Source organism: Kitasatospora sp. NPDC036934, from assembly GCF_055608425.1.
Genome location: NZ_JBVJQR010000006.1, coordinates 281,653 through 339,323 on the forward strand (window position 1 = coordinate 281,653; position 57,671 = coordinate 339,323).

At 73.4% G+C, this 57,671-nt stretch carries 36 protein-coding genes and 1 pseudogene (2 of these 37 only partly in view); 14 read left to right on the forward strand and 23 right to left on the reverse strand.

The genetic code is table 11. The features are described 5' to 3' along the window. Window positions 1–1,048: the 5' portion of an acyl-CoA dehydrogenase gene (locus ACZ7BZ_RS11870; protein WP_470358232.1), read on the reverse strand. 749 nt of this gene lie to the left of the window's left edge; 1,048 of the gene's 1,797 nt are visible here — the first part of the coding sequence; its start codon is at window positions 1,046–1,048; the stop codon falls past the left edge of the window. A gap of 131 nt (window positions 1,049–1,179) precedes the next feature. Continuing rightward, entirely contained in the window at window positions 1,180–2,526 is a 1,347-nt protein-coding gene (locus tag ACZ7BZ_RS11875; RefSeq protein ID WP_470358233.1) for an MFS transporter, read from the reverse strand. Window positions 2,527–3,418: 892 nt separating this feature from the next. Between ACZ7BZ_RS11875 and ACZ7BZ_RS11880 the strand changes: the two genes are divergently transcribed. Genes ACZ7BZ_RS11880 through ACZ7BZ_RS11900 form a run of 5 tightly spaced genes read left to right on the forward strand, consistent with a single transcriptional unit; the run spans window position 3,419 to window position 15,053 of the window. After that, a complete protein-coding gene (locus ACZ7BZ_RS11880; RefSeq protein WP_470358234.1) occupies window positions 3,419–9,424 on the forward strand; it encodes an acyltransferase domain-containing protein in 6,006 nt (2,001 codons plus the stop codon). Next, on the forward strand, window positions 9,421–11,253 hold the full coding sequence (locus ACZ7BZ_RS11885; protein WP_470358235.1) for a non-ribosomal peptide synthetase: 1,833 nt from the start codon (window positions 9,421–9,423) through the stop codon (window positions 11,251–11,253). Before ACZ7BZ_RS11880 ends, ACZ7BZ_RS11885 begins: the two co-directional genes overlap by 4 nt. Window positions 11,254–11,294: 41 nt before the next feature. Continuing rightward, window positions 11,295–13,076: a beta-ketoacyl synthase N-terminal-like domain-containing protein gene (locus ACZ7BZ_RS11890; RefSeq protein WP_470358236.1), complete on the forward strand. Its 1,782-nt coding sequence runs from the start codon at window positions 11,295–11,297 to the stop codon at window positions 13,074–13,076. A gap of 2 nt (window positions 13,077–13,078) precedes the next feature. Next, window positions 13,079–14,311, forward strand: coding sequence for a cytochrome P450 (locus tag ACZ7BZ_RS11895; protein ID WP_470358237.1), 1,233 nt, complete (start codon window positions 13,079–13,081; stop codon window positions 14,309–14,311). A 46-nt stretch (window positions 14,312–14,357) separates the two neighbouring features. Continuing rightward, complete coding sequence (locus ACZ7BZ_RS11900; protein WP_380462685.1) at window positions 14,358–15,053, forward strand: formyltransferase family protein; 696 nt, start codon at window positions 14,358–14,360, stop codon at window positions 15,051–15,053. Window positions 15,054–15,149: 96 nt separating this feature from the next. Here ACZ7BZ_RS11900 and ACZ7BZ_RS11905 read toward each other — a convergent pair whose 3' ends face one another. Beyond that, on the reverse strand, window positions 15,150–16,595 hold the full coding sequence (locus tag ACZ7BZ_RS11905) for an MDR family MFS transporter (RefSeq protein WP_470358238.1): 1,446 nt from the start codon (window positions 16,593–16,595) through the stop codon (window positions 15,150–15,152). Window positions 16,596–16,690: 95 nt separating this feature from the next. Here ACZ7BZ_RS11905 and ACZ7BZ_RS11910 point away from each other — a divergent pair, with 95 nt between their 5' ends. Continuing rightward, complete coding sequence (locus ACZ7BZ_RS11910) at window positions 16,691–17,260, forward strand: TetR/AcrR family transcriptional regulator (protein WP_470358239.1); 570 nt, start codon at window positions 16,691–16,693, stop codon at window positions 17,258–17,260. 182 nt (window positions 17,261–17,442) lie between these two features. After that, window positions 17,443–17,691, forward strand: coding sequence for a hypothetical protein (locus ACZ7BZ_RS11915; RefSeq protein WP_470358240.1), 249 nt, complete (start codon window positions 17,443–17,445; stop codon window positions 17,689–17,691). A 79-nt stretch (window positions 17,692–17,770) separates the two neighbouring features. On the opposite strand, the gene ACZ7BZ_RS11920 is transcribed toward ACZ7BZ_RS11915, so the two are convergent. The 7 genes and pseudogenes from ACZ7BZ_RS11920 to ACZ7BZ_RS11950 form a co-directional block, all read right to left on the reverse strand. Then, window positions 17,771–17,926 (reverse strand): DUF6131 family protein, encoded by a 156-nt coding sequence (locus ACZ7BZ_RS11920; RefSeq protein ID WP_380460322.1) that lies wholly within the window; start codon window positions 17,924–17,926, stop codon window positions 17,771–17,773. A gap of 161 nt (window positions 17,927–18,087) precedes the next feature. Continuing rightward, window positions 18,088–18,387, reverse strand: a complete 300-nt coding sequence (locus tag ACZ7BZ_RS11925; RefSeq protein WP_470358241.1) for a WhiB family transcriptional regulator — start codon at window positions 18,385–18,387, stop codon at window positions 18,088–18,090. Between the two features lie 97 nt (window positions 18,388–18,484). Further along, window positions 18,485–20,017: a threonine/serine exporter family protein gene (locus ACZ7BZ_RS11930; RefSeq protein ID WP_470358278.1), complete on the reverse strand. Its 1,533-nt coding sequence runs from the start codon at window positions 20,015–20,017 to the stop codon at window positions 18,485–18,487. 354 nt (window positions 20,018–20,371) lie between these two features. Beyond that, window positions 20,372–20,671: pseudogene (locus tag ACZ7BZ_RS11935) on the reverse strand (beta-eliminating lyase-related protein); the annotation flags it as partial. Window positions 20,672–20,854: 183 nt separating this feature from the next. After that, a complete protein-coding gene (locus ACZ7BZ_RS11940) occupies window positions 20,855–21,097 on the reverse strand; it encodes a hypothetical protein (protein WP_470358242.1) in 243 nt (80 codons plus the stop codon). Between the two features lie 193 nt (window positions 21,098–21,290). Then, the gene (locus tag ACZ7BZ_RS11945; protein ID WP_470358243.1) at window positions 21,291–22,049 is read right to left on the reverse strand and encodes a thioesterase II family protein; all 759 of its coding nucleotides are present in this window, start codon (window positions 22,047–22,049) and stop codon (window positions 21,291–21,293) included. Window positions 22,050–22,493: 444 nt separating this feature from the next. Continuing rightward, on the reverse strand, window positions 22,494–24,119 hold the full coding sequence (locus tag ACZ7BZ_RS11950) for an ADP-ribosyltransferase domain-containing protein (protein ID WP_470358244.1): 1,626 nt from the start codon (window positions 24,117–24,119) through the stop codon (window positions 22,494–22,496). 206 nt (window positions 24,120–24,325) lie between these two features. Between ACZ7BZ_RS11950 and ACZ7BZ_RS11955 the strand changes: the two genes are divergently transcribed. After that, window positions 24,326–25,006 (forward strand): macro domain-containing protein, encoded by a 681-nt coding sequence (locus ACZ7BZ_RS11955; protein ID WP_470358245.1) that lies wholly within the window; start codon window positions 24,326–24,328, stop codon window positions 25,004–25,006. A 106-nt stretch (window positions 25,007–25,112) separates the two neighbouring features. On the opposite strand, the gene ACZ7BZ_RS11960 is transcribed toward ACZ7BZ_RS11955, so the two are convergent. Genes ACZ7BZ_RS11960 through ACZ7BZ_RS11970 form a run of 3 tightly spaced genes read right to left on the reverse strand, consistent with a single transcriptional unit; the run spans window position 25,113 to window position 26,928 of the window. Beyond that, complete coding sequence (locus ACZ7BZ_RS11960) at window positions 25,113–25,493, reverse strand: hypothetical protein (RefSeq protein ID WP_470358246.1); 381 nt, start codon at window positions 25,491–25,493, stop codon at window positions 25,113–25,115. After that, window positions 25,490–25,804 (reverse strand): hypothetical protein, encoded by a 315-nt coding sequence (locus ACZ7BZ_RS11965; RefSeq protein WP_470358247.1) that lies wholly within the window; start codon window positions 25,802–25,804, stop codon window positions 25,490–25,492. Before ACZ7BZ_RS11965 ends, ACZ7BZ_RS11960 begins: the two co-directional genes overlap by 4 nt. An 11-nt stretch (window positions 25,805–25,815) precedes the next feature. Next, a complete protein-coding gene (locus ACZ7BZ_RS11970) occupies window positions 25,816–26,928 on the reverse strand; it encodes an SUKH-4 family immunity protein (RefSeq protein ID WP_470358248.1) in 1,113 nt (370 codons plus the stop codon). A 241-nt stretch (window positions 26,929–27,169) separates the two neighbouring features. On the opposite strand from ACZ7BZ_RS11970, the gene ACZ7BZ_RS11975 reads away from it, so the two are divergent. Next, window positions 27,170–29,977 (forward strand): penicillin acylase family protein, encoded by a 2,808-nt coding sequence (locus tag ACZ7BZ_RS11975; protein ID WP_470358249.1) that lies wholly within the window; start codon window positions 27,170–27,172, stop codon window positions 29,975–29,977. A gap of 159 nt (window positions 29,978–30,136) precedes the next feature. Here the strand turns inward: ACZ7BZ_RS11975 and ACZ7BZ_RS11980 are convergent, their stop codons facing one another. Next, entirely contained in the window at window positions 30,137–30,445 is a 309-nt protein-coding gene (locus ACZ7BZ_RS11980) for a hypothetical protein (protein ID WP_470358250.1), read from the reverse strand. A 116-nt stretch (window positions 30,446–30,561) separates the two neighbouring features. On the opposite strand from ACZ7BZ_RS11980, the gene ACZ7BZ_RS11985 reads away from it, so the two are divergent. Next, on the forward strand, window positions 30,562–31,779 hold the full coding sequence (locus ACZ7BZ_RS11985) for a threonine synthase (RefSeq protein WP_470358251.1): 1,218 nt from the start codon (window positions 30,562–30,564) through the stop codon (window positions 31,777–31,779). A 219-nt stretch (window positions 31,780–31,998) separates the two neighbouring features. After that, window positions 31,999–33,384 (forward strand): hypothetical protein, encoded by a 1,386-nt coding sequence (locus tag ACZ7BZ_RS11990; protein ID WP_470358252.1) that lies wholly within the window; start codon window positions 31,999–32,001, stop codon window positions 33,382–33,384. 65 nt (window positions 33,385–33,449) lie between these two features. Here the strand turns inward: ACZ7BZ_RS11990 and ACZ7BZ_RS11995 are convergent, their stop codons facing one another. From ACZ7BZ_RS11995 to ACZ7BZ_RS12035, 9 genes are all read right to left on the reverse strand, one after another. Continuing rightward, window positions 33,450–34,514 carry a hypothetical protein gene (locus tag ACZ7BZ_RS11995; RefSeq protein ID WP_470358253.1) on the reverse strand — a complete coding sequence of 355 codons (1,065 nt, stop codon included), beginning with the start codon at window positions 34,512–34,514 and terminating at the stop codon, window positions 33,450–33,452. Further along, window positions 34,511–35,362, reverse strand: a complete 852-nt coding sequence (locus ACZ7BZ_RS12000; RefSeq protein WP_470358254.1) for an ABC transporter ATP-binding protein — start codon at window positions 35,360–35,362, stop codon at window positions 34,511–34,513. Before ACZ7BZ_RS12000 ends, ACZ7BZ_RS11995 begins: the two co-directional genes overlap by 4 nt. Then, window positions 35,359–35,775, reverse strand: coding sequence for a GntR family transcriptional regulator (locus ACZ7BZ_RS12005; protein ID WP_470358255.1), 417 nt, complete (start codon window positions 35,773–35,775; stop codon window positions 35,359–35,361). Before ACZ7BZ_RS12005 ends, ACZ7BZ_RS12000 begins: the two co-directional genes overlap by 4 nt. A 154-nt stretch (window positions 35,776–35,929) precedes the next feature. Continuing rightward, window positions 35,930–36,985 (reverse strand): MDR family NADP-dependent oxidoreductase, encoded by a 1,056-nt coding sequence (locus tag ACZ7BZ_RS12010; protein ID WP_470358279.1) that lies wholly within the window; start codon window positions 36,983–36,985, stop codon window positions 35,930–35,932. Window positions 36,986–37,011: 26 nt separating this feature from the next. Beyond that, window positions 37,012–38,694, reverse strand: coding sequence for a phytoene desaturase family protein (locus ACZ7BZ_RS12015; RefSeq protein WP_470358256.1), 1,683 nt, complete (start codon window positions 38,692–38,694; stop codon window positions 37,012–37,014). Further along, a complete protein-coding gene (locus ACZ7BZ_RS12020; protein ID WP_470358257.1) occupies window positions 38,691–40,370 on the reverse strand; it encodes a phytoene desaturase family protein in 1,680 nt (559 codons plus the stop codon). The genes ACZ7BZ_RS12015 and ACZ7BZ_RS12020 overlap by 4 nt, the downstream gene beginning before the upstream one ends. Next, window positions 40,357–49,635, reverse strand: a complete 9,279-nt coding sequence (locus ACZ7BZ_RS12025; protein ID WP_470358258.1) for a non-ribosomal peptide synthetase/type I polyketide synthase — start codon at window positions 49,633–49,635, stop codon at window positions 40,357–40,359. Before ACZ7BZ_RS12025 ends, ACZ7BZ_RS12020 begins: the two co-directional genes overlap by 14 nt. Before the next feature lie 116 nt (window positions 49,636–49,751). Beyond that, window positions 49,752–50,651 (reverse strand): sterol desaturase family protein, encoded by a 900-nt coding sequence (locus ACZ7BZ_RS12030; protein WP_470358259.1) that lies wholly within the window; start codon window positions 50,649–50,651, stop codon window positions 49,752–49,754. A 221-nt stretch (window positions 50,652–50,872) separates the two neighbouring features. Next, a complete protein-coding gene (locus ACZ7BZ_RS12035) occupies window positions 50,873–52,312 on the reverse strand; it encodes a helix-turn-helix domain-containing protein (RefSeq protein ID WP_470358260.1) in 1,440 nt (479 codons plus the stop codon). 387 nt (window positions 52,313–52,699) lie between these two features. On the opposite strand from ACZ7BZ_RS12035, the gene ACZ7BZ_RS12040 reads away from it, so the two are divergent. The 3 genes from ACZ7BZ_RS12040 to ACZ7BZ_RS12050 form a co-directional block, all read left to right on the forward strand. Continuing rightward, a complete protein-coding gene (locus tag ACZ7BZ_RS12040; RefSeq protein WP_470358261.1) occupies window positions 52,700–55,906 on the forward strand; it encodes a M28 family peptidase in 3,207 nt (1,068 codons plus the stop codon). A gap of 174 nt (window positions 55,907–56,080) precedes the next feature. Further along, complete coding sequence (locus tag ACZ7BZ_RS12045) at window positions 56,081–57,037, forward strand: ankyrin repeat domain-containing protein (protein ID WP_470358262.1); 957 nt, start codon at window positions 56,081–56,083, stop codon at window positions 57,035–57,037. Between the two features lie 117 nt (window positions 57,038–57,154). Then, window positions 57,155–57,671: the start of a cytochrome P450 gene (locus tag ACZ7BZ_RS12050; protein ID WP_470358263.1), read on the forward strand. Its footprint extends 731 nt past the window's final position; 517 of the gene's 1,248 nt are visible here — the first part of the coding sequence; its start codon is at window positions 57,155–57,157; its stop codon lies off the right edge, out of view.

Consider the following 57,671-nt stretch of genomic DNA (forward strand, 5'->3'; position numbering starts at 1 on the left):
CGATGATCGGCACCTGCGGTGCGGCCGGGTCCTTGGCGCCGACCGGACGGCCCTGGGGGCGGCTGCGGGCGTACTCCAGGGCGTGCAGGTAGCCGGTGTAGCCGAGGGCGGCGGCGCCCAGCCCGACGCCGATCCGGGCCTCGTTCATCATGTGGAACATCTGCGCCAGCCCGTGGTGCGGTTCGCCGACGAGGTGCCCGACGGCGCCCGGCTCACCGCCCGGCCGGTACACGCCCTCACCGAAGTTGAGCAGGGTGTTGGTCGTCCCCCGGAAGCCCATCTTGTGGTTGAGCCCGGCCAGCACCACGTCATTGCGCTCCCCGGGCGTACCGTCCGCGCCGACCAGCACCTTGGGCACGATGAACAGCGACAGCCCCTTCACCCCGGGCGGCCCGCCGGGGATCCTGGCCAGCACCAGGTGGACGATGTTCTCGGACAGCTCGTGGTCGCCGCCGGAGATCCACATCTTGTTGCCGAACAGCCGGTAGGTGCCGTCGGGCCGCGGCTCGGCCCGGGTGCGCAGGTCGGCCAGCGAGGAGCCGGCCTGCGGCTCGGACAGGCACATGGTGCCGAAGAACCGGCCCTCCAGCATCGGCCGCACATAGGTGTCGATCTGGTCCCGACTGCCGTGCGCCAGCAGCAGATTGGCATTGCCCGCGGTGAGGAACGGGTATCCGGACGTCGCCGGGTTCGCGGCCTGGAACCAGGCGAAGCAGGCGTTGGCGACGACGGAGGGGAGTTGGGCGCCGCCCACCTCGTGGTCCATCGCGCTGCCCAGCAGCCCGGTGCCGGCGAAGACCGTCAGCGCCTCCTTCACCTCCGGGATGAGGTGCACCCGCTCCCCGTCGAACCGCGGCTCCTCCGCGTCGTTCCTCCGGTTGTGCGGCGCGAAGTGCCGGGTGGCGACCTGCTCGCTCAGCTCCAGCGCGGCGTCGAAGGTCTCCCGGGAGTGCTCGGCGTACCGCTGCCGCCCGGTGAGGGCGGCCACGTCCAGCCACTCGTACAGCAGGAAGTCGAGGTCACGGCGGGACAGCAGCAGGGACGTCATCGGGCGCGCCTTTCGGGTCGTGGGAGCGGACCGCGGTCGGACTCCTTCTTACCCGTCGAAGATCCGGAAGGGAACCGCCTCCCGGGGAGCCCGACGGGGCTCCCCGGGCACGGATCAGGCCCGGCGAGGGTTCAGGCCTGGCGGCGGGTGGCGATGACGACGGCGCCGAGGACGCAGGCGCCGGCGGCGGTGGCGTAGGCGAGGTGGTAGCCGGTGAGCTGGTCGGTGCTGGTCGCGGCGACCAGGACCATCACCGCCGTACCGACGCCGGCGCCGATCTGCTGGGTGACGACGTTCACCGCGCCGGCGACGGCGTGCTGTTCGGCTGGGACGCCGGTGAGGCCGGCCGAGGTCATCGACGGGAAGTTGAGGCCCTGGCCGATGCCGCTGATCACCAGGCCGGGCATCACGTGCAGGAGGTAGTTGCCCTCGTGCGGGGTGGTGAGCCAGAGTCCGGCGCCGACGCCGATCAGCACCAGGCCGACGGCCATCAGCGTGCGCGGGGTGTAACGGGCCAGCAGGCGGCCGGTGGCGAAGTTGGCGGTGAGGAAGACGGCGGCGGACATCGGGACCAGCGCCAGGCCGGACTCCGAGGGCGAGTAGTGCAGCATGCCCTGGAGGTACAGCGGCGCGAAGAACAGCAGTCCGACCGAGCCCATGTACTGGAGGAAGGCCGCCAGACTGGCGGAGCGCACCGAGGCGAGCCGGAAGAGGCCGAGCGGCAGCACCGGGTCGGCGGTGCGGCTCTCCCACACCACGAACAGCACCAGGCAGAGCACCGCGGCGCCGAGCACCGCCCAGGCGGTGGCGCCGTCGGTGCTGACGCCGACCACGAGCAGGGTGAGGCCGAGGGTGCCGGACACCGCGCCGGGCAGGTCGAGCCGGCCGCTGTGGCCGGTGCCGTCGGGCAGTCCGATCCGGGTCACGGCGAGCACCGCGACCCCGAGCAGCACCGAGAACCCCAGCACCGAGCGCCACCCGAGGAACTGGGTCAGCACACCGCCCAGCAGCACGCCCCCGCTGAAGCTGGCGGCGCCGACCGCCGCGTACACGCCGAGGGCCCGGTTGCGGGCCGGGCCGGCCGGGAAGGTCTCGGTGAGCAGGGCCAGCGCGGCGGGCCCCGAGAGGGCGGCGCCGATGCCCTGGACGGCACGGGCGCCCAGCAGCACCCCGATGTTCGGTGCGACCGCCCCGATCAGTGCGGAGGCGGTGAACAGGGCGATGCCGACCTCGAACACCCGCCGCCGGCCGAGCACGTCGGCGAGTCGGCCGCCGACCAGCAGGAAGCCGGCGAAGGTGACGGCGTAGGCGGTCATCACCCACTGGAGGGTGCTGTCGTGCAGTTGGAAGCGCTCTCCGACGGAGGGCAGGGCGGCGTTGAGCACCCCGAGGCCGCTCACGTCCAGGGCGAGTGCGCCGGCGAGCACTCCGAGGGCGAGTCCTGGTCGGCGCAGCGGCGCGACCGCGGTGTCGGTCATGCCGCTCCGCCCTCTCCGTGTCGGCCGTGCTGACCGTGCTGACCGGTACGGGCATCGCGGGGGGTGGACTCCGGGTGGTACGGGGGGCGTTCGGCTAAGGATCGGCCGGGCCGGGCTGACGCCGTCTCAATATTCTCAACTGCCATGCTGATCAGATTGCAGTGGTCACTCAACTGCTGTCCACCCCGCCCGGGCCCGAACTGCCACTCGTTCCACCTCCGTTGGGGCGCGGAGGGTCAGCCGCCGGCCGACCGTCCGCTGACGGATGGCTGACATCCGACTGACGGCTGGCTCCGGATGACAGGTCGTGGGCGGCTGGTTCGCTACGGTGCGCGTGAACCTGCCAGCCGTTATCCTCCGCGACCCGCCCGCCGCCGCCCGCCCGAGCCCCGGGGGTGCCGCTGACCTGGGCGGCCGACGCCGGCGGGCGGCCGGGCGCGGCGGCTCGGGCCGAGTGGGAGGGTGGCCCGGCTTGGCCGCGGATGCCTGGTTTGGCCGGGTGATCCGAAAGATTCCGAAGGAATCTGCGCATTTTTCGCGCCCAAAGAGAATGATTCAGACACGTTCGAGGTCAGAATCCGCCACTGCCTCAGCTGGCCCTCAAAGTGCGCTTGTCTCACCATTCACAGGGTGGCACTCTGATGTGTGCAGATCAGGTAAGCATCAGGCAATCCGGCCCCATTTAATCCGCATACTCGTTGCCCTCACCTCAGCGACCATGCGTTCCCGCCCGGTTCCACGGCGGATGAAGCGACCAGCGCCACGGATTCCCGCGCCCCAGCCGCCCCCGGCCCGCCCGCGCTCTCATTCGATCCTGAACGCCACAACGGCCATTGACCACGCGCACCCACCCCTGACCGCCCATTCCAACCGGCCCGCCGAGGGAGTCGCCATGCCCGAACAACGCGCCGCGCGAGACCTGTCCGCCGTCACGGACTTCCTGCTATCCCGCGCCGCCGAGCTGCTGGCCGTGGCCCCGACCGCCCTGGACCGCCGGGCGCCGCTGCACCGCTACGGACTGGACTCCGGCCGGTCGGTGGCCCTGGCCGCCGCACTGTCCGAGTTCCTCGGCCGGCAGGTGCCCGCCACCTGGCTCTGGCAGTACCCGACCGTGGACGAGCTGGCCCGCGCCCTGGTCGCGGGCCCGCGCGCGGCCGAAGCCGCCGCCGGCGACGAGCGCCGCCGGCCCGCCCAGGAGCCGGTGGCGATCGTGGGCATCGGCTGCCGGTTCCCCGGCGGACCGGACCCGTCCGCGTTCTGGCGGCTGCTGGTCGAGGGCGGCGACGCGGTCGGCCCGGTGCCCGCCGCCCGCCGCGAGCTGATGAACGACGCGGTGCGCTGGGGCGGGTTCATCGACGGCATCGACCGCTTCGACCCGCTGTTCTTCGGCATCTCGCCCCGCGAGGCCGTCCAGATGGACCCGCAGCAGCGGCTGGTCCTGGAACTGTGCTGGGAGGCCCTGGAGGACGCGGGCATCGCCCCCCACACCCTGCTCGGCAGCGACACCGGCGTGTTCATGGCCTCCTGCTGGGGCGACTACGCGGCGCTGGCACACTACCGCGGCCCGGACGCCCAGATCACCCCGCACACCGCGACCGGCATGCACGACGGCATCATCGCCAACCGGGTCTCCTACGTCCTCGGTCTCCAGGGCCCCAGCATGGCCATCGACGCGGCCTGCGCCGGCTCGCTGGTCTCGGTGCACGTGGGCTGCCAGTCCATCCAGCTCGGCGAGAGCGACCTCGTGCTGGCCGGCGGGGTGAACCTGAGCTTCGTCTCCGACTACTACACCGCCATGGACGCGATGGGCGCGCTCGCCCCGGACGGCCGCTGCAAGTCCTTCGACGCCCGCGCGAACGGCTACGTCCGGGGCGAGGGCGCCGGGGTGGTGGTGCTCGCCCCGCTGAGCCTCGCCCTCGAACGCGACCTGCCGGTGTACTGCCTGATCAAGGGCAGCTCCTCCAACAACGACGGCCTGAGCAACGGCATGACGGCGCCCAACCCGCTGGCGCAGGAGAAGATGCTGCGCACCGCGTACCGGCGGGCCGGCATCGCCCCGCACCTGGTGGACTACATCGAGTGCCACGGCTCCGCGACGCCGCTCGGCGACCCGATCGAGGCCAACGCCATCGGCGCCGTCCTCGGCGGCGACCGCACCGAACCGCTGCGGCTCGGCTCGGTCAAGTCCAACGTCGGGCACCTGGAGGCGGCGGCCGGCATCGTCGGGCTGGTCAAGCTGGCGATGTCGATGCGCAACGGCGTGCTGCCGCCGAGCCTGCACTTCAGCGCGCCCAACCCGCAGATCATGTTCGACGAGTACAACCTGACCGTCCAGGACCAACTGACGCCCTGGCCGCGGCGCTCGGACGCCCGCCGGGGCGGCGTCAGCTCCTTCGGCTTCGGCGGCGCGATCTGCCACGTCGCCGTGGAGGAACTGCCGCGCCCGGAGAGCTCCCTGCTGCTGCTGGCCGCCGACTCCCCGGAGCAGCTGGCCGAACGGGCCCACGCGCTGCGCGACGCCACCGACCTGCGCGCGCTCTGCCGCCGCACCCCCGGCGAGGGCCGGTTCCGGCTCGCGGCAGCCGCCCACGACCTGGCCGAACTCCGCTCCCAGCTGGACGCCTTCGGCAGCGGCGCGAAGGCCGACGGGCTGAGCGTCGGGGAGGCCGTCGGGCGCCGGCCGCGGGTGGCGTTCCTGTTCTCCGGCAACGGCTCGCAGTGGGTCGGCATGGGCCGCCAACTGCTGGCCGGGCTCCCGGTGTTCCGCCGCTCGATGATGCGCTCCGACCGGCGGATGCGGGAGCTGCTGGGCTTCTCGCTGGTCGACCAGCTGCTGTCGCCCGACGGCCGGCTGGACGACATGGACGTCTTCCAGCCACTGCTGTTCTCGCTCCAGGTCGCGCTGGCCGAGGCCTGGCGCGCGCTGGGGGTGGAGCCGGACGTCGTGGTCGGGCAGAGCGTCGGCGAGTTCGCCGCCGCCCACGTCGCCGGGGCGCTGGACTTCGCGGACGCCTCCCGGCTGGCCGCCCACCACGGCCGGCTGCTCCAGCAGTTGGCGGTCGGGCGGGGCGAGGGCATCGTGGTGATGACCGCCGCCGAGGAGGTCGAGCCGTACCTGACCGGCGGGCTCACACTGTCCGGCCGCAACGGGCTGCGCTCCACCCTGGTCACCGGCACCCCGCCGGAGATCGACGGCCTGGTCCGGCGGCTGACCGACCTGGGCGTCACCAACCACCGGGTGCGGATGGGCCACGCCCCGCACTCCCCGCTGGTCGACCACGTCCTGGCCCCGCTGAGGGCCGAACTCGACGGCATCCGGCCCCGGACAGCCCGCATCCCGATGATCTCCACCGTCACCGGCGAGGCCGTCGACGGCGCCGAACTCGGCCCGGACTACTGGGCGGACAACCTGCGCCGGGAGATCCGGGTGGTCGACGCCCTGACCGGGCTGCGCGACCACGACGTGGACGCGGTGGTCGAGCTCAGCCCGCACCCGCTGCTGCTCAAGTCGGTCTCGGAGATCCTCCCCGCGACCACCCTGCCCTCCATGCGCCGCGGCGCCGACGAGGCCGCGACCCTGCTCGGCTCGCTCGGCGCCCTGTACACCGCCGGACTGTCCGTCCCCGCCCACCCGTTCCTGGCCGGCGACCGGGGCCGGCACACCCCGCCGATCCCCGGCGACCGCGCCCCCGACGAGCAGTTGCACCTGGTGCCGGTCACCGCCCGTACGGCCGACGCGCTGGCCGACACCTGCCGCGAGCTGTCCAACCACGTGGAGCGCGACCCGGGCCTGCGGGTCTCCGACCTCGCCTACACCCTGGCCGCCCGGCGCACCCACCACGGCCACCGGGTCGCACTGTTCGCCCGCAACCGGCAGGACGTCCTGGACGGCCTGGCCCGGGTCGCGGCCGGCCGCCCGCACCCCGACGTGGTCACCGGCAGCGTCTCCGGCAACGCCGACCGCCGGGTGGCGCTGGTGTTCTCCGGCGGCGGCACCCAGTGGGTCGGCATGGGCCGCGAACTGCTGCGCTCCCACGCCGGGTTCCGGAGCCGGATGCGGGACTGCGACGCCGCCGTGCGCGCGGCCGGCGGCTGCTCGGTGCTGGAGCAGCTGGCCGCGCCGGCCGAGGAGGCCCGGTACGAGGAGATGGACTTCCAGCAGCCGGTGCTGTTCGCCCTCCAGGTCTCGCTGGCGCAGGTCTGGCTCGACCTGGGCATCGAGCCGACCGCCGTGGTCGGGCACAGCCTGGGCGAGGTCGCGGCCGCCTGCGTGGCCGGCGCGCTGTCGCTGGAGGACGCCGCCCGCGTCGTGGTCACCCGCTCGCACCTGCTCGAACGCAAGGCCGCCGCGGGCGCGATGATCTCGGTCGACCTGCCGGAGGCGGAGCTGCTGCCCCGGCTCGCCCGGTACGCCGCGCACGCGGCCGTCGCCGTGGTCAACAGCCCCACCAGCGCGGCCGTCTCGGGCTCGCCGGAGGCCGTCGACGCCCTGGCGGCCGAGCTGGAGCGGGACGGCGTCTCGGTCCGCCGGATCCGGGTGGAGCGCCCGGTGCACAGCCCCGGGATGGACCCGCTGCTCCCGCCGCTGCGGGAGGGCATCGAGGGCATCACCGCGCTGCCGCCGGTCATCGACTTCCACTCCACGGCGCTGGCCGACACCGTCAACCCGGCCACCGACGTGGAGTACTGGGTGCACAACCTGCGCAACCAGGTCCGGTTCGCCGAGACCGTCGGAGCGCTGGTGGACCGGGGTGTCGACACCTTCATCGAGATCGGCCCGCACGAGACGCTGCGCGGCGCGGTGGAGGAGATCGCCCTGACCCGGGGCGCCCGGGTGCACGCCGTGAACTCGCTGCGGCGCGAGGAGAGCGACCTGCGCTGCCTGCTGGGCGCCGCCGCCTCGCTGTACGTCCGGGGCCTGCCGCTGACCTTCGACCCGCTGTTCGGCGACGACGTCGAGCTGGTGGAGACCCCGCTGGTGCAATGGCAGAAGGAGCGCCACTGGATCGACACCGAGCCGACGGCGCCGCGGGCGCCGGCCCCGGCCGCCGAGCCGGCCGCCGCGACGACGACGGTGGCGACGGTGGCGCCCGAGGCCCGGCCGGTCGAACGGGAGGCGAGCCGGCCGGTGGCCGAGATCGTCCTCGCCGAACTCGCCGACGCCCTGGGCGTGCCGGTGAGCGGCTTCGACACCGAGGCCTGCCTGCGGGACTTCGGCCTCGACTCGATGCTGGGGATCCGGTTGGTCAACCGGATGCAGTCGCTGTTCGGGCACCGGGTGTCGCCGGTGGTGTTCCTGGACGGCCGGTCGATCTCCGAGGTGGTCGGCCACTTCGTCGAGCTCACCGCCGGAGCGCCCGCCCCGGCCCCGGCCCCGGCCGCCACTCCCGCTCCCCCGCCGCGGGCCGAACCGGACCACGCCTTCCTCGCCGAGCTGTCCGAGCTGGACGCCGAGGAACTGCTCGACGAACTGGACGCCCGCGGCCTGCTGGAAGCCGACGACTCCCCCGCCCTGGAGCAGCTGCGCGCCGACGGCATCGGCCTGGAGCTGGCACCGGCCTCGCACGGCCAGGCCTCGCTGTGGTTCATGCAGATGGTCTCGCCGGACGCCGTGCCCTACAACTTCATGGTCACCGCCCGGATCCGCACGGCCGTCGACGACCAGGCCCTGGAGCGCGCCGTCCGGGCCGTGCTGACCCGCCACCCGGCGCTGCGCACCCTGTTCGTGGAGGCCGGCGGCCGGCCGTACCAGGTCGTGCTGGACGAGCCGGTGTACGAGTACCTGGTGGTGGACGGCTCCGGGCTGGACGACGAGCAGGCCCGCGAGGAGCTGGCCCGGCACGGGCACCGGCCGATGGACCTGGACAACGGGCCGCTGGTGCGGGTCGTCCTGCTGAACCGCGGGCCGGCCGACCACTACCTGCTGGTGCTGGTCCACCACATCGCCTCGGACGCGGCCTCGGCCGATGTGATGATCCGCGAACTCCAGGAGTACTACCAGGGCGCCGACCCGGCCGCCGAAGCGCCCGCCGCCCCCTACACCGAGTTCGTCGCCTGGGAGCGGCAATGGCTGGCCGGGCCGGCCGCCGAAGCGGCGCTGGACTGGTGGTCGGAGAAGCTGGCCGACCCGCCCGCCCACCTCGACCTGTCCGCCAAGGAGCGGCCGCCGGGCGTCACCTACGAGGGCCGCGACCTCGCGTTCCGCTGGAGCGCCGAGGAGACCCGCCTGCTGCGGGAGTTCGCGGTGCGCGAGGGCGTGTCGATCAGCACCGTCGTCCTGGCCGGGTTCTTCGCCACCCTCAACCGCGCGGTCGGCACCGAGGACGCCGTCCTGGCCACCGCGATCGCCCAGCGCTCCGAACCCGGCTGGGAGTCGGCGATCGGCTACTACCTCAACACCGTGCTGGTCCGGGCCAACCCGGCCGCCGACCGCAGCTTCCGCGAGCTGCTGCGCGAGGTCCACGCCTTCTCGCTCGGCCTGCTGGAGCACATGAACTACCCCCTGGACCTGCTGGCCTCCCAGCTGAAGCCGCCGCGGGCCGAGGGCCGCTCCCCGTGGTTCGACGTGGTGGTGAACTGGCTGTCCTCGGACGCCTTCCCCCGCTCCGTCAAGCTCTTCCACGGCGTCGGCGAGACCCTCACCCCGGACGGCCCGCTGCCCCTCGAACCGCTCCAGGTGCGCCGGCACCTCGCCAAGTTCGACCTGGAGATCTCGATGGCCGACATCGACGGCGAGGTGGCCGGCCACGTCCAGTTCAAACCGAGCTACCTGGAAAGGCAGACCGTGACCGCACTGCTCGCGCTGTACCGCAGCGTGCTCTTCGACTCGATCACCCGACCCGACCTGGCCCTGGGCGCCGTCGCGCCGGCCGGCCTGCCCGAGGAGAGCGACCGGTGACCGACACCCTGCACTCCGCCTTCGTCGAACTGGCCGCCAAGAACCCCGACGCGACCGCCGTGTACGCCGAGACCGGCATCCTCAGTTACGGCGAACTCGACCAGCGCTCAAGGGAGTTGGCCGAACGGCTGACCGCCGCCGGTGCCGGTCCGGGCATCCCGGTCGGCATCTGCGTCGAGCGCACCCCGGACCTGCTGGTCGGCATCCTGGCCGCCCTGCGCAGCGGCTCCTGCTACCTGCCGCTGGACCCGAACTACCCCGCCGACCGGCTGACCTTCATGGTCCAGGACAGCGGCACCCGGCTGCTGCTCACCACGCCCGCCTCCCGGGCCAGTTGCCCGCCCGGCCCGACCGTCCTGGTACTCGACGGCGGCGGGAGCGGCGGGACCGTCGAACCCGGCGCGAAGCCCGTTCCGGTCGTGCCCGAGGACACCGCGTACGTCATCTACACCTCGGGCTCCACCGGCCGCCCCAAGGGCGTGGCGGTGCGGCACGGCGGCGCCGTGGCGATGCTCGCCGCGATGGACCGCGTCCTGGAGGGCTGCGACCTGAGCGGGGTCGCGGCGGCCAGCTCGGTCTGCTTCGACATGTCGGTGATGGAGATCTTCAACGCGCTCTGCCGGGGCGGCGCCGTGGTGCTGGTGGAGAGCGCCGTACACCTGCCGGAGAGCCGGTACGCCGACCGGATCACCCACCTCAACGTCGTCCCCTCGGTGATGAACGGCCTGCTCGACGCCGGGGCCCTGCCGCCCGGGCTCCGCTCGGTGGTCTTCGGCGGCGAGGCGCTGCGCCGCAAGCTGGTCGACCGCACCTACCGGGAGACCGGCGCCACCCGGGTGTTCAACGCCTACGGCCCCACCGAGGGCACCGTGTTCTGCTCCTTCGGGCCCGTCCCCGAGGACTCCACCGAGGAGCCGACACTCGGCCCGCCCACCGAGGGCGCCCGGCTGCACGTGCTGGACGAGCAGCTGCGGCCGCTCCCGGCCGGCACGCCCGGCGAGCTGTACCTCGGCGGCGCCGGCCTGGCCCACGGCTACGTCAACCGGCCGCGCACCACCGCCGAGCGCTTCGTCCCGGACCCGTTCACGCCCGGCGAGCGGCTGTACCGCACCGGCGACCTGGTCGAGTTCACCGACGACGGCGAACTGCGCTTCCACGGCCGCACCGACCACCAGGTCAAGCTGCGCGGCTACCGGATCGAGCTGGAGGAGGTCGAGGCCCGGCTGACCGGCTGCCCCGAGGTCCGGGAGGCCGCCGCCGTCGTCCGGGGCAACCGGCTGGTCGGCTACCTGGTGCCGGCCGGCGACGGCCCCGCGCCCGAGGGCCCCCGGCTGGACGCCGCCCTGCAGAGCGCCGTCACCGCCCGGCTCGCCGTCGAACTGCCCGACTACATGGTCCCCGCGACCCTGGTGGTCCTGCCCGCCCTGCCGCTCGGCCCGGGCGGCAAGCTCGACCGCAACGCGCTCCCCGAGCCGCCGGCCGCCGACACCGGCGGGCCGCTGAGCGCCCCGAGCACGCCGACCGAGATCGCGCTCGCCGAGATCTGGGGCCAGCTGCTCGACCTCGATCCGGCCGGCATCGACGTCCAGTCCGCCTTCTACGACCTCGGCGGCGACTCGCTGCTGCTGATCCGGCTGGCCCGGCTGATGACCCGGCGCTTCGACCGGCGGATCCGGGTGCCCGACCTCTTCAGCTTCCGCGACATCGCCTCGCTGGCCCGGTGGCTCGACGACGACAGCGGCGCCACCCCCGAGGTGGTCCAGTCCGCCCGCCGGCGCGCCGGCGCCCGCCGCGCCGCGCTGCGCGGCCGCTCCGCCGACGACCGCTGAGCCGCCCCCACCCCCGACGAAGAACGAGGCAGGAGCCCCTCATGACCGACCGCCCCGAACAGGACTACGACCCGGGCGACGTGGCCGTCATCGGCATGTCGCTGCGGGCCCCCGGCGCCCGTACCAAGGAGCAGTTCTGGGACAACCTCGTCCACGGCCGGGAGTCCGTCAGCTTCCTGGCCAAGGACGACATCCACGTCGACGAGACCCTGATCCACAGCCCGTTCTACGTCCGGGCCTGCGGCGTGCTGGACACCTACGACAAGTTCGACCCCTCGGTGTTCGGCATCAGCGACCGGATGGCCGCCGCGATGACCCCGGAGAACCGGCTTTTCCTGGAGAGCGCCTGGGAGTCGCTGGAGGACGGCGGCTACGACCCGGACCGCCTCCAGGCCGAGATCGGCATGTACGGCGCCAACAATCCGCAGACCGCCGCGCTCTACGGCTCCCCGCCGGACCGGGTGTCGGTCGGCCCCGAGGCGATCGAGGCCAGCCTGGCGTGGTCCCCGGACACCATGACCTCCAACGCCCTGTACTACATGGGGCTCACCGGCGAGGCCGTCACGGTGGCCGCGGTCTGCGCGGGCTTCCACTACTCGGTGCACCTGGCCTGCCAGTCGCTGCTGCTCGGCCAGACCGACCTGGCCATCGCCGGTGGTGCGATGGTGCGCCTGCCGCACCCGCGCGGCCACCTGTGGGAGGAGAACCGGATCCTGTCGAAGGACGGCCACTGCCGCCCGTTCGACGCCAACGGCACCGGCACCGCGCTGTCCAGCGGCGTCGTCACCGTGCTGCTGAAGCCGCTCAGCCACGCCGTCGCCGACCGCGACCACATCTACGCCGTGGTCAAGGGCTCGGCCGTCAACAACAACGGCGTCAGCGCGATGGCCTACGGCCTGGCGCAGCCCGAGCGGCTGAGCGCCTGCATCGCCGCCGCCATGGAGGTCGGCGGGGTCACCCCCGACACGGTGGGCATGTACGAGGCCAACGGCCTGGGCCTGCCGGTGACCGACGAACTGGAGGTGCACGCCGCGACCATGGCCTTCGGCAAGCAGACCGCCACCACCTCGATCGGCGGCGTCAAGGGCAACGTGGGCCACGGCGGCGTGGTCTCCGGCGGCTTCGGGGCGATCAAGGCGGCGCTGGCGCTGTACCACAAGCAGCTCCCGGCGACGATCAACCTCACCGAGGTCAACCCCGACCTCGACCTCCCCGGCACCCCCTTCGTGCCGCAGCTCGAAGGCGCGGACTGGGAGCCGGAGTCCGGCATCCGCCGCGCGGGCATCACCTCGATCGGCGGCGGCGGCTACAACGCCCACCTGCTGCTGGAGGAGCCGCCCGCCCCCGCCGGGCGGGCCCCCGAGGAGGCGGGCCGGCCCCGGCTGGCCACCCTGTCCGCGCTGGACGACGAGGCGCTGGCCCGTCAGCGCGCCCGGCTCCGCGAGCGCCTGGAGGCCGACCCCGGCCTGCGGCTGGACGACGTCTGCTACAGCCTCAACCTCGGCCGCAAGGTGATGCCCCGGCGCTGGGCGGCCGTGGTCCGCAGCCGCGCCGAGCTGATCGCCGCGCTGTCCGAGGAGGCGGGCGGCCCGGCCGCCACCACCGCCACCGCCACGCCCGTCGACCCAGGCTCCTTCACCCGCACCGACCAGGGGCTGGTGCCGGCCGGCCGGGACGCCCGGGCGCTGACCGACCTGGCCGGCGCCTGGGTGACCGGCCAGCAGGTGGACTTCGCCGCCCTGCACCGCGGCGAGACCAGCCACCGGGTGCCGCTGCCCACCTACCCGTTCCGGCCGCGCCGGTTCTGGCGCACGGACTGGTGACCATGAACGCACCGACACCGGCCGCCGTGGACCTGGCCGAGCCGGCCACCTTCGCCGGCCATGACCTCGACGCCTTCTGGCGCACCCTGCGGGACACCGCGCCGCTGCACTGGAACCCCCCGGTGGACGGCCGCCGCGGCTTCTGGGTGCTCACCCGGCACGAGGACATCATGGCCACCTACCGGGACGACACGAACTTCACCTCCGAGCGCGGAAACGTACTGGTCACCCTGCTGGAGGGCGGCGACGCCGGGGCCGGCCGGATGCTCGCCGTCACCGACGGCCACCGCCACCACGAACTCCGCAAGATCCTCCAACGGGTGCTCTCCCCGAGGGTGTTGGACGAGGTCGCGAAGACCGTCCGGGCCAACACCCGGCGGTGGATCCGCGAGGCCGTGGAGTCCGGCGGCTGCGACTTCGCCGAACGGATCGCCGCCCGGATCCCGATGACCACCATCTCCAACCTGCTCGGCGTCCCCGAACAGGACCAGGACTACCTGCTCGGCCTCACCAAGGCGGCGCTCTCCGCGGACCACGAGTCCATCGACGAGGTCGACTCCGAGATGGCCCGCAACGAGATCCTGATGTACTTCATGGACCTCGTCGAGGAGCGCCGCGAGGCCCCCGGCGAGGACGTCATCAGCATGCTGATCGCCAGCTCCGTCGACGGCGTACCGCTGACCGACGAGGACGTGGTGCTCAACTGCTACAGCCTGATCATCGGCGGCGACGAGACAAGCCGGCTCACGATGATCGACTGCGTCCGCACCCTCGCCGCCCGCCCCGAGCAGTGGCAGCGGCTCAAGCGGCGCGAGGTCGCGGTGGAGACCGCCGTGGACGAGGTGCTGCGCTGGGCCTCGCCCACCATGCACTTCGGGCGCAGCGTCCGCCGGGAGACCGAACTGCACGGCGTACGGCTGCGGCCGGGCGAGATCGTCACGCTCTGGCACGCCTCCGGCAACCGCGACGAGCGGGTCTTCGCCCGGCCCGGGGAGTTCGACCTCGGCCGCACCCCCAACAAGCACCTGGCCTTCGGCTACGGCCCGCACTTCTGCGTCGGCTCCTACCTGGCCAAGGTGGAGATCGCCGAACTGCTCACCGCCCTGCGGGACTTCACCACCGGCTTCGAACAGACCGAACCGGCCCGGCGGATCCGCTCCAACTTCCTGACCGGGTTCTCCACCATGCCGGTGCGGTTCGAGCCCGACCGCGCCGGACTGGAAGGAGCCGGGTGACGACCTGACACCGACCGAGACCCGACCAGCCAGCGCAGGAGTACGGATGAACATCTACCTATCGGGACAAGGGGCGTTCGCGGTGCAGGTCGCGGAAGCCCTGCTGGACAGCGGACACAAGATCGTCGGCGCGGCCGCCCCCCGGCTCCGCAAGGGGCAGTCCGACGAGGCCAACGCGATGTGCTGGGACCGGCTGCGCTCCTGGGCGTACCCCCGGGACATCCCCTGGACCGACTCGGCCGAACTGCGCGCCCGGCACGTGCCCGACGGGGTGGACATCATCCTCGCCGCGCACTCCCACGCCTTCCTCGGCCGGGAGACCCGCGCCCGGGCCGCCGTCGCCACCATCGGCTACCACCCCAGCCTGCTGCCGCTGCACCGCGGCCGGGACGCCATCCGGTGGACGGTGCGCGACGGCGACAAGGTGACCGGCGGCAGCGTGTACCACCTCACCGAACGCACCGACGCCGGCCCGATCGCCGCGCAGCAGCACCTGTTCGTCCCGCCGGGCTCCACCGCCCAGAGCCTGTGGCGCGACCACCTGGCGCCGCTCGGGGTGCGGCTGCTCCTCAAGGTGGTCACCGACCTCGCCGCGGACCGGCGGATCGAAGTCCCCCAGGACGAGTCGCTGGCGACCTGGGAGCCCGCGATGGGCGCGCCCCCGCTGTTCAAGCCCGAACTCATCGCCCTGCCCGGCACGGCCCGGGTCGACGGCAGCAAGTGGGCCCTTCACGAGCACTGAGCGCCGCCGCCCCGCGTCCTCCCGGTGGATCCCCCGGGAGGACGCGGGGCCCCCGCGTGTCCGGGCGCCGTCGCCGGGCGCAGGCACGGGGCACCGTCACCTGGCGGCCGACGGGCGGCCGGGCAGCAGCAGGCAGAACGGGACGGCGACGGCGGTGAGCGCCACCGACCACCCGAAGGCCTGGTCGAAGCCCGCCGTCAGAGCGGCCGGGGTGCGGGCGCCGCCGGTGCCGTGCTGGAGGAGGACGGCGAGTACCGCGATGCCCACCGAGCCGCCGATCTGCTGGGCGACCCGGGTGATGATGCTGGCGTCCGGGATCTGCGCCCGCTCCAGCCCGACGTAGGCCGCGCCGGCCGGCGCGACCATGGCCGCGCCCAGCGCGAGCCCGCGCACGAACAGCGCCGCCAGCAGCGGCACCGCACCGGTGTCGGCAGTGACGAAGGCGAACGGCACGGTGGACGCGGCGACCAGCGCGAAGGCCGCGAGCGCGACCCAGCGCGGCCCGATCCGGTCGGTGTACCGGCCCGCCAGCCCACGGGCGAACAGCGCCCCGACGCCCTGCGGGACGAGCAGCAGCCCGGCGCCGAGCGCGTCCGCCCCGCGCACCAGCTGGAAGTACAGCGGCAGCAGCATCATCGGCCCGTAGAGGGCGACGCCGCCCAGGAACAGCAGGGTGGCCGAGGAGGCCACCGCGCGGTGCCGGAACAGCCGGACGTCGATCAGGGCGCCCTCCCGGCGGCTCAGCGCCCGGACGGTGAAGCCGGCCAGCAGGGCGAGCCCGCCGAGCGCCGGGGCGAGCACCCCGGCGCCGCCGAAGCCGGTGCGGCCGTCGATCCGGGAGAGGCCGTAGATGAGCAGGGCGCAGCCCGGGGGGAGCAGCAGCAGTCCGACGGCGTCCAGCGGGGTGCGGGGCCCACCGGGCGCGGGCCGGTCCTCGGGCAGGTTGCGCCCGGCGAGCCAGAGGCCGCCCAGGCAGAACGGGATGTTGACCAGGAACAGCCAGCGCCAGTCGGCCAGGTGGAGGATGGCACCGCCGAGGACCGGCCCGAGGATCGGGCCGAGCGCGGTGGGCACGGTGACGATCGCCATCACCTTGCCGATCGCCCGCCCCCCGGCGGCCTGCATCAGCAGGGTGACCAGCAGCGGCATCAGGATGCCGCCGGCCAGGCCCTGGAGGACCCGGAAGACGATCAGGCTGGTGGCGTCCCAGGCCAGTCCGCTGAGCACCGAGCCGAGCAGGAACCCGGCCAGGCCCGCCAGCCACAGCCGCCGGCCGCCGAACCGGGCCTGCGCCCAGCCGGCGATCGGAATGGCGACGAAGACCGCCAGCAGGAAGCCGGTGCCCACCCACTGGACGGTGGCCAGTGGGGCGTCCAGCCGGGTGGCCAGGTCGTCGAGCGCGACGCTGACGATCGTGGTGTCGAAGACGACGGCGAGGGCGCCGACGACCAGGGTGACGGCCAGCCGCCAGACGGCGGGGTCCAGCCGGGCTGGGGCGGAGGGGGCCTCGGGTGCTGGGCCGGTCCGCTGGGAGGTACTCATGGGCAATGACCTTTAGATAGAGACGTCTTTCTTATGGCGGTCACAGTAGGGCGCTAGGATAAGAAAGACAACTCTTTCTAACGGGAGGTCCCCAGATGACCGAGCGGCGCCGCGGGGCGGCACTGGAGAAGGCACTCCTCGACGCGGCCTGGGAGGAACTCGCCGAACACGGCTACACCCGGTTCACCGTGGACGCCGTCGTCAAACGCGCCGGCACCAGCCCGCCCGTCCTCTACCGCCGCTGGTCCAACCGCGACGAACTGGTCCGCGCCGCCCTCGTCCACGCCCTCCGCCGGGCCCGCCTCGACACCCCCGACACCGGCAGCCTGCGCGGGGACGTGCTCACCCTGATGCGGGAGATCAACTCCACCCGGGCGCAGTTCATCACCGTGATGAACCTGCACCTCGCCGACCACCACCAGCAGACCGGCACCGCCCCCGGCGAGCTGCGTGACCCCCTTGTCACCGGCCGCGCGGAAGCCCTCGACACCCTCTACGCCCGCGCCGCCGCCCGCGGCGAGGTCGACCCGGAGCGCCTCACCGCCCGCCTCAAGTCCCTCCCCTTCGACCTGCTGCGCCACGAGATCCTCGCCACCTACGCTCCGGTGCCCGACGCCGTCCTGGAGGAGATCGTGGACACCCTCTTCCTCCCACTGCTGAGCTGAGGTCCTCCCACTGCTGAGCCGAGGTCCTCCCACTGCTGAGCCGAGGTCCTCCCGCCGCTGAGCCGAGGCGCCAGGGCGGCCGGGCACCCCGGCCGTCGGCCCGTTCCGGCTGATTCGGCACCGGACTTTCCGGGCACCCGCTTGGTCGTCCATCCGCAGCCGCCTCGGAAGGGGAGCGAACCATGACCACGCGTGACCACCACGGGACCCAGCCGGACGAACCGGTGCAGGAGCGGTCCGCCGAGGAACGTTCGATCACATCGCCCACCCCGGCCGACGTCCGGGAGAAGGCGGAGGGGCCGGTCGGGGACCGGGAGCGGTCCGCCGAGGAGCGCTCGATCACCGCCCCCACCCCGGCGGACGTCCGGCGCCGGGCCGAGACCCACGACGACGAGCCGGAGCCGCCCGGAGCGGACGCGGTGGCGCCCTGACGGCAGTCCGGCGCGACCGGCGCGGGCCGGCCAGGAGGATCCTCCTGGCCGGCCCGACCCGAGTGCGGGCGGCTGCCGGTCAGTAGTAGTGACGCCGTCCGCCGACAGCGTGCCCGACGGTGCCGGCGACCCACAGGACGAGGCCGATGGCGACCAGGATGATCCCGATGGTCCACAGGATCGGGAACCCGATGACGAAGCCGACGATGAGCAGGATGACGCCCAGGATGATCACGGTGTCTCCCTAGGTTGATGGGGACGGTGGCCGAGGAGGCCGACCGCGGCGCGCTCGGCGCGGAGCCGGCCCGGGTGGCGGAGCCGTCACGTCCTCCGCCGTGCCCATGAACCGCGTCTACCGCTGTCCGGGCCCGGCAAACCCCGACCGACCCTCCGTCCTCAGAGGCGGGGAGCCGGGGCGCCGGGGTCGCCGGTGAACAGGGCGCGGCGCTCCGCCGCCGTCAGACCGCCCCGGACGCCGTACGGCTCCCGCACCGCGAGCGCGTGCCGACGGCAGTCCACCCGCGCCTCGCAGCCCGCACAGAGGGCCTTCGCCGCCTCCTCCCGCGCCGTCGCGGCGGCGCCGTGCTCGGCGGCGGGGAGGAACAGCGACCCGTGGTCGGCGCCGCGGCAGGCCGCCGTCGGCGCGGGGCGCCAGCGGCGCTCGGGTGCTTCGGGCAGGCGGGAGAGGTCGGCCACGGCGGATCCTTCCGGTCGGGGTGGTTGCCCCGTTCGTCTAACCCCGTCCCGCCCGTTCATGCCCGCCCTTGGCCGCCGGCCCGACCGAGAGCACCCGTCAGCGCCGGTGCCGGCCCCGGCGGCGGACGGTCGGGGCCGGCCCCCGCACCGGGAGGAACAGCCGGGCCGCCTCCCGCCCGAGGTTGACACCGATGGCGAGGGCCATCGCGGTGGCCGTGGCGTGCCCCAGGCCGCTGAGCCCGGCCTCGGGCTCGCCGCGGACGAAGGCGAGCAGGCCGAAGTACAGCACCGACCCGGGCAGCAGCGCCCCCAGGGCGGCGGTGACGAACGGCAGCACCGAACTGCCCCGGTACCGGGCCATCAACTGGCCGGACAGGCCCACCAGCACCGCGGCGAGGCCGGTGGCCATGATCGGCTCCGCGCCGGCGCCGGCCAGCACCGAGTACGTCGTCCAGCCCGCCGCGCTGTTGACCAGGACGGCCGGCAGGGTAGCCGGCTCGGTGTTGAGCAGCACCGCGAAGGCCAGCGCCAGCAGGACCGCCGCCGCCAGCTGCAGCGGCGGGTTGGCGGGCGCCGCCGGGCCGCTCTGGGCGGCCAGGTCGGCGCCGTTGTTGACCCCGATGTAGAGCACGGTCATCACCCCGACGACCACGCCCGCCAGCAGGTAGAGCACCTCCAGCAGCCTGGCCGCAGCGGTGAGGTAGAAGCCCGCGAGGCCGTCCTGCACGGCCGCCACCATGGGCCAGCCGGGCAGCAGCGCGTACAGCCCTCCGGTGATCACCACCGAGCCGCGCAGGTGCAGTTGGTTGAAGGACATCAGCATGCCGACCACCGCGGCCGGGGTCGCGGCCGCGGCGATCCGGTAGAACTCCGGCAGGTCGTGCCGCTCGACCAGGGCGGCCAGCAGGGCACCCGCCATCGTGGTGACCACGGCACTCACGAACACCAGCCAGGCCCGGGCGTCGGCCCGGCTGCCGACCAGCAGGGTGGCGGCGCCGGCCAGCAGGCCGGAGGAGAGCACCAGCACCCAGGCCGGGTAGTGGCGGCAGTGCCGGCGCACGGCCCGCAGCCGACGGTGGGCGTCCTCGACGGCGACCCCGCCCGCCGTGATCTCGGTGACCAGCCGGAACAGCGCCGCGAGGCCCGCGTAGTCCCCGGCGGGGCGGCGCACGAAGCGCTCGGCCGTCACCGGCGGCTCGCCGTGGCCGGGCTGGTAGGAGATCGCCACCCGGGTGAAGGTCACCTGGGGCTCGCAGGCGCGGGCCCGGTAGGTCCGCGCCACGGCGAGCATCGCCGCCTCGACGTCCTCGGCGGCCTCTCCGCAGGCCAGCATCAACTCGCCCACCAGCAGCGCCAGGCCGAGCACGACGGCCACCTCGCCGGGAGCCGGCCCGTCGGCGCCGCCGTCGTCCGCCTCGCCGTGACCGGCCGGCGGGTGGGCGGTGGTGGGGGTGCGCAGCAGCGGCAGCATCTGCTCGGGCCAGCGGACCGCGCCGCCCGCCCCGGGGGAAGCGGGGGCCGGATCGGCCGCGCCCGGTCTTCCCTGGGGCGGCACCCGTCGACCCTCCGGGCCTTCGGTCCCGGCCCGCGCGCCGCTCTCCTCGTGTTCCGGCATCGTCGCTCCCTGCATCACCCCCCACTCGGCTACTCTCGGCACCCATCCGACTACCCGCCGACACCGATTCGTGAACGTCAGGCCCGGAGCGCGGAAGGGTCGTTCGCGCCCTGGCACGGTTGCCGGTGCGGTTGCCGGGGAGGCCGGTCGGGAGGCCGACCGCAGGCGGATCAGGCGGGCGCGGGGCCGTCCTCGCACCCGGGCCACGATCGCGACGGCGGCCGTCACGTCCTCGGCGCTCACCCTGTGGTGGACCACCAGGCGGATCCGGCCGTGGCCGAACTCGGCGGCGGCCACGCCGTGGCGGGCCAGCGAGTCCAGGAAGGTGCGCCAGGTGAAGCGCTCGTCGATGACCTCGAAGATGACGATGTTGGTCGCGACGGTGTCGACGTCCAGCCGCACGCCGGGGAGCGCGGCCAGCCCCTCGGCCAGCCGCCGGGCGTTGGCGTGGTCTTCGGCCAGCCGCCCCCGGGCGCCCAGGGCGACCAGGGTGGCAGCGGCCAGCAGACCGGACTGGCACATCCCGCCGCCGAGCATCTTGCGCAGCCGGCGGACCTTCTCGACGAACTCCGCGCTGCCGGCCGCCATCGAACCGACCGGCGCGCCGAGGCCCTTGGAGAGGCAGAAGTGAATGCAGTTCGGATAGCCAGTGACGAACTCATGTGCCGAGTCACCGACTTGGGTGCGGTCATGCCCCCACCTCGAACTCTTCGGATGCTATTCAGCGTGTCGATCCGCCGTCAAGGGTGGTCGTGATCTCCTCGCCGGAACAACACCAACTCATCGGAATTGTTCGTCAGTTCATTCTTTTGCATGCACAGCCGGTGGGCAGCCCCTACTGTCATGGAGTGATCAGGAGTCGCGGCAGCGTGCTGCCCTGAGCACCGCCATCGGTCGGCCTGACTCGGCGGCGAACGGCGGGACGGGGCCGGCCCCGTCGACCAGTCCCATCCGCCGGTACTCCAGCAGCAGCGCCCGCTCGATCTGCACGTAGTGCCGCAGCAGGTGTTCGGCCTCGCAGGCGAACTGCGGCGCCAGCACCTCCTGGCGCCACACCTCGCTCGGTACGCCCTCGATCCGACCGGTCACCGTCATGACGTGCTCCTCAGTAGTCCTCGCGCAGGCCGCGCGGGGTGGCGGAGGGTGCACCGCCCGGTGGTTCCGTCCCCCATCACCGTTCCTGACTCGTCGTTCCGAACCGCCGCCCGTCCCTGGACCCCTGGCCATGGCCCACCCCGCGGGTTCCGGCCGGGCCTCCTCGCGCAGGCCCCGGCAGGGGCGCCCGGCGTCACGCTTCGGGGCTCCCGAGCCCGGCGCGGATCGCCCGGCTGATGGCGTCCAGGTTGTCGTCGAGGAAGAAATGGCCGCCCGGCACGGCGTGCTGGGTGAACGGCCCGGTGGTGTGCACGGCCCAGCCGGCCGTGTCCTCGGGGCGGGCCGAGGCGTCCTCGGTGCCGACGAAGGCGGTGATCGGCACCGGCACCGGCGGTTCGTCGCCGCAGTCGTAGGCGTCCAGCCAGCCGAAGTCCGCCCGGCAGACGGGCAGGACGAGCTCCAACAGCTCCGGCTCGTCCAGGACGAAGGCGGGCAGGCCGCCGCCCCGGACCAGCCGTGTCAGCATCTCGCCGTCGGGCAGGGCGGACAGGCCGTCGAAGATGTCCTCGCCGCGCTGGTGGTCGGGCCGGGGGCAGCCCGACACGAAGAGGTGGACGGGCAGTCGGGCCCCGGCCCGGCGCAGCCAGCGGACCACCTCGAACGCCAGCAGGGCGCCCATCGAGTGCCCGAACAGCGCGTACGGCCGGTCGGCGGTCGCGGCGACGGCTTCCCCGATCCGCTCCACCTCGACGGCCGCCGGCTCACCGAGCCTGCGCTCCCGGCCGGGCAGGGCCAGCGCGGCGACCTCGACGCCGGGGCCGAGCGCGGCCGGCCAGCGGGTGTAGACGGCCGTGGCGCCGCCCGCATAGGGGAAGCAGACGAGCCTGACCGGCGCCTCCGGACGCAATTCTCGGGAAACGAACCATTTGTCGGGAGGTATCTGGCCGTTCACGGGCGCCATCCCGGAAGTCCGGCTATTGGCCCGAGGTCGTCCGGAAAGTCCATGGTCTCCGAAGCGGCCTTTCTGGAATAGCTGCCAGAACCCATTCGATCCGCTCTGGATCGCCGCTCTGCGGAGGCCGGTTGTGCCGCCTGGTCGGTTCTGCCATCGAGGATGATGAATGGTGTGCCGATCAACCGCTGATGACTGTACCTCAGCTGAGTGAGCACGCTCAATAGTTGACGATCATCGACCGTCCCACTCTACGGCGCCCCCACCCGAAAGCGCTCCGATTTCTCCAACTCGCCACCCCGGGAGGGAAACCCGCGGCGAAACCCACGGGGAACTCGCATCGGCCAATCCGCCGAGACCCGCCGAGGCCCGTCGAGACCCGCCGAGGCCCATCGCGACCCGCCGAGGCCCTGGGCTTCCGACGTCATCCGGTCAGCACGGGGTTCAGGACACCAGCGGCCCCTCCGCGATCTCGGTCAGCGTCACGGTGCACAGCCCGCCGCGCCGGGCCTGGACGTCCGTGACCTCCAACTGGGTGCCCGGCAGCAGGATGTACTCCTCCTCGCCCGTGAACGCCGAGAACCGCTGGATCCCGGTCGCGCGCAGCGGCCGCACCTCGAACAGCGTCCGCTTGCCCCGGCTGCCGAGGAAGGCCTGCGCAACCCCCAGCTCGGAGGTGCAGGAGGACACGCCCCACCACGTCACCGTCCGCCCCAGCGGGTACTGCTTGCGCAGGTCCAGCGAGACCCCGCGCCAGAGCGGCTCCGTCCGCACCGGCAGCTGCGACACCGCCGCGAACAGCAGCCGTAGGTAGGGCAGGTACGGCACCAGCCGGCCGCGGTCCGGCGAGCGCAGCACCGCGTTGATCTCCCGGTAGAACGCGGACTCGCAGGTGTAGAGGTACAGCGCGGCGACCGCGTCCGCGGACAGCCCCGCCGCCGCGCCCTCGCCCGCCCGCCGCCTGCCGAAGTCGTGCGACACGGCGATGTGCCGGTCCAGGCCGCGCAGCAGCTCGGCCACCGGCGCCACGGCATCCCGGAAGTCCATCATCGGCGTGTCGAACACCCCGCTGATCGCCGGGAGTTCGAGGCCCTCGTCCTTCACGCCGGCCAGGCGGTCCAGGTACAGCTGGTGCAGCTCCATCGTGGAGGCGATGAACGCGCCCATCCGCTCGGCGACGCCGCCGTCCGCGCCCGCACCCGCCGCCGCACCCGCGTTCCATCCCTTGCTGGGCAGCCAGTCCACCTCGTCCGCACCGAGCGAGGCCAGGGCGGCGTTCACCGTGGCGAAGTGCTCGTTGTCGCAGAAGATGTCGCCCTGGGCCGCCGGGTTGGCGTGGTCGATGTGCCGGACCTCGACCTCCGGGTACTTCTTCTCCAGCCGCTGCACCACGCTCTTCAGGCTGCGCGCGTGCGCACCCCACCAGGCGAAGACGACGCCGCGGTCCTCCTCCCCCGCCTGCTGCTTGGCCCGCAGGATCTCCTCCACGATCCGCTCGGCCACCGGCCGCCAGAACCCGGTGTGCTGGTCCGGGCCCATCGCGCCGTCGGCGCTGGCGGTGAGCGCCGCGTTCAGCAGCAGCACGCCCTGGGTCAGCATCGCCTGGAACCACTCCGGCGGCTGGACCGTCTCCTCCTTCTTCAGCAGCGCCCGTATGTCCGCGATCGGCGTCTTCTTGGGGATGCCGTACTTCCACATCGCCGCGGCCTTGATGATGCAGCGGATGCTGATCACCCGGCCGAACTGGCTGTCCTTCCAGTCGTGGAAGGCGTTGTCGAACATCGCGATGCCGGTGGCGCTCTCCGGCCGCGGGTACGGGTTCTGGCCGAAGACCACCACCTTCCACTTGTGCGGGGCGTGCGGCTTGAGCGCCTGGAAGGTCAGCTCGCGGACCGGCACGACGTCCGGGCCGCGCCCCGGGCCGATGAACGAGGCCGCGCCGGACTGCGCCTCGATGACGGGCTTCAGCACCGGCAGCCACGGCTCGCCGCCGCCCTGGAAGAGCTCGGCGAGGGCCAGCGGGTCGTTCGGGTCGGGCTGGGTGGTGGCGGAGGTGTCGGCAGCGCTCATGGTGGTACTCCGGCTGGTCAAGGGCATTGGATGACGGTCCGTCAGTTCTTCGGCGGACGACACCTTCCTAACAGCCCGGACTGACACTCCGGCCCGCCCGCTGAGCGGGCGACGGACTGTCAGTGGCACCCACTAGCGTCGGAACCGACAACGAGAGACCCCCGGGGCCCCTCTCCCGGGCCTTGCCGTACGACAGGAGTTGCAGCATGACGACGGACCGCGCGCAGTCCCCGCTCCGGGTGGTGCTGACGGACCTCAACGCGACGGTGGTCGAGTCGTGGCGGGCCGCCTTCGCCGACACCCCCGAGATCGAGATCCGGCACGGCTCGATCCTCACCGAGCAGGTCGACGCCTGGGTCAGCCCGACCAACTCCAGGGGCCGGATGGACGGCGGGACGGACGCCGCGATCAAGCGCCACCTGGGCGCGGGCATCCAGCTGAAGGTGCAGCGCGCGATACGCGACCACCACGCGGGCAGCCTGCCGGTGGGCAGCGCGGTCTGCGTGCCCTCCGGCGCCGTCACCCCCAGGTTCCTCATCTCCGCGCCCACGATGCAGAGCTCCTCGCAGAACGTGAGCGAGACCCTCAACGTCGCCCTGGCCTGCGCAGCCGCCTTCCAGGCCGTCCACCGGCAGAACCGGCTGGCCCCGGGCAGCATCCGCTCGGTGGCCCTGGTCGGCATGGGCGCCCAGACCGGCCGGGTGCCGGCCCGGGTCTGCGCCAACCTGATGTGGACGGGCTACACCCTCTTCAACGACCACCACTTCGAGGACGACAACGAGCTGCGCGCCACCATCCTGGCCCAGCTGGAAGACATCGAGAAGGCCCCCGCCACCACCCGGGTCCGCATCACGGCGCCGTCGACCCGCAGCCGCTCCGGACGGTAACCCGAAGTCCTCAAGCCCTGACAGCCCCACCCGCCCCCGCATCTGCCCGACCGAGCCGGGCACGGCCCCGGGCCGGCAGCCGCCCCCACGGCTGCCGGCCCGCGCGCTATCCCCCCGCCGGGACGTACGCCGCCGCCCCCTGGTGAGCCAGGTGCAGCCGCGCCCGCGCCACCCCGAACAGGCTCACCGTCACCGTCACACCCGCCCACAGGCACAGCACCGCCCCGGCCATCAGCACCACCCCGAACCCCCGGTCGGCCGCTGTCAGCCCCTCCACGAACACCGCCACGGAGGGCAGGAACGCCACCATGAACGGCAGCGCCGACCAGGTCGACCCCCGCATGAACTCCCCGCGGTCCCGCCGGTACACCTCCCGCGAACTTCGCATCGCCTCGCGCACCCCCGCCCCGTCCAGCACTACCCCCGGCACCACCAGGTGGCTCCTCAGCGACCACGGCAGGCCGACCAGCAAGAACGCCCCGATCACCTGCACCGCACCGACCGGCGCCCATCCGGCCAACGCCCGCGCCCGCCCGGCCGCCTGACCGAATCCGGACCGGACCCCCACCGGCCGCCCCGCAGGGCACCGGCCGCCGCGACCAGCAGCACCCCGTTGCCGAACACGGCGAGGAACGACAGCACCACCCACCCCGCCACTGCCAGCAGCGCGCTCCCCCCGAGCAGCACCTCCGCCCACACCAGCAGCGCGGCCACCCCGCCCACCGCCGCCACCGTGATCCCGGCCAGCAGCGGCAGCTCCTTCCACCGCCACACCACCTCGACCACTCGCCGATCCACCGGCCGACCCCCTACTCCAGCAGACTGCCCATGTGCCCGTCGTCGATCCGCATCGGCCAGAAGTGCTTCTCGCTCGCGAACGCCTCCGCGTCGAGGGCCCGCATCGCCGCCTCGGCCGCGCCGTCGAAGAGTTCACACGGGTCGAAGACCGACCACGGAGCCTCCCGCCGCAGCCGGTACGCCGCCTCCCGCGCAACCCGCAGCCGGTGGAACGTCCAGAGCGTGTACAGCAGCGCGGACAGGTCGCGGTGCAGGTACGCGGCCGGATCACCGTCGTCCCAGAAGTCCGGGAGTTCGACCCGGCCGGTGGCACCGTCGAGCACGACGTCGAGGTCGTACATCCACTCGCCGACGACCAGGAACCCGCCCTGGTACGCGCGGATCGACAACTCCTCCTCGTTCTCGGGGTCGAAGTTCTGCGGAGAGTGCTCCGCCAGGGTGCGCAGCGGCCCCTCGGCCTCGACGGAGAGCAGGCACTCACCGGAGAGCGGCAGACCGATCTCGGTCAGCAGACGGCGACTCGGGCCGTGGCTGACGCCCGCCGGCAGTTCGGCCTCCGCGAACCGGCGGACGTCACCCCCGCCGCCCTCCAGCGTCGCGAGGTCCTCTACCAGCTCCGGCGTGACCACGTACGCCAGCCCCTCCGCACCGCCGGCCCGGGCACCCCGGGCGAGGGCACGGATCGTCAGCGCCGTCTCCCAGTGCGCCGGCCGCCCGCCCGTCCGCCGGTACAACTCCGGATCCGCCGCACGCAGCCGCTCCCGCCCGACCCGCTCGACCTCGGCGACGGCCGCCGGACCGTACTCCCGCCCCCCGCCGAGCGCCTCCATCACCCGCGCCAGCGCGACCAGGCACGCCGGACTGCTGGCCAGCAAGTCCCGCTGCAGCACCCCGTCATCACCCGGCCGCCCCAGGAACACCTCCCCGCTCCCACCGTCCAGCAGCACCGCCACCGGCCCCTCCCAGGCCTCGTAGCGCGCCTCCCCCAGCAGCTGGAACCCCTCGACCGACCGCAGCGGCTCCTCCCCCGCAGCCCCCAGGTCCAGGTACGCCCGCTCCCAGCACGACTCCCCGGCAGCCGACAACTCCCGAACCAGCCTGTCCCCCGTACCTGCCCCAGCCACGCCACTGCCTCCTGCCCCGCACCTCACGGCGGACGATCTCCATCGACCCGGGCGACCCTAGCCGACCCCACCGACAGTCAGAGCCGCCCCCATCCGCCCGACCGGGCCCGACCCACCGCCCCGCCCCACGATCAAGCCCAACTCCTGGGCACCGGAAGCGAAATGGCATGCACGCCACTAGCCAACCGTCCAGTAGCACCCCTACCGTCGACTCCCCGTGGCTTCGACGGAGGAGCTCGCCTTGCGCAGACCCCCACGCCCCCACCCCCGCCCCCTCCGGTTCGCCGCCGTCGCTCTCGCGTCGGCCCTGTTCGTGACCGCCGCCCTCACCGCCCCCACGACCGCGACCGCGACCCCCACCGCCGCGCCGGACTACTGCGGCGGCCGGTGCACCGACATCCTGCCGCCCGGTGAGAACGGCAATGCGACGCTCGCCGAGATCCTGCTCAACCGGATGTTCGGCAGCCGCCCCGCCCACACCGACGACCAGTTGGGCCCGTACTCCGGCCTCGCCTCCGGCTATCCGGGGCTGACCGAGGCCGGGTTGCGCAGCTTCTTCAACGACGCGTCGTTCGGCGTGCCGGCCGACCAGGTGGCCAGCACCGCGACCCCGCGCCCGGACGTGACGATCGTGCGCGACAAGGCCACCGGCGTGCCGCACATCACCGGCACCACCCGGTACGGCACCGAGTTCGGCGCGGGCTACGCCGCCGCGCAGGACCGGCTGTGGGTGATGGACCTGTTCCGGCACGTCGGCCGGGGCCAGCTGTCCGGCTTCGCGGGCGGCGCGGCCGCCAACCGGCAGCTGGAGCAGAGCTTCTGGCAGGCCGCTCCGTACACCGAGGCCGAGTTGCAGCAGCAGATCGACGCGCTGGCGGCCCGCGGCGGCCGGGCCACCCAGGCGCTGGCGGACGCCAACGCCTACCTGGACGGCATCAACCAGTACGTCACCCAGGCGTACAACGGCCGGACCTTCCCCGGCGAGTACGACCTCACCGGGCACATCGACCCGATCACCAACGCCGGTTCGATCGAGCCGTTCAAGCTGACCGACCTGGTCGCCCTGGCCTCGGTGGTCGGCGCGCTGTTCGGCTCCGGCGGGGGCGGCGAACTGGCCTCCGCACAGGTCAAGGAGGCCGCCGAGGCCCGGTACGGCAAGGACGCCGGGGACGCGGTGTGGAAGTCGCTGCGGGAGGCCGACGACCCGGAGGCGGTCAAGACCCTGCACGACGGGCAGAGCTTCCCGTACGCGACCGTGCCCGACGCCCCGCAGGGCCAGGCGCTGCCCGACCCGGGCTCGGTGGTGCCCGAACGGATGATCTACGACGCCACCGGATCGGCGAACACCGCGGCCACGAAGGCGAACGGCGTCCTGCCCGGCAATCTGCTCACCGCCAAGCACGGCATGTCCAACGCCCTGCTGGTCTCCGGCGCGCACACCGACGACGGCCACCCGGTCGCCGTTTTCGGCCCGCAAACCGGTTACTTCGCGCCGCAGTTGCTGATGCTGGAGGAGATCCAGGGCCCCGGGATCAGCGCCCGCGGCGCGGCCTTCGCGGGCCTCAGCTTCTACGTGCAGCTCGGCCGCGGCCAGGACTACGCCTGGAGCGCCACCTCCGCCGGGCAGGACATCACCGACACCTACGCCGTCCCGCTCTGCACCACCGACGGCTCGCAGGTCACCGCTGCCGCCAACTCCTATCTCTGGCACGGGCAGTGCCTGCCCTTCGACCGGCTGGAGCGCAAGGACGCGTGGAACCCGACCACCGCCGACTCCACCCCGGCCGGCTCGTACACCCTGGTGGCCTACCGCTCGAACTACGGACTGGTGACGGCCCGCGGCACCGTCGGCGGCGCGCCCGTCGCCTTCACCTCGCTGCGTTCCACCTACCGGCACGAGGCTGATTCCATCATCGGCTTCCAGGAGTTGAACGACCCGGGCGCGGTGCACGACGCCCAGAGCTTCCAGCAGGCGGCGCAGGACATCAACTACACCTTCAACTGGTTCTACGCCGACTCCCGCGACATCGCGTACTACAACTCCGGCAGCAACCCGGTCCGCGCCCCCGGAGTGGACGCCGGGCTCCCGGTGCTCGCCCAACAGGCCTACGAGTGGGCGGACTTCGACCCGGCGACGAACACCGCCCGGTACACCCCGCCGGCCGAGCACCCGCACTCCGTCGACCAGGACTACTACGTCTCCTGGAACAACAAGCAGGCGGACGGCTTCACCGCGGCCGGCTTCGGCAACGGCTCGGTGCACCGCGCCAACCTGCTGGACGACCGGGTCAAGTCCCTGCTGCGGAACGGCGGCAAGGCGAGCCGGGTCACCCTCACCCAGGCGATGGAGGGCGCCGCCCTGGCCGACCTCCGGGCCGAGGACGTGCTGCCCGACCTGATCCGGGTGCTGCGCAGCGCGCCGGTCACCGACCCGGCCGCCGCCACCGCCCTGCAGCAGCTGGAGGCCTGGCTCGCGGACGGCGCCCAGCGCAAGGAGACCTCACCGGGCAGCCACGCCTACGCGGACGCGGCCGCGATCCGGGTGATGGACGCCTGGTGGCCGCTGGTCGCCGACGGCGTGATGCGGCCGGGTCTCGGTGACCAGTTGTTCGGCGCACTGACCGGCGCACTGCAGATCAACGAGTCGCCCTCCGGCGGCCAGACCGGGGCGACGGCCGGTGGCCCGGTCAGCGCCAACGAGTCGATTCCGCACAAGGGTTCGGCCTTCCAGTACGGCTGGTGGAGCTATCTGGACAAGGACCTGCGGGCCGTCCTCGGCGACCCGGTGGCCGGGCCGCTGGCCCGTCCGTTCTGCGGCGGGGGCGACCTCACCGCCTGCCGCAACGTCCTGCTGACCACCCTCACCCAGGCCGCTGCCCAGTCGTCCGCCCAGGTCTACCCGGGTGACACGGACTGCTCGGCGGGCGACCAGTGGTGCGCCGACACCATCATCCAGCGCCCGCTGGGCGGGGTGACGGACGACAAGACCACCTGGCAGAACCGCCCGACGTACCAGCAGGTGGTGCAGTTCTCCAACCACCGGCCCTGACCGACGGAACGGCCGCCGGCGCCCCACCCGGGGCACCGGCGGCCGCGGCACGCCCAGCCGACCCGCTCGACGACCTCACGCCCAGCCGACCCGCTCGACGACCTCACGCCCAGCCGACCCGCTCGACGACCTCACGCCCAGCCGACCCGCTCGACGACCTCACGCCCTGCCGACCCGCTTGACGACCTCCCGCTCGGCCTCCCGCAGGTGGTCGGCCTCGTCCCTGAGCCGCACGCCCGCCAGGTGGTAGGCCTTGGGGCTCTGCGCCGTGGCCATCCGCTCGGAGAGGGCCGCCGCCAGCTCGCCCGCGACCTCCACCAGATCGGCGAGCGCCCCGAGCATCACAGCCGCCTCCGCCGCCGGGACCTTGTCCCGCCCGCTGTCCTTCGCCTTCGGCAGGGCGTTCTCCCGCAGCTGCCGCCGCGCCTCGTCGACCGCGTCGACCATCGCCCGAATCCCGCTGTCCATCCCGCTCCCCGGCTTCCGTTCCGTTGTCCGTCCTCGGACACCCCCGCTAGTGTGCCCAACCGGTCAAGATTCAAAAACTCGTCCGGTAGCACCTGAAACAGCCCTAGGCTACTTACATGGCAACAGACGACTCCCTCGCAACCGGCCAGCGCTCGCTCGGCGACCCCACCCTCGACTACCCCCTCCACCCGCCGCTGACCTCGGGCTGTCCGAACACCGGCACGGCGGACGTCTCCTACCCGGTCGAGGTCGACTACGCCTACGACAAGGTCGACCCGGCTGCCCTGTTCGCCCCGGTGCGGACCCGCGGCGGCCTGGAGCGCTGGGCGCCGCTGCTGCCCCCGCTGCTCGCCCCCGGGCTCGGCGAGGGCGCCACCCCGCTGGTCGAGCTCGAACCGGGCGTGTACGTCAAGGACGAGTCCCGCAACCCGACCTGGAGCCACAAGGACCGGCTGAACCGCTGCACCACCAGCGCCGCCGTCGGCGCCGGCGCGCCCGGCATCGCGGTCGCCTCCTCGGGCAACCACGGCGCCTCGGCGGCCGCCTACGCCGCCCGCGCCGGGCTGCCCTGCGTGGTGTTCACCGGCCCGGACACCCCGCCCGCCGTGGACGCCTTCCTCAACGCCTACGGCGCCGTGGTGCTGCCCGTCCCGTGGGAGGCCCGCTGGCCGCTGCTGCGCCAGGTCGTCGAGCGGCTCGGCCTGCATCCGGTCAGCAACCTGACGCCCACCCACACGGGCCACGCCTACGGCCCCGAGGGCTACAAGACCGTCGCGTACGAGATCTTCCAGGACGTCGGCGTGCCGAGCGCGGTGTTCGTCCCCACCGGGTACGGCGAACTGCTCTTCGGGGTGTGGAAGGGCTTCGTCGAGCTGCGTCGGCTGGGCCTCGCCGACCGGGTTCCGCGGATCCACGCCTGCGAGTCGGCGGCCTCCGGCCCGCTGCACCGGGCGCTCGCCGAGGGACTCCCGGCCGCACACGTGGCGGTCGGCCCGAGCGCGGCCTACTCGATCGCCTCCCCGGTCAGCGGCTACCGGGGCGTGCTGGCGGTGCGCGAGAGCGGCGGTGCGGCGCTCACCCTGGACGACGGCCAACTCGCGGACGCCCAGCGCGAGATGGCCCGCGCCGGACTGTGGGCCGAACTGTCCGCGGCGGCCGGACTGGCCGGACTTCGCAGCCTCGGCGCGCAGGCCCCGGACGACGGCCCGGTGGTCTGCGTCTCCACCTCCAGCGGCTTCAAGGACAAGGGCATGGGCACCCACCGGACCGCCCCGGCCCCCCCGGCCTGGGAGGAGGTGGAGCGCCGCCTGCGCGCGGCCGGGATCGCCGCCTGACCGAAGCACCCGACCGAGCCGCGCACCGAATCCCGGAACCGGAGCCCCCAACCCGCAACCCGCAACCCGCAACCCGCAACCCGCAACCCGCAACAGAAGTGCACGACCGGTACCGGAAGCCTGCTGTTCGTCGTACGGTTCGCTGACGTAGGGTCGGCGTTCGCCCATGCACAGCAGGCTTGCTCCGCCCCAACTCCCCAGCGTCGAAGGGCTGTCACCGTGATCCTGTCCTCCCGTCGGCTGTTGCCGCTGGCCGTCGCCGTCGCGGCGGTGCCCGTGCTCGCGCTCCCCGCGGTGCCGTCCGCGGCGGCCTCGTACGGCACCCCGACCATCACCTTCTCAGCCGGCTACCTGTCCGGCGCGGTCGGCGCCACCGGCGATCCCACGGTGAGCGTGACGGTCGCCCAGAGCGGCGCCGCCGCGTCGGCGTTGACGGTCGCCGCCTCGGCCAGCACCCGCGGCAGCGTGGCCCGGGCCGGCGACGTGACGGTGACCGGCAGCGGCGGCACCCGCACCCTGGCGGTCGCCGCCCAGGGCGTCGGCTACACCGACCTGACCGTCAAGGTGACCGGCCTGGGCGGCAAGACCGCCACCCGGACGCTGCACTACGCCGTCTCGGCCGCCGTCCGGGACTCCGCCGCGACCCGCTACCTGACCGGCTCCAGCGACGCCTCGGCCGCCGTGGACGCGGGCGGCGGCTTCATCCTGGTCGGCGACGACGAGTCCAACACCCTGCGGCTCTACGACCGCAACAACTCCGGTGCCCCGGTGCGGACCTGGGACTTCAGCTCTGCGCTCGGCGTCGCCAAGGAGATCGACATCGAGGCCGCCGCCCGGGTCGGCGACACGATCTACTGGACGGGCTCGCTCGGCAACAACAAGGACGGCAAGGTCAAGCCGGACCGGCACACGCTGTTCACCACCAAGGTCACCGGCTCCGGCGCCAACACCCAGCTGTCACTCGCCGGTTCGTACCACGGCCTGCGCGATGACCTGATCGCCTGGGACACCGCGCACGGCGACCGCTACGGCTTCGCGGCGGGATCCGCCGAGGGCCAGGCACCCAAGCAGATCGACGGATTCAACGTCGAGGGCCTGGAGTTCGCCCCGGGCAGCGGCAGCACCGCGTACATCGGCTTCCGCGCCCCGCTCACCCCGGCGGTCACCGGCGGCCGGGCGCTGCTGGTGCCGGTCACCAACTTCCCTTCGCTGTTCGACGGTTCGGCCGCGCACGCGACCATCGGCGAGCCGATCGAGCTGGACCTCGGCGGCCTGTCCGTCCGCGACCTGCGCCGCAACGCGCTCGGCCAGTACCTGATCGTGGCAGGCTCCTGGGCGGCCGAGGACAACTCCGAGCCGTACGCGCTCTACCGCTGGGACGGCCGGCCGGGCTCCCAGCCGGTCAAGCTGATCGACCTGCCGACCAGCGACGCCGGCGCCTGGGAGGCCGTCCCGGACGTCCCGGACCTGAACGCCCCCGGTGCCCGCGCCCAACTGATCACCGACAACGGCTCCGCCGACCTGTACGCCGACGGCACGGACGCCAAGGACCTCACCCACCCGGAGTGGAAGAAGTCCCGCAGCACCTGGTTCACCCTGGGCTGACCACCGCCCGCCCAAGACCGGCCCCTCGGCCCCGCCAGGCCGAGGGGCCCCTCCACGCCCCGCCTCTACACCGTCGTCCGCCCCCGTCGCACCAGCCACCAGGCGAGGGCCAGCGAGACCGCGAACACCGTGAGGTTCAGCCCGTTCTCGATCAGGTGGAAGGTCCCCAGCCGACCGGCCGGCTGGTAGCTCTGCTGGATGCCGACCAGCCCTTGCTGCTTGAGGCAGGAGAAGAAGGCGTCGCCGCGCCCGTCCGGGATGCTGCCGCAGTACTGGGCCATCACGTCGTGGTAGGCGTGGGCGTGCCCGGCCGCGTCCACGAAGGGCGACTTGCCGCCGTCCAGCAGGAGTTCGTCGGGCACCGGCGCCAGCGGATCGGCGCCGGCGGAACGGTCCGGCCCGAGCGGAAGCACCCGGGTGAGCGGGCTGAACAGGTGCGGCCGCACCTGCTCCAGCACCCAGGTGCGCAGGCCGAAGACGCCGAGCACCACCGCGAAGGCGGGCAGCAGCCGGCGCAGCGCCGCACCCGCCGCGACCCCGAACATCCCCCAGGCCAGGCCGAGGGTGAGCGGCATCCAGCCGCCGGCTTGGAAGAGCGTCCCCTCGAACAGGCTGCGCCGGTCGCCGAGGTGGACGAGCTGGGCGACGTGCAGGCACTCGACGGCGAGCCCCGCGGACAGCGCCGCAACGAAGGTGCCGAGCACGGCGAGCTTGCCGAGCAGCCAGCGCTGCGGGCTGATGTCCTGGGACCAGGCGAGCAGCAAGGTGCGCTGCTCGTACTCCTTGGCCAGCAGCGGCACCCCGAGGAAGGTCCCGATCATGGCCGGCAGGAAGACCACCAGGTTGAGCTGGTAGCCGGCGATGTCGACGGCGTCCTTGATCCGGGCGGTCCGGTCGTCCGCGACGGCCTTGGCGCAACCCGGCCCGTGGCACAGGTCGATCGCGCTCCGCAGTTCGGCCGCGTTGACGGCCATCCAGCCCAGCAGCACGACGGCGAGCGCGGCGAAGGAGATCAGCGCCGCCCGGTGCTGGCGCCAGGTGAGCCAGAGCAGGCCGCGCCACAGGTGTCCGCGCGGGGCCGGGGCGGGCCTGGTGTCGGCGGCCGGCGCCGGGGTGATGGTCGTACTCACAGTCCGGTCCCCCCGAGCGAGGTCTTGAGGTACGCGAGCACGATGTCCTCCAGGGTGACGGGGTGGGCCGTCCAGCCGGGGGCGTCCAGCGGGGTGGCCGCGCCGAGCAGGGTGCGCACCGTGAAGGTGGACTGTCTGGCGGTGTGGGTCTCGTGGACGACCTCCCCCTCGACCGGCGGGCGGTCGGAGCGCGGGCCGGTCAGCCGCAGGTGCTGGCCGAGCAGGTCGTCGGTGTCGCCGTTGAGGATGTCGCGGCCGTGCGAGAGCAGCAGCAGGTGGTCGCCCACGCCGGCGAGTTCGGCGACCACGTGGGTGGAGAGCAGCACCGTCATCCCGGTCTCGGCGACCTCGCCGAGCAGTTCGCCGGTGACGGCCTTGCGGGCGACCGGGTCCAGGTTGGCCAGCGGCTCGTCCAGCAGGAGCAGAGAGGGGCAGGCGCCGAGCGCGACGGCGAGCGCGACCTGGGCCTGCTGTCCGCCGGAGAGTTTGTCACAGCGCCGGTCGAGCGGGATGTCGAACCGCTCCAGCCAGGCGAGCGAGCGCCGCTGGTCCCAGACCAGATTGGTGTGGCGGCCGAAGTTCAGCATGTCGGCGACGCTGAAGCTGCGGTAGAGCGGCTTGTCCTGGGCGAGCAGCACGACCCGGCCGCCCACCCGGTACTCCCCGGCGGTGGGCCGCACCATCCCGCCGACGATCCCCATCAGGGTCGACTTGCCGGCGCCGTTCGCGCCGACCAGGGCGATCACCCCGCCCGCCGGGAGGGTGAAAGTGCAGTCGTCGAGGGCGGTGGCACCGCGGTAGGTCTTGGTCAGCCCGCTCACCTCGAGCCCGGGCTCGGTGGTGATCACGCCCGCGCTCCGTGCCACTCGCCGCGCTCGGCGGCGGCCCGCTCCTCCGAGAGCACCGCGGTGACCAGGGCCTTGACGTCCTCGTCCTCCAGCCCGGCCCGCCGGGCCTCGCCGACCCAGCGGGCCAGCCCGGTGCGCAGCCGCGCCATGTCGTGCGGTTCGACGGCGCCGAGCGAGCCGGTGACGAAGGTGCCGGAGCCCTGCCGGGCCTCGACCAGGCCGGCGTGCTCCAGTTCCTTGTAGGCCTTGAGCACGGTGTTGGCGTTGACCGTGCACGAGACGACGACGTCCCGGACGGCGGGGAGGCGGTCGCCGGACTTGAGCACGCCCAGCCTGAGCGCCTCCCGCACCTGGCGGACGAGCTGCGCGTAGGCCGGGACGCTGTCGCTCCGGTCCACGTGGAATTCGATCACGGGGCATCTCCTCGATCCCTGCGGATGCTGAGTACCCGTGAATTGTTATGCTCCACTAGAACACTAGTCAACCACTACAGCGAAGCACCGTCAGGCCGCACCGCCGTTCACGGCTCGTCGGAGCCCCGTCCGCAGCTCTGTCCGCAACCCCCGTTCACAGCTCGACCAGCACCTTCCCCCGGTTCGCCGAACGGTCGACGTAGAGGCTGCGGTAGGCCGCCGGGATGCTGTCGAAGCCCTGGTGGACGGTCTGCTGGTACCTCAGGTCCCCGCTTCGGACCAGCGCCCCGAGGTCCCGCCGCAGCGCGGCCCAGTTCTCCTCGGTGAACCACTCCAGCGAGAAGATCCCGCGGACCACGGTGCGCGGGAACATGATCATCGGTAGCAGCCGCGGCCCCGTCCACTCGCCGCCGACCTGGCTGCCCCACTGCCAGCAGACCGCCACCCGGCTGTCCACCGCGAGCATCCCGAAGACCGCGTCGGTGAGCGCCCCGCCCAGGCTGTCGAAGTAGCGGTCGACGCCGTCCGGGGCGAGCCCGGCCAGCTCCTTCGCCAGCCGCTCCGGGTCGTCGCCGTCCCGGTACTCCAGCACCGCGTCGAAGCCCAGCTCACGCAGCCGCTCGGCCTTCGCCGGCGTCGCCGTGGTGCCGATCACCCGGGCGCCCCGGTGCCGGCAGAGCTGGCCGACCACCGAGCCGACGGCGCCGCTGGCCCCGCTGACCAGCACCGTCAGCCCGGGCCGCACGTCCAGGAACTTCTCCACCGTGCCCCAGGCCGTCATCCCGGGCCCGCCCAGCACGCCGAGCGCGGTGGTGATCGGCAGCTGCTCGTCGTAGTCCGCGCGGTCCAGCCGGCGGTAGGCCGGGAAGACCATCGGGAAGGTGCCGGTCTGCCAGGGTGCGGGTGCGCCGTTGCCGATCACATGGCTGCGCCAGCCGCCGAAGCCCTGGACCAGGTCGCCGACCGCGAACCGTGCGGCCGGCCCGGCCCGCACCACCTCCATGATCGAGTCGGCGCCCATGTGGTCGCCGACCGGGGTGTCCAGCGCGATGCCCTGGAGGTACGGGTCCACCGACACCCACCGGGTGCGCAGCAGCATCTCGTCGTCGGCGAGCCGGACGTCCACCTCCTCCACGACCTTCTGGTACATCCGGTGCACGTCCGGTACGCCGTCGACGTGCGCGCGGACGACCCACTTCTCGATCCGCACCTTCTCGGCAGTCGGCAGGGGCTGGCTCAAGACGTGACTCCAAACTGCCGGTCGTCGGGCCCGACCGGGTCGGTGATCAGGGTGGGCGGCGGCGCGTGGTCGTCCACCTCGGCGGTGAACGGCCGGGCGTCGTCGCGGCAGATGAACTGCACGACGTGGCGGCCGGCGGCGGCCGCGCGGATCAGGCCGCCAGTGGTCGCCCAGACTCCGGAGAGGTAGAAGTTGGCCAGGCCCGGCAGCCCCGGGCCGTTGCGCCTGATCTCCTCCTCCAGGGTCTCCCCGCTCTCCACGAAGGGCTGCCAACCGAGCACCGTGCCGTCGTAGTTGCCGGTGTAGCGGACCTGGGTGAGCGGGGTGGAGACGTCCTTGACGGCCACCGCGTCCCGCAGCCCGGGGTGGTGGCCGTCCAGGAACTCGATGACGGCGTCGCGGACCCGGCGCTTCTCCCGCTGGTACTCCCTGCCCCGGCCGACCGGCAGGGTGTGCAGTTCCTCGCCGCGCCGCAGCCGGGGCGCCTGCTCGGGGCCGGTGCTCAGCGCCCGCCAGGGGGCGATGTCGCAGAAGTAGCTGGCGTAGACGACGGTGGTCCCGGCGGGCGACAGCTCGGGGTAGTGCCGGCTGCGGAACTGGATGTTGATGCTGGGGTGCCGGATGCCGGTGAGCCGCGCCGCGAACTCGTCCTCCAGCAGGTAGGTGGTGCACGGGTCGCCGGCCGGGAAGGGCGTGCGCAGGCCGAGGAAGACGGTCAGGTAGCCGGGGAAGACCATGCCCGGCTCGGTCAGTGTCCGGGTGTAGAGCCGACGGTAGGTGTCGGTCAGGTAGCGGCCCTTGAGCAGGTCCAGCATCGTGGTGCGGCCGTCGCAGGCGGCCACCACGATGTCCGCGCGCAGCTCGCGCCCGTCGCTCAGCCGCACCCCGACGGCGGTGTCCCGCTCGACCAGGATCTCGGTCACCTTGGTGTTGTAGTCGATCTCGCCGCCGAGCCGCCGGTAGCGCTGCTCGATCGAGCGGGCCAGCCCGAGCGAGCCGCCCTCCGGTACTCCGGCGGACTGCCCGGCGTGCGAGGCGAGTTGGAAGTACGTCGGCAGCACCGGGAAGTTGGGGTGCTTCTCGTACAGCACGAAGTTGAACGCCTCGCGCAGCAGCGGGCTGCGGAAGCGGGCCGAGTAGTCGCTCATCAGCACCGAGATCGAGCGCCGGATCACGTTGAAGTACGGCAGGAAGGAGGCGAGCATCCGCCAGCGCTCCCACCGGCCCATCAGGCCGACCGGCTTGAGGAACGGATAGCGGGCCAGCGCTAGGCGGAACGTGCGCAGTCCGGCGCAGAACTGCCGGATCTGCCGGGCGTCCTCGGGGGCGAGGTCCAGCAGGTGGGCCTCCAGCCGGTCCGGGTCGGAGTAGAAGTGGACTGCCCGGCCGTCCCGGGTGCGCACCACGTTGAAGACGTCGAAGTTGCGCATCCGCTTGCCCTGCAGCGCGCCGAGCTCCAGCCAGATCCGGTGCATCTCGTTGCCGGGACCGCTGCCCAGCAGCCAGCTGATGCAGCAGTCGAAGGTGAACTCGCCGCGGTCCCAGGCGGTGCAGCAGCCGCCGGGCAGCTCGTGCATCTCCAGGACGCGGGTGCGGTAGCCGTTCATCTGCGCGTAGCAGCCGGTGGACAGGCCGCCGAGGCCGCCGCCGATGATGATCATGGACTGCCTGGGACTCATTCGGGTACTCCCATGGTGGCCGCGTCGAGTTGCGGCAGCGGGCCCCACTTGCCCGGGTGCCAGGGCTCCCGGTTGTCGCTGGGCCAGGCCCGGAACGGCCGGCCGAGTTCCCGGCAGAGGTACTGGGCGGCGTACCGTCCGCTGGTGGCGGCCCGGATCAGGCCGCCCAGCGAGGCCCACTGACCGGCCATCGAGAAGCCGTTGAGGCCGGGCAGCCGCATCCGGTCCCGGTTGACCAGCCGGTTGGCGGCGTCCTCGGCCTCGGAGAACGCCTGCCAGGCGAGGATGCTGCCGTAGGTGTTGCCGGTGAACCGCTCGGTGGTCACCGGCGAGGCGATGTCGACCAGTTCGATCCTGGCGCCGAGCCCGGGGTGGGTACGCTCCAGGAACTCCCGGACGAATCCGGCGACTTGCTGCTTGCGCGCCCGGTAGGCCCTGCGGTCGCGGATCCGCAGCTCCTTCCAGGAGCGGTAGTCGCTGAAGTAGGTACAGTGCAGCACCGACTTGCCGGGTGGCGCGAAGCCGTCCGAGTAGTTCGACCGCAGCTGAACCACCAGGCTCTGCTGGAGCGAGCCGGGCAGCCGGGCGGCGTCCTCGGGCGTCAGCAGGTAGGTGGTGCTGTGCGGTTCGCCGGCCGGCAGCGGGCCGTCCACGCCGACGAAGGCGGAGACCACCGCCGGGTAGAGGTTGCCGGGCTTGTCCAGCAGTTCGCCGTACAGCCGGTCGGTGGCGGGGCTGGAGTAGCGGCCGCGCAGCAGCCGGTCGAGCACCGTCGGGCCGTCGCAGGCGGCCACCACGTGGTCGGCGAAGTGCCGTGTTCCGTCGCGCAGTTCGACGCCGACGGCACGCCCGTCCTCGACCAGGATCCGGTCCACCCGGCAGCGGTAGCCGATCATCCCGCCGAGCGAGGTGTAGCGCTCCTCCACCGAGCGGGCCAGCCCGAGCGAACCGCCCTGCGGGAAGCCCGCGTTGCCGGTGTGGGCGGCGGCCAGGGTGTACAGGTAGGGCAGCAGCGGGAAGCCGGCCGGCTCCTGGAGGAACATCGTGGGGAAGGCCCGGCGCAGCAGGGGGTCCTGGAAGCGCTCGGCGAAGCCGCTCATCGGGGTGGTCGCGGTGCGCCAGAACAGCCGGAAGGCGGGCAGCAGGCCGCGCAGGGTGCGCAGCCGTTCGGCGGCGGTCCGCAGCGGCGGCGGAGTGAGGTCCCAGGGCAGGTCGATCGCGGCGAAGCGGCGGAGGTCCCGGCAGAAGGCCCGGATCGGCGCGGCGTCGCCGGGGGCGAGGGCCAGTAGGTGGGCCTCCAGCCGGTCCGGGTCGGTGTGGAAGGTGACGGCCCGGCCGTGTTCGTCGACGACCCGGTTGAAGGTGTCGAAATGGGTCACCGACTTGCCGTCCAGGGCACCGAGTTCGCGCCAGACCTGGTGGGCGCCGGTGCCCTCGGCGGTGCCGATCAGCCAGTCGATGCAGTAGTCGAACAGGTAGCCCTGCCGGGACCACGCGGTGCAGCAGCCGCCGGGCAGCACGTGCTTCTCGAAGATCCGGGTCTCCAGCCCGCTCATCTGGGCGTAGCAGCCGGTGGCGAGGCCGGCCAGGCCGGCCCCGATCACGATCACCCGGGGCGGGCCGGCGGTGGCCCGCTCCCGGGCGGACCAGTCCGGCCCGCGGTCAGCCGCGGCCATCGGCGCAGCCTCCCACCCGGAGGTCGGCCGCCCGAAGGTCGGCGGCCAGCAGCCCGGCGGCCAGTTCGGCGTTGCGGGCGGCGAAGTCGCCGTCCAGCATCTCGGCGTGGCTGCCGTGGCCGGGGTGCACGGCGGTGCCGGTGGTGGAGGCGCCGTGCCAGGAGCCCGGTTCGCCGGCCGCGTGGAGGCCGAGCCGCTCGCGCTCGCAGACCACGTCCAACCGGGCCCGGACGGTACCGGAGTTGGGCGTGCGACTGGAGAACTCAAGGTAGTCCCGGGCCTGTTGGAGCGTCTCCTGGGCGACGATCGTGGAGCCGGTGTGGCGGTGCAGGTGCTCCCGGAGTTCGCGTTCGAAGACGGCCACGTGCTCGGCGCCCAGGTCGAAGGCGTCCAGGACCCGGTAGGCGTCCACCAGCAGCAGCGCGTCGACGGTGCGGCCTCGCCGTTCCAGCTCCTTGGCCACCTCGAAGGCGAGGTTGCCGCCGAGCAAGTAGCCGAGCAGCAGGTACGGCCCGTCCGGGTGCAGCGCCTCGACCAGGTCGGCGTAGCGGGCGGTCTTATCGTCGCCGGTCAGGTAGTTGAAGGCGGCGATCCGGTGCCCGGGCAGGTGGGCGGCGAGCTGGCGGTAGACCAGGCCGTGCCCACCGGCCGGCGGGAAGCAGAACACCGTACGGGCCTGCGGCGCCTCGGCGTTGAACCACAGGTGGGGCTGCCCGCCGGCCACCTCGCCGGTGATGATCTGCTCGACGGTGCGGGCCATCCCGTGCAGGGTGGTGACCTTGAACAGCAGGCCGACCGGGATGCTGATGTTGAACTCGGTCTGCAGGTGGTGGATCAGCTCGATCAGCCGGATGGAGCTGCCGCCGAGCTCGAAGAAGTCGTGCTGGAGGCCGACTTCGGCCACGCCGAGCAGCTTCTGCCAGTGTTCGGCGACCCGCGTCTCGTAGAGGGTCACCGGCGGTTCGTGCCGGGCGCCGCCGGTGTCGGCCTCGGGCTCGGGCAGGGCGGCGAGGTCGACCTTGCCGTTCGGGGTGAGCGGCAGGGCGGGCAGTTCGGTGAGGTAGGAGGGGATCATCACGGTGGGCAGGTGTTCGGCGAGGTGGCGACGCAGTTCGCGGCGGTCCAGCCGGGCGCCCTCGGCGGGCACCAGGTAGGCGGCCAGCACCGACTCACCCGAGGCGTCCTGACGGACGGTCACGCAGGCTTCGGCGAGTTCGGGCCGGGCGGTCAGGTGGGTCTCGATCTCGCCGGGTTCGATCCGGTGGCCGCGCACCTTGACCTGGTTGTCGATCCGGCCGAGCAGGTGCGCGGTGCCGGCGGTGTCCCAGTGGCCGAGGTCGCCGGTGCGGTAGAACCGCCGGGGGGTGCCGTCCAGGTCGAGCTCCCGGAAGCGCCGTTCGGTCTGTTCCGGGTCGTTGGGGTAGCCGGCCGCGACGCCCGCGCCGCCGATCCACAGTTCGCCGGGCACCCCGACCGGGACGGGCTCGCCGTAGCGGTCCAGGACGTACAGCTCGCTGTTCGGGAAGGGGCGCCCGATCGGGACCATCCGGCCGGGGTCCAACTCTTCGGCGCCGCCCTCGTAGTAGCTGCTGTCCACGGTGGCCTCGGTCAGGCCGTAGGAGTTGACCAGCCTGGTCCCCGGGCCGCACAGGGCGCGCAGTCGGCGGTGCTCGGCGGCCTTCCAGGAGTCGGAGCCGACCACCAGTAGCCGCAGGAAGTCCAGCCGCTGCCCGGAGCGTTCGCAGTGGGCCAGCAGGGCGCGGGCCACGGCGGGCACGAACTCGCCGCAGTCCACGGCCTCTTCCCGCATCACCCGGTACAACCGGGCGGTTTCGAACAGCAGTTCGCGGTCGACCAGGACGAGGGTGCCGCCGGTGCCGAGCGCCCGGGCGAGGTCGCCGGAGAACACGTCGAAGGCGCTGCCGGCCATTTGGAGGTGCACCCGGGCCTCGGTGTCCAGCCGGTACTCGGCGCGCCAGCCGGCCGTCGCGGCCGCCAGGTTGCGGTGGTCGACCCGGACGGCCTTGGGGCGCCCGGTGGAGCCCGAGGTGTGGATCACGTACGCGGGCCGGTCCGGGTCGGCCGGGGGCAGCGGCCCGGCGCCGCCGGCGGGGCCGTCCAGCTCGGCCAGGGTGACCAGCGGGGCGGGCAGTTCGGCCGGGAGGGGACGGCGTTCGTCCACCACGACCAGGGCCGCCCCGGCGTCGGCCACCTGGTACGCCAGCCGGTCGGCCGGGTGGCCGGGGTCGAGCGGCAGGTAGGCGGCGCCGGCCCGCCAGACCGCCAGCAGGGTGGTGATCAGCTCGGGTGACTTGTCCAGGCAGACCGCGACCACCGAGCCCTCGCCGACGCCGAGTCCGCGCAACCGGGCAGCGGCCCGCTGGGACGCGCGGTCCAGCTCGCCGTAGCTCAGCCGCCGGACGGCGTCCCGGCCGGGGGCGACCACCGCGACGGCCTCCGGGTGCTCGGCGGCGGCCTTGGCGATCAGCTCGGGCAGCGGCACGTCGTGGTCGATCCGCCGCCCGGCGCCGCTGAACTCGTCGAGGATGCGACGCCGTTCGGCCTGGTCCAGGATCGGCAGCCGGCCGACCGGTTCGCCCTCGGCGGCCCGGGTCATGGCGTCCAGCAGGTTGCGGTAGTGCGCGGCCAGGCGCCGGACGGTGCCGGGCTCGAAGAGGTCGGAGTTGTACTTGAGGACGCAGTGGTAGCAACCGTCCGCGCGGTCCTCGTAGGCGGACAGGGTGAGGTCGAACTGCCCCTCCTCCTCGGGGAGTTCGATGTACTCCAGGTGGTACCCGAAGCGCTCCACGGCGACCTTGTGGGTGAGCAGGATGAACATCGCCTGGAACACCGCGGAGCGGCTCGGGTCGTGCTGCAGGCCCAACTGCTCGACCAGCAGTGGGAACGGGTACTCCTGGTTGTCCAGCCCGCCGAGCACGCTCTCCCGGACCCGGGCGATCAGCTCGGTCACCGTCGGCTCGCCGGCCAGGCTGACGTGCAGCGGCAGCGGGTTGACGAAGTAGCCGTAGACGGAGCCGAACTCCTCCTGGGTGCGGCCGGTGACGGGGCTGCCGACCACGATGTCCGGCTGCCCGGACCAGCGGTGCAGCAGCAGGTAGTAGGCGCTGAGCAGCACCATGAACGGGGTGGCGCCGTGCGCGCGCGCCAACTCGTGGACGCGAGCTGTCAGTTCGCCGTCCAGCTGGAAGAACTCGGAGGCCCCGTTGTGGGTCTGCACCGCCGGGCGCGGCTTGTCGGTGGGCAGGGCGAGGACGGGCATCACGGCGGGCAGGTGGCCACGCCAGTAGTCGAGCATCCGCTGCGCCTGCGGCCCGGCCAGGAAGCGGTTCTGGTGGTTGAGGAAGTCCAGGTAGCGGGCCGCCACCGGGGGCAGTTCGGGGGTGCGGCCGAGGCGCAGCGCCTGGTAGACCTCGAACAGCTCCTCGATGAAGGTGAAGGTGGAGATCGCGTCCGAGACGATGTGGTGGACGGCCTTCATCAGCACCCAGCGGTCCGGTCCGCGCCGGAACAGCCGCAGCCGCACCAGCGGGTCCTCGGCGAGGTCGTACGGCCGCCGGTACTCGCGGACGATCAGCTCGTGGATCTCCTCCCAGGGGCGGCCCTCGACGTCGAACAGCCCGGTGTCGGCGACGACTTCGCTGCGGATCCGCTGGACGGGGCGGCCCTCCTCGGCGGTGAAGGCGGCGCGCAGGCCGGGGTGCCGGGCAACCAGGAAGGCGAAGGCGGCGAACACCAGCTCCGGGTCGAGTTCGGCGCGCACCTCGACGGCGCCGCCGATGTTGTAGGCGAAGCCGTCCGGGTGCAGCTGGCGCAGGAACCACAGCGCCTGCTGGTTGTGGGTGAGCGGGTAGCGCGAGGCGTCGGTGTGCAGCTCGACGTCGGCCCGCTCCGGGCCGCCCTCGGCGGCGAGCCGCTCGGCCAGGCCCTCGGTGAGCAGCTCGACCAGGTCGGCGACGCTGCCGTTGCTGAGCAGTGCCACCACCGGCAGTGCGACGCCGAGTTCGCCGTGCACCCGGGCGCGCAGCTCCATCGCGAGCAGCGAGTCCAGGCCGTGGGCGCCGAGCCGGGTGTCGGGGGTGATCCGCTCGGTGCCGGTGCGCAGCACGGCGGCGGCGGCCGCCGTGAACCGTTCGGTGACCAGCGCTCGGCGGGTCTGCGGGTCGGCGGCGCGGTAGCCGTCCAGGAAGCCGCCGCTCTCCGCCGGGGCCTGCTCGGCGGCGTTCGCGGCCAGCTCGGCGACCAGCGGCGGCGGGGTCGGGTACCAGGCGAGGAAGGTCGGCCAGTCGACCACGGTGGCGACCAGCAGTTGGGCGCGGTCCTGCCCGAGGACACGTTCCAGCACGGCGGTGCCGGCCTCCGGCGGCAGCGAGCTCATGCCGCGGGCGTCGCGGTAGTGGGCGACCAGGCCGAGTTCCTCGATCATGCCGGTGGCCCAGGGGCCCCAGTCCAGGCTGAGTGCGGGCAGGCCGGCGGCCCGGCGGTGGTGGGCGAGGGCGTCCAGGAAGGCGTTGCCGGCCGCGTAGTTGGTCTGCCCGGCGGTGGTGAGCAGCGAGGCGACGGAGGCGAACAGCACGAAGTGGTCGAGTGGTTCGTCGGCCAGCAGCCGGTGCAGCAGGTGGGCGCCGGTGACCTTGGGGGCGTACCCTGCGTCGAAGGCGGGGCGGTCCATCTGCGCCAGCAGGGTGTCCCTGACCTGTCCGGCGAGGTGGAACACGCCGCGGATCCGCGGCAGCCGGCGCTGCCTGTGGTCGGCGAGCCAGTCGGCCAGGGCGCTCCGGTCGGTGACGTCGACGGCGGCGAGCAGCGGTTCGGCGCCGAGTTCCTCCAGTTCGCGCAGGAAGGCGATCCGTTCGCCGGCCGGGCTCGCCGGATCGACGGTGTGCCATGCGGTTCGCGGCGGCAGGGCGGTGCGGCCGACCAGGACGAGGCGCCGGGCGCCGCGGCGCACCAGGGTGCGGCAGAGCAGCCGGCCGAGCGCGCCGAAGGCTCCGGTGACGAGGTAGCTGCCGTCGGGGCGCAGCACCGGCGGCAGCGGCCGGGTGAGGCCCTCGGCGGGGCGCAGCCGGCTGGCGAGCCGGCGCTCGGCCCGCAGGGCGAGTTCCGGTTCGGCGTCCTCGGGGGCGACGAGTTCCGCGAGCAGTGCCTCGGCCTGGTCGGCGGCCGGGGCGGCGAGGTCCAGGTCGATCAACCGGCCGCGCTGGGCGACGAGTTCCTGCTGCCAGAGCACCCGGCCGATGCCCCAGGCGGGGGCGCCGAGCGGCTCGACCGGCTCGTCCGGGAGGACGGCCTGGGTGCCCCGGGTGACGATGTGTAGCCGGCCGTCGGGGCGGGCGGCGGGCAGCGCCCGGGCGAGGGGGATCAGCGAGTAGGCGCCGAGGGTGGCGAGCCGGTCGAGCCGCCCGGGGTCGGTGGCGTCCAGGGCGGGCAGGTCGAGGTTCCACAGGTGGACGACGGTCCGGTAGCAGGGGTCCAGGTCGGCGAGCAGCTGCCGGAGGTCCTCCGCGGAGTCGGGCCGTACGGTGCTCTCCTGGGCGCCGGGCGCGTAGGCGGCGCCGGGCCGGACGAGGTGGCTGCGGGCGCCGCGCTCGGCGGCCAGGGCGGCCAGCCGCTCGGCGAGGCCGCCGGAGTCGGCGAACAGCAGCAGATCGCCGATCGGCTGCTCGGCGGGCGCGGCCGGGGTGTCCTGCCAGCCGAGTTCGGTGAGCCAGCCGTCGATGGTGGCCAGGCCCACCGAGCCGGCCGCCTTGGTGACGTCGGCGGCCTTGAAGCCGGTGATCCGGCCGAGCGGGGTGCCGTCCTCGGCGTACAGGGCGAGGTCGCCGAGGAGTTCACCGCCGCCGTCCCGGGTGACGGTGGCGTGCACCCAGAGCGGCTGGTCGCCGATGGCGTCGAGCCGGACCTCCGCGATGGAGACCGGCAGCCGGACACCGCCGTCCTCGGGCTCGTGCAGCCGGGTGGTGAGCAGGGTCTGGAAGCAGGCGTCGAGCAGGACGGGGTGCAGGTGGTGGTCGGCCGCGTCGGGGCCGAGTCCGTCGGTGGGGCGGATCCGGGCGAGCGCCTCGCCGGGCCCGGCCCATACCTCGGCGATGGCCCGGAAGGCGGGCCCGTAGTCGTAGCCGCGCTCGGCCAGCCGCCGGTAGCAGTCGGGGCCGTCGAGGTGCTGCCCGCGGGCGCGCAGCGCGACCAGGTCGGGGGCGGGCCCGTGGGAGCGGCGCTGGCCGGTGCGGACCCGGCCGCCGGCGTGCACGACGGGTTCGGCGCCGGCCGGGGTGGCGGCGATGGTGAAGCGGGCGTCCTCGGGGGCGAAGCCGAGCTGGACCGGGACGGGTTCGGTGTCGGAGAGGAACAGCGCCCGGTGCAGTTCGATCTCGGCCAGCACCACCTCGGTGCCGCCGGTCAGGGCGCGGACGGCCTGGGCGGCCATCTCCAGGTAGCCGGCGGCGGGGAAGACCGCCCGGCCCTCGATCCGGTGGTCGTCCAGGTAGGGCAGCCGCTCGGGGTCGAGCGCGGTGGTCCAGGTGGGCTGGGCGGCGGTGGTGCGGCGGCCGAGCAGCGGGTGGTCGAGCTGTCCGAGCCGGACCTGCTCGACCGGCTTCGGCTCGACCCAGTAGCGTTCGCGCCGCCACGGGTAGCTCGGCAGCGGCACCGGGCGCCCGGCCGGGTGCAGGGCGTTCCAGTTCAACTCCAAGCCCAGGGTGTGGAGTTCGGCGAGCGTACGGGCGATGCGCTCGGGTTCGTCCTGCTGCCGGCGGATCGACGGCAGCGGGTGCGCCCGCTCGGCGCACTCGCGGATCGCGTGCCCGAGCACCGGGTGCGGGCCGACCTCCAGGAACAGCCGGTGGCCGTCCTCGGCCATCCGCTCGACGGCGGCCCGGAAGCGCACCGGGTTGCGGACGTTGCCCCACCAGTAGCCGGCGTCCAGCTCCGGCCCCCGGGCGAGCCCCTCGCGGGCGGTCAGGTAGAGCGGCAGCTTCGCCTGCTGGGGCTTGATGCCGGCCAGGGCGGCGAGCAGTTCCTCCCGGATCGGGTCCATCCGCACGCTGTGGTAGGGGACTTCGACGTCGAGGAAGCGGGCGAACACGCCCTTCCGGTCCAGCTCCCCGGCCAGTTCGCGCAGTGCCTCGGTGTCCCCGGCGAGGGTCACCGCGGAGGGACTGTTGACGGCGCCGAGCGAGACCAGGTCACGGTAGGGGCGGATCCGGCGCTCCGCCTCGGCCTCCGGCAGGCCGACGGCGAGCATCGAGCCCGTCCCGGAAAGCCGCTGCTGGAGTGCGCTGCGGGCGAGCACCACCCGGACGGCGTCGGCCAGGTCGTAGACCCCGGCCTCGTGGAAGGCGGCGACCTCGCCGGTGCTGTGGCCCACCACCGCGTCGGGGCGCACCCCGTGGCTCCGCCAGAGCGCCGAAAGGCCCAGCTGGACGGCGAAGTTGGCGGGCTGGGCGAGCCAGGTCCCGGCCATCCTGGAGTCGGCCTCGTCGCGGCCGAGTTCCGTCAGCAGCGACCAGCCGGCCTGGGCGCGGATCTCGGCGTCCACCGCCCGGACGGCCTCCCGGTAGACCGGCTCGCTCTCGTACAGACCCCGGCCCATCCCCCACCACTGCGGGCCCATGCCGGTGAACACCCAGGCCAGGCGCCGATCTCCGGGCTCCAGGGCGCGGCCCTGGACGACTCTCGGGTGGGCCTCGCCGCGTGCCGCGGCGGTCAGCGCCTCGGCCAGGTCGGCCGGTCCGGCGTGCACCACCGCGAGCCGCTCGGACAGGTGCTGGCGGCGGTGGGCCAGGGTGTGGCCGAGGTCGGCCGGGCAGGCGCCGTCGGCCAGCTCCTGCCGTACGGCGGCCGCGAGTTCGGGCAGTCCGGCGGCGTCCCGGGTGCTCAGCGGCAGCACCGTGACGGCTGGCCGGGGCGCGGGGGCCAGGGGCGCGGGCGGCGGCGGTTCCTCCAGCAGGACGTGGGCGTTGGTGCCGCCGAAGCCGAAGGAGTTGACGCCGGCCCGGGCCGGGCCCCGGTGGTCGGGCCAGTCGACGGGAGCGGTCGGGATGTCGAAGGGCAGCGCGGCCAGGTCGATGGTCGGATTGGGCCGCTCCAGGTTGAGGTGCGGCGGGATGCGGCGGTGCTTGAGCGCCAGCGCGGTCTTGATCAGCCCGGCGACGCCGGCGGCGGCCTCGGTGTGCCCGATGTTGGTCTTCACCGAGCCGACGTAGCAGCGCTCCCCCGCGCGGCGGCCGATGCCCAGCACCCGGCCGAGCGCGGCCGCCTCGATCGGGTCGCCGACCGGGGTGGAGGTGCCGTGCGCCTCGACGTACTGCAGGCTGCCGGGCGTCACCCCGGCCCCGGCGCAGACCCGCTCGATCAGGGCCGCCTGGGCATCCGCGCTGGGGACGGTGATGCCGTTGGTGCGGCCGTCCTGGTTGACGCCGGTGCCGAGGATCACCGCGTGCACCTGGTCCCCGTCGCGCAGCGCGTCGGCGAGCCGCTTGAGCACCACCACGCCGACCCCCTCAGCCCGGACGTAGCCGTCCGCGGCGGCGTCGAAGGCGCGCGAGCGGCCGTCGGCGGAGAGGAAGCCGCCCTTGGTCTCGGCGATCGTGTACTGCGGCGCCATGTGCAGCAGCGCACCGCCGGCCAGGGCGAGTTCGGTCTCGCCGCGGAGCAGGCTCTGGCAGGCCAGGTGGACCGCGACCAGGGAGGAGCTGCAGGCGGTGTCGATCGAGACGCTGGGGCCGCGGAAGTCGAAGCAGTGCGAGATCCGGTTGGACACCATCGTCATCATGGTGCCGGTGGCGGTGTGCGCGGCGATGGTGGCGAAGTCGAGGTCGGCGAACTGGAGGATCTTCCAGTCCAGGGTGAAGGCGCCCATGTAGACGCCGACGTCCCGCCCGGCCAGTTCCCCGGGGCGCAGCCCGCCGTCCTCCAGCGCCTCCCAGCTCACCTCCAGGAGCTTGCGCTGCTGCGGGTCCATGTGTTCGGCCTCGCGCGGGCTGATCCCGAAGAAGGCCGGGTCGAAGGTGTCGAAGCCGTCGATGTAGCCGCCCCGGCCGCCGATCAGCCGGCCCGGCTTGGCCCGGTCCCGGCTGCCCAGGGTGCCGGTGTCGTACCGGTCGGCGGGGGTGTCGGTGAGACAGTCCCGGCCCTCGATCAGGTTGCGCCAGTAGGTCCGGTGGTCGTTGGCGTGTCCCGGCAGGCGGCAGCCGATGCCGGTGATCGCGATCCGTTCGCAGGGCACGGCGAAGGGCGAGGTGGTCATGGTCCATTCCGAGGGTGGTGGCGGGGCGGCGCGGGCGGGGTGGCGTGGGGGGTGGGGAACTCGGGGCCCGGCGGGCCTCGTCGGGTCGGCTGTCGGCCCGGCGGGCCGGCGAGGGGTCAGACGGACTGCTCGGTGGTCTTCATCCGGCGCCAGGGGTGCATCAGGGTGGCGCCGAGCTCCCCGGTGGCCGGGAACGCGGTCGGGTCGGTGAGACCGACGGTCTCCGGGATCCGTCCGGGCCGCCAGGTGAAGCTCCCGAAGACGTGGTCCCACAGCGACAGGTCGGAGGCGTAGTGACCGGCTTCGGCGAGGTCGGTGCTGTGGTGCAGGCGGTGGAGTTCCGGACCGGCCAGGACGTGACCGAGCCAGCCGATGCGGACGTCGATGTTCGCGTGAACGAAATACCCCTGCGCCATCACGAATATTCCGACCACGAACACTGAATCCGCCGAGAATCCGATGATCGCCAGCAGGAGTTGGACCACGGACTGTGCGAACAGCACGTCCAGGAAGTGGTTCACGCCGTTGTTGGCGACGTTCACCTTGTCCGGGACGTGGTGCACGCCGTGCAGTCGCCAGAGCCAGCGGTTCCGGTGCGACCAGCGGTGCACCAGGTAGTCGCCGAGCGAGCCGAGCAACAGGGCGAGCGGGATCTCCGCTGCGAACGGCAGCGCCGGACGGCTCGGTCCGACCACCCCCACCAGGGCGGTCACCAGCCCCTGGGCCAGTCCGCCGCCGAGCATGCTCAGCACGAAGTACACCCCGTACCAGCGGAGTTCACGACCATTCGGATGCCAGTCGGCCCGGTGGGGGATCACCCGCTCCAGCGCCGCCAGGTAGCAGATGACGGCGATCAGCACGAGCGGGGAGACCCGGTCGGGCGCCCAGTGGAAGTGCAGTGTCGCGACGGCAGTGCACAGCACCCCCAGGAGCAACAGCGGATGGGCGAGCCGGCGTGCGATGGCGGACAGCACGCTCCCCCTAGTTCTTCGCGGACCAACGAATGGAAACGTCAAAGACTCTAGCGGGAGCCACTGGAACGGTCAGTCATTCGACGTGTTAACGCCATGAATAACCCGATCGGCGGAAGATGCGCACACGAAGTTGACGAAAGGGCGGCGTGAATGAGGCGCGTTCGACCCGCGCCCACGGGGCGCCGGAGTGCGGCAGGAGGAACGCTCGGAAGGCCCACCACCCGCGCCCCCCCCTTTTCGGGATCCGCCCGGACCTGGCCGCCTCAGGGGCCGGCCAGCTCCGCCAACCGCCGGGCCGCCTGCGGCTCGTGGGCCGCGAGGCGATCCCGCAGACCGCGCAGCTCGTGGCCGACCAGCGCGGGCAGGGCGGCCGCCGGGACGGACTCCAACGCCGGCACCAGCAGTTCGACGGCCGTCCGCGGATCGTGCGCGCAGACGTGGCAGTCGGCGGCCCGGACGGTGAACAGCAGGCGGCTGGACGGCAGCTGGGTCGGAGCGAGCAGGCCGAGCGCCGTCTCGGTGGCGGCCAGCGCCCGCCGGGCCAGCCGCGGATCGTCCACTGCGGCGGCGAGGTCGCGCAGCGCGGCGGCCGCGGCGGACTCCACCCGCAGCCGCATCGAGGCGATGGACAACCACGGCACGTCCGCTTCGTCCCGGGCGCCGATCCGCTCCACGTCCGCCCGGGCCAGGCCGATCTGCCGCACGGTGCCGCGTACGTCCCCGGTCAGCGCCCGGGCGCGGGCCCGGCTGATCCGGCCCATCGCCCCGGCCCACGGCCGCCCGGGGGCGACCAGGTCGATCTCCCGCGCGTAGCCGAGCGCGGCCACCGGATCACCGTCCAACCGGGCCAGGATGCCGAGGTCGCTGAGCGTGCCCACCTGGGTGGCCCGGTCGCCGGCCAGTCCGGCCCAGGTGAGGGCGCGGTCGAAGCAGGCCATCGCGGTGGCGTTGCGACCGCCCTGCATCCGCAACGCGCCCGCCGCGTGGGCGTGTTCGGCCGCCAGCCGGGCCAGCGGGCGGCGCTGGGCGGCGGGCGCGACGGCCAGCCGGGCCAGCACCACCGCCAGGGTGCGTTCGACGGCGGCGACCAGCCCCGGGCGGGCGCCGGCCTCCGCGGCGCGCAGCTGGGCGGCGAGCAGCCCGGCCAGGGCGTGCGCGGTGACGGCGTCCAGCGGCGGGGCGACGGCGGGCTCGGCGGCGCAGAAGTCGGCGTACAGAGAGGCGAGTTCGCCGGGCGGCGGCACCTCGCATCCCTCGGCGTCGTGCAGCGGGCAGAGCAGTCCGTAGTCCGGCAGCCTGGCCGGTGCGAGCGCGGCCGGTGCGAGCAGGGACGGATCGCCGGGGGCGGGGCCGTCCGGTGTGCCGCCGGGCAGGGGCGGCCGGAGCAGACCGGGGGTGAAGGGGGCCGGCAGGAGCAGCTCGGCGGTCTCGGCGCGCAGACAAGAAGCGACCAACTCTCCATTGGCACCGAGGAGTTCGTCGATCCGACCGGCGACCTTCGGGGCGACCCGGCGGGCGCCGTGCTCGATCTTGCTGACCGCGGTGTGGTCGTAGCCGATCCCGGCACCCAGCTGCGCCTGGGTGAGCCCGGCCCGGCGCCGCCAGTGCCGCAGCCGGGCGCCGAACTCCCGCCAGGCGCCAGCGTCCTGGGGCCTGGGCGGCACCCGGGCCGAGGCGGCGGGGGCCACACGGTTCCGGTGCACGGCTGCCTCCCCGGGGACGGGCCCCTGACGCGGGGCCCTGGGACGAGTCCGACGAGTCCGACGAGGCCTGCGCGTCCGACGAGCCCCGACGACGAATCCTGCGGTTCCGCCGAGGAGGACGGTACTCGATGAGCCCCGCCCCGTACATGAGGTGGTCTCAACCACTGTCGAGAAAGCCCAGCTTGACGCGAAACGGCACCCGCACCTTGACGGAATTTGCCAACCCTATGCCGAGCCCGCACCAGCCATTGACCCGAGCATGACGCCATGTGAGTGTTCGGGCACCCGAGCGCGGACGGCCCGCAGCGGCCGTCCCCAGACACGGCCTGCGGTGCGCCACCAGCCTTGCCGTCCGCGGTCGAGGACCCCCACTTGCGAGGAGCCTCGATGCAACGCAGAGTTTCCCCAGGCCGGTTGCTCACCACGGCGACCACCCTGACCGTACTGGCCGGCCTGATCGGCGCCACCGCCGGAACGGCCACCGCCGCACCCGCCCCCTCCCCCGCACCGCCCAGCGCCCTGGCCGCCGCCGTCAGCGCCGCCGACGCGGCCGCTGCGGCCGGCACCGACGCCCTGGCCAAGGGACCGGGCGAGACCTACGAGCGGAAGTCCGTCACCCCCTGGCTGAACGGCCTCTACTCCGTCTCCTACGAACGCAGTTACCGCGGCCTGCCGGTGGTCGGCGGCGACGCCGTGGTGCTCGCCGACGGCAAGGGCACCGTCCGCGGCCTCCAGTCGGCCGCCACCGGGCCGGTCGGCGGCTCCACCACCCCCCAGATCAGCGCCACCCAGGCGGAGAAGACCGCGCGCACCAAGCTGCCGACCGTGGACAAGGTGGAGTCCCGCCGCCTGGTCGTCCGGGTCAAGGACGGCGCCGGCCGGCTCGCCTGGGAGACGGTGCTCAACGGCCGTACCGAGCACGCGCCCAGCCGGCTGCACGTCTTCGTCGACGCCGCCACCGGCGAGGTGGCGGACAGCTACGACGACGTGGAGGCCGGCACCGTCAACAGCAAGTGGAACGGCCCCGGCCCGCTCACCATCAGCACCACCAACTCCGGCGGCTCGTACGCGCTGCGCGACCCGAACCGGCCCGGCCTTTCCTGCTCCGACAACGACACCGGCCAGGTGTTCACCAAGTCCACCGACTCCTGGGGCAACGGCAACCCCTCCAGCCGGGAGACCGGCTGCGGCGACGCCATGTGGGCGGCCCAGAAGGAATGGGACATGCTCCGCGACTGGCTCGGCCGCAACGGCCACGACGGCAACGGCGGCAGCTGGCCGATCAAGATGGGCCTCAACGACGTCAACGCCTACTGGGACGGCAGCTCGGTCTCCATCGGCCACAACCAGGCCGGCCAGTGGATCGGCGCCCAGGACGTCGTCGGCCACGAGTTCGGCCACGGCATCGACCAGTACACCCCCGGCGGCGCCGACAACGAGAACGGCCTCGGCGAGGGCACCGGCGACATCTTCGGCGCGCTCACCAAGGAGTACAACAACGAGCCCGCCCCGTACGACTACCCCGACTACCAGGTCGGCCGCATGATCAACCTGGTCGGCCAGGGCCCGATCCGCAACCTCTACCAGCCCTCGCTGGTCAACAACGACCCCGACTGCTACTCCTCCTCGATACCGAGCACCGAGGTGCACGCGGCCGCCGGCCCGCTCAACCACTGGTTCTACCTGCTGTCCAACGGCTCCAACCCGGGCGGCGGCAAGCCCACCAGCCCGACCTGCAACAACTCCAGCGTCACCGGCATCGGCGTCAAGCAGGCCGGCCAGGTCTGGTACGGCGGCATGCTGCTCAAGACCAGCGGCATGACCTACAAGCGGTACCGCACCACCACCCTGACCGCCGCCAAGAACCTCGACCCGAGCTGCACCTTCTACAACCGCACCAAGGCCGCCTGGGACGCCATCAGCGTGCCCGCCCAGAGCGGCGACCCGAGCTGCACGCCGTCCGGCAACAACGACTTCTCGCTCGCGCTCGGCCCGGCCGCCGGCTCCGTCCAGCCCGGCGCCTCGACCACCGCGACGGTCTCCACCGCCGTCACCTCGGGCACCGCGCAGACCGTCAACCTGACCGCCACCGGCGCCCCGACCGGCGTCACCGCGACGCTCAACCCCGGCTCCGTGCAGGCCGGTTCGTCCGCGACCCTGACCCTCTCGGCCTCCTCCGGCGCCCCCGCCGGCACCTACGTGATCACCGTGACCGGCACCGCCGGCGCGGCCACCCACACCGCCCAGTACACCCTGACCGTCGGCGGCGGCGGCACTCCCGGCGGGCCCGCGCCGGACATCGACGTGGCCAGGATCCAGGCCGACCTCGCCCAGCTGAACACCATCGCCAACCAGAACGGCGGCAACCGCCGGGCCGGCAGCCCCGGGCACAGCCAGTCCGTGGCGTACCTCAAGGGCAAGCTCCAGGCGGCCGGGTTCACCGTCAGCCAGCAGACCTGCACCTCCTGCACCTACCAGTCCGACAACCTGATCGCCGACTGGCCCGGCGGCCCGTCCGACCAGGTCACCATGCTCGGCGCCCACCTCGACAGCGTCTCGGCCGGCCCCGGCATCAACGACAACGGCTCCGGCTCCGCCGTCCTGCTGGAGAACGCCCTCGCGCTCGCCCAGCAGAACCCCGCCCTGACCCGACACGTCCGGTTCGCCTGGTGGACCGGCGAGGAGCAGGGCCTCCAGGGCTCCCAGTACTACGTCGGCCAGCTCGGCTCCACCCAGCGCTCGGCGATCAAGGCCTACTACAACTTCGACATGGTCGGCTCGCCCAATGCCGGCTACTTCATCAACAACCTCACCTCCGCGGCCTCCGCGCCGATGAAGGCCTACTGGGACTCGCTCAACCTCCAGCCCGAGGAGAACGTCGAGGGCCAGGGCCGCTCCGACGACTACTCCTTCCAGCAGGCCGGCATCCCGACCTCCGGCTACGCGGCCGGCGCCAGCGCCGTCAAGACCTCCGCGCAGGCCGCCAAGTGGGGCGGCTCGGCCGGGCAGCCCTACGACTCCTGCTACCACCAGTCCTGCGACACCACCGCCAACGTCGACGCCACCGTCCTCAAGCGCAGCGCCAACGGCGTGGCCTCCACCATCTGGAAGACCTCCGTCGGCGGCGCCACCCCCGCCAACGACTTCTCCCTCTCGGTGAACCCGGCCACCGCCACCGTCAAGCCCGGCGCCTCCGCCACCGCCACCGTCGCCACCGCGACCACCTCCGGCTCCGCCCAGACGGTCAACCTGACCGCCACCGGCGCCCCGGCCGGGGTCACCGTCACCTTCAACCCGGCCTCGGTGCAGTCCGGCGCCTCCGCCACGATGACCGTCGCCACCGCGGCGTCCACCGCGGCCGGCACCTACGGCATCACCGTCACCGGAAGCGGCTCGGCCACCCACACCACCAGCTTCACCCTGGTCGTCGGCAGCGGAACTCCCAACCCCGGCAACGCCTGGACCCCCGGCACCACCTACCAGGCCGGCGACATCGTCACCTACGACGGTGTCGGCTACCGCTGCGTCCAGGGCCACACCGCCCAGGTCGGCTGGGAACCGCCGATCGTCCCCGCCCTCTGGGAGGCCGTGTGACCCACCCGGGTCCCTGACTGACACCCCCTGAACCGCTGCGCCGCGATCCGTCGAGGGGGACGGACCGCGGCGCAGCCGTGTCGAGCGGTCCACGCCGGACTGTCGGACCCGCGTGCTCTCCTGTGCGGAGGAGGAGCAGAGCGCTCATCCGGTGGCGAAGGAGCGGGAGGTGCGATGACAGGCGGCTGGAGCGGCGTGACCTGGGACAGTTGGCAGAACGCCGAGGAGATCCGCATGCGCCTCGACACCGGGGCCGACCCGGAGGGCTGGGGCTTCGGCCAGCGGCCGCTGCACCGGGCCTCGAAGTACGGCTCCCCCGAAGTGGTCGCCGAACTCGCCGCCCGGGTCGCGGACGTGGACGCGCTGGAGGACGGGACGACGGCGCTGTGGGAGGCCGTCCTGTCGGACCGGCCGGACAACGCCCGTGCCCTGGCCGCCGCCGGAGCCGACCCCTGGCGCCCCCTGCTCGGCGGCTGGTCGCCGGGCCGCCTCGCGCTGGCGGACCCCGACACCGTCCTGTTCCCCGTGCCCGCCGGGGAACCCGGCCTGACGACGGCCGAACAAGCCACCGCCCGGCAGGCACGGAAGCTCCGGGCCGATCTCGGCGACTTCCACTACTACGGCACCGGGCTCGCCTGCATCGCCGGCATCGATGCCACCGAGGCGGTACACCGACTGGCCGGCACTCCGGTCGGCGAGGAGGTCATGGCCGACCTCCTCGACGACCTGTGGAGGTACGACCCCGACGAGGGCCCGCTCCTGGTCGGCGTCACCACCGTCCCCGGCGGCTGCATCGTCACCCAGCCCTGGGGCTTCGCCCCGTACGCCCTGACCACGATGGCCCGGCTGACCGTCGGCACCCTCGGCTACGGCATGTACGCCAACCCCAAGAGCGGCAACCAGGGCCGCGCCTTCCACGACGGCGAAGAAGTCGGCCCCCACCGCCATCCCGGCGGCCCTCCCATGAACCACCACACCACCGAGGAGGTCCTCGCCTACTACCTCCATCGCCATAGCGCCGTCGCCTTCGCCTGCGCCTTCGCCGGGATCCACCCCGCCGACGCCCGCGCCGTCACCGGACCGGCCGACCACTGGATACGCCTGCCCGAGCCCGACCACCCGAGGGGCTGACCGGCCCGGCGGCGGACGGGGTGACCCGGTGTGACCGCACGACAACCCGGTTGACGTAGAGTCGGGCGCCGGGCGAGCCCGCCCCGACCTTCGTCAGCCGAGTCGAGGAGACCCCTGGTGACCACGGACGCCGTCCCCGTACCGGAACTGGCCCCGGAGGCCGTCGAGCAGTGGCGGGCCGAGGAGGCCCAGTTGGTCGACCTGCTCACCCGGGCGCAGCGCGATATCGGCGGCATCGCCGCCTTCCGGCTCGGCGGTCCGACGCCGACCGTGCTGGTGACCGACCCGGCTGCCGTCCAGCACGTGCTGGGCCGCCGCCCCGACCGGTACGTCAAGCGCTCGCACCGGGCCCGGATGCTGGTCGGCGACGGCGTGCTGTCCGCCACCGGTGACGCCTGGAAGCGCCAACGGCGGCTGCTGCAGTCCCAGTTCACCGGCACCGGGATGCGCCGCTACGAACAGCGGATCGCCGCCGCCGCGCGCCGCACCGCCGACCGCTGGGAGGGGTACCGGCGCAGCGGGGAGACCTTCGACGTGGCGGAGGAGATGCGCGGTTTCGCCCTGGACACCGTCTGGCGGACGCTCACCGGGCTGGCCCTGGACGACCGGACGGACGCCGAACTGCGCTCGGTGG

What these genes read in the sequence shown, in the direction of transcription:
- ACZ7BZ_RS11880 (WP_470358234.1), top strand. Translation starts at nt 3,419, where the DNA reads ATGCCCGAACAACGCGCCGCGCGAGACCTGTCCGCCGTCACGGACTTC.
- ACZ7BZ_RS11940 (WP_470358242.1), bottom strand. Translation starts at nt 21,097, where the DNA reads ATGACGGTGACCGGTCGGATCGAGGGCGTACCGAGCGAGGTGTGGCGC.
- ACZ7BZ_RS12015 (WP_470358256.1), bottom strand. Translation starts at nt 38,694, where the DNA reads ATGAGTCCCAGGCAGTCCATGATCATCATCGGCGGCGGCCTCGGCGGC.
- ACZ7BZ_RS11980 (WP_470358250.1), bottom strand. Translation starts at nt 30,445, where the DNA reads ATGGACAGCGGGATTCGGGCGATGGTCGACGCGGTCGACGAGGCGCGG.
- ACZ7BZ_RS12025 (WP_470358258.1), bottom strand. Translation starts at nt 49,635, where the DNA reads ATGACCACCTCGCCCTTCGCCGTGCCCTGCGAACGGATCGCGATCACC.
- ACZ7BZ_RS11950 (WP_470358244.1), bottom strand. Translation starts at nt 24,119, where the DNA reads ATGAGCGCTGCCGACACCTCCGCCACCACCCAGCCCGACCCGAACGAC.
- ACZ7BZ_RS11875 (WP_470358233.1), bottom strand. Translation starts at nt 2,526, where the DNA reads ATGACCGACACCGCGGTCGCGCCGCTGCGCCGACCAGGACTCGCCCTC.
- ACZ7BZ_RS11930 (WP_470358278.1), bottom strand. Translation starts at nt 20,017, where the DNA reads ATGCAGGGAGCGACGATGCCGGAACACGAGGAGAGCGGCGCGCGGGCC.
- ACZ7BZ_RS11890 (WP_470358236.1), top strand. Translation starts at nt 11,295, where the DNA reads ATGACCGACCGCCCCGAACAGGACTACGACCCGGGCGACGTGGCCGTC.
- ACZ7BZ_RS11955 (WP_470358245.1), top strand. Translation starts at nt 24,326, where the DNA reads ATGACGACGGACCGCGCGCAGTCCCCGCTCCGGGTGGTGCTGACGGAC.
- ACZ7BZ_RS11915 (WP_470358240.1), top strand. Translation starts at nt 17,443, where the DNA reads ATGACCACGCGTGACCACCACGGGACCCAGCCGGACGAACCGGTGCAG.
- ACZ7BZ_RS12020 (WP_470358257.1), bottom strand. Translation starts at nt 40,370, where the DNA reads ATGGCCGCGGCTGACCGCGGGCCGGACTGGTCCGCCCGGGAGCGGGCC.
- ACZ7BZ_RS11985 (WP_470358251.1), top strand. Translation starts at nt 30,562, where the DNA reads ATGGCAACAGACGACTCCCTCGCAACCGGCCAGCGCTCGCTCGGCGAC.
- ACZ7BZ_RS11900 (WP_380462685.1), top strand. Translation starts at nt 14,358, where the DNA reads ATGAACATCTACCTATCGGGACAAGGGGCGTTCGCGGTGCAGGTCGCG.
- ACZ7BZ_RS11905 (WP_470358238.1), bottom strand. Translation starts at nt 16,595, where the DNA reads ATGAGTACCTCCCAGCGGACCGGCCCAGCACCCGAGGCCCCCTCCGCC.
- ACZ7BZ_RS11910 (WP_470358239.1), top strand. Translation starts at nt 16,691, where the DNA reads ATGACCGAGCGGCGCCGCGGGGCGGCACTGGAGAAGGCACTCCTCGAC.
- ACZ7BZ_RS12040 (WP_470358261.1), top strand. Translation starts at nt 52,700, where the DNA reads ATGCAACGCAGAGTTTCCCCAGGCCGGTTGCTCACCACGGCGACCACC.
- ACZ7BZ_RS12045 (WP_470358262.1), top strand. Translation starts at nt 56,081, where the DNA reads ATGACAGGCGGCTGGAGCGGCGTGACCTGGGACAGTTGGCAGAACGCC.
- ACZ7BZ_RS11895 (WP_470358237.1), top strand. Translation starts at nt 13,079, where the DNA reads ATGAACGCACCGACACCGGCCGCCGTGGACCTGGCCGAGCCGGCCACC.